Source organism: Parasutterella secunda (genome assembly GCF_023336895.1).
Lineage (GTDB): Bacteria > Pseudomonadota > Gammaproteobacteria > Burkholderiales > Burkholderiaceae_F > Aphodousia > Aphodousia faecalis.
The window spans coordinates 1-57231 of record NZ_JAMBLT010000008.1 but is presented as its reverse complement, the minus strand read 5'-3'; the positions used below and the strand labels follow the sequence as shown (position 1 = coordinate 57231).

General features: G+C 47.5%; 57 protein-coding genes and 1 tRNA gene (1 of these 58 only partly in view). 30 read left to right on the top strand and 28 right to left on the bottom strand.

The annotated features are described in order from the left end of the window. The 3 genes in view from M3080_RS07160 to dcuC are tightly spaced (at most 17 nt apart) and all read right to left on the bottom strand, a layout consistent with a single transcriptional unit that may run on beyond the window. Positions 1 to 209, bottom strand: the 5' end (the start) of a protein-coding gene (locus tag M3080_RS07160) for a MarR family winged helix-turn-helix transcriptional regulator (protein WP_022472988.1). Its footprint begins 325 nt before the window's first position; the window shows 209 of its 534 coding nt (coding positions 1–209); it begins with the start codon at positions 207 to 209; its stop codon lies off the left edge, out of view. A gap of 2 nt (positions 210 to 211) precedes the next feature. Continuing rightward, a complete protein-coding gene (locus M3080_RS07155; RefSeq protein WP_022472987.1) occupies positions 212 to 1495 on the bottom strand; it encodes an amidohydrolase in 1284 nt (427 codons plus the stop codon). A gap of 17 nt (positions 1496 to 1512) precedes the next feature. Further along, a complete protein-coding gene (dcuC, locus tag M3080_RS07150; protein WP_022472986.1) occupies positions 1513 to 2880 on the bottom strand; it encodes a C4-dicarboxylate transporter DcuC in 1368 nt (455 codons plus the stop codon). Between the two features lie 206 nt (positions 2881 to 3086). On the opposite strand from dcuC, the gene M3080_RS07145 reads away from it, so the two are divergent. The 3 genes from M3080_RS07145 to M3080_RS07135 all read left to right on the top strand — a co-directional run bounded on the left by M3080_RS07145 (position 3087) and on the right by M3080_RS07135 (position 6738). After that, positions 3087 to 3998, top strand: a complete 912-nt coding sequence (locus M3080_RS07145) for a DMT family transporter (protein ID WP_249092496.1) — start codon at positions 3087 to 3089, stop codon at positions 3996 to 3998. 82 nt (positions 3999 to 4080) lie between these two features. Next, entirely contained in the window at positions 4081 to 5370 is a 1290-nt protein-coding gene (locus M3080_RS07140; protein ID WP_249092495.1) for an amidohydrolase, read from the top strand. A 57-nt stretch (positions 5371 to 5427) separates the two neighbouring features. Continuing rightward, positions 5428 to 6738, top strand: a complete 1311-nt coding sequence (locus M3080_RS07135) for an NCS2 family permease (RefSeq protein WP_249092494.1) — start codon at positions 5428 to 5430, stop codon at positions 6736 to 6738. A 57-nt stretch (positions 6739 to 6795) separates the two neighbouring features. Here M3080_RS07135 and gap read toward each other — a convergent pair whose 3' ends face one another. Beyond that, positions 6796 to 7824 (bottom strand): type I glyceraldehyde-3-phosphate dehydrogenase, encoded by a 1029-nt coding sequence (gene gap / locus M3080_RS07130; protein ID WP_022472982.1) that lies wholly within the window; start codon positions 7822 to 7824, stop codon positions 6796 to 6798. A 23-nt stretch (positions 7825 to 7847) separates the two neighbouring features. Next, positions 7848 to 9872, bottom strand: coding sequence for a transketolase (gene tkt, locus M3080_RS07125; protein WP_249092493.1), 2025 nt, complete (start codon positions 9870 to 9872; stop codon positions 7848 to 7850). Between the two features lie 286 nt (positions 9873 to 10158). On the opposite strand from tkt, the gene M3080_RS07120 reads away from it, so the two are divergent. Together M3080_RS07120 and M3080_RS07115 are read left to right on the top strand one after the other, a co-directional pair. After that, the gene (locus M3080_RS07120; RefSeq protein WP_022472980.1) at positions 10159 to 11658 is read left to right on the top strand and encodes a C69 family dipeptidase; all 1500 of its coding nucleotides are present in this window, start codon (positions 10159 to 10161) and stop codon (positions 11656 to 11658) included. A 115-nt stretch (positions 11659 to 11773) separates the two neighbouring features. Further along, on the top strand, positions 11774 to 12493 hold the full coding sequence (locus tag M3080_RS07115; RefSeq protein WP_249092492.1) for a 16S rRNA (uracil(1498)-N(3))-methyltransferase: 720 nt from the start codon (positions 11774 to 11776) through the stop codon (positions 12491 to 12493). On the opposite strand, the gene mgtE is transcribed toward M3080_RS07115, so the two are convergent. The 6 genes from mgtE to mpl all read right to left on the bottom strand — a co-directional run bounded on the left by mgtE (position 12490) and on the right by mpl (position 20600). Further along, positions 12490 to 14004, bottom strand: a complete 1515-nt coding sequence (gene mgtE, locus M3080_RS07110; protein WP_249092491.1) for a magnesium transporter — start codon at positions 14002 to 14004, stop codon at positions 12490 to 12492. The two genes, M3080_RS07115 and mgtE, sit on opposite strands and share 4 nt — an antisense overlap. 169 nt (positions 14005 to 14173) lie before the next feature. Further along, entirely contained in the window at positions 14174 to 15979 is a 1806-nt protein-coding gene (locus tag M3080_RS07105; RefSeq protein ID WP_249092490.1) for a C69 family dipeptidase, read from the bottom strand. 129 nt (positions 15980 to 16108) lie between these two features. Next, the gene (locus tag M3080_RS07100; protein WP_249092489.1) at positions 16109 to 18067 is read right to left on the bottom strand and encodes a ribonuclease catalytic domain-containing protein; all 1959 of its coding nucleotides are present in this window, start codon (positions 18065 to 18067) and stop codon (positions 16109 to 16111) included. Continuing rightward, a complete protein-coding gene (locus tag M3080_RS07095; RefSeq protein ID WP_022472974.1) occupies positions 18067 to 18678 on the bottom strand; it encodes a MarC family protein in 612 nt (203 codons plus the stop codon). The genes M3080_RS07100 and M3080_RS07095 overlap by 1 nt, the downstream gene beginning before the upstream one ends. A 15-nt stretch (positions 18679 to 18693) precedes the next feature. Next, positions 18694 to 19257 carry a YqiA/YcfP family alpha/beta fold hydrolase gene (locus M3080_RS07090; protein ID WP_249092488.1) on the bottom strand — a complete coding sequence of 188 codons (564 nt, stop codon included), beginning with the start codon at positions 19255 to 19257 and terminating at the stop codon, positions 18694 to 18696. Positions 19258 to 19259: 2 nt separating this feature from the next. Next, the gene (mpl, locus tag M3080_RS07085; protein ID WP_249092487.1) at positions 19260 to 20600 is read right to left on the bottom strand and encodes a UDP-N-acetylmuramate:L-alanyl-gamma-D-glutamyl-meso-diaminopimelate ligase; all 1341 of its coding nucleotides are present in this window, start codon (positions 20598 to 20600) and stop codon (positions 19260 to 19262) included. A gap of 388 nt (positions 20601 to 20988) precedes the next feature. On the opposite strand from mpl, the gene accB reads away from it, so the two are divergent. The 3 genes from accB to prmA are packed head-to-tail and all read left to right on the top strand — an operon-like array spanning position 20989 to position 23727. Beyond that, positions 20989 to 21444 (top strand): acetyl-CoA carboxylase biotin carboxyl carrier protein, encoded by a 456-nt coding sequence (accB, locus tag M3080_RS07080; protein ID WP_249092486.1) that lies wholly within the window; start codon positions 20989 to 20991, stop codon positions 21442 to 21444. A gap of 5 nt (positions 21445 to 21449) precedes the next feature. Continuing rightward, positions 21450 to 22826 carry an acetyl-CoA carboxylase biotin carboxylase subunit gene (accC, locus tag M3080_RS07075; RefSeq protein WP_022472970.1) on the top strand — a complete coding sequence of 459 codons (1377 nt, stop codon included), beginning with the start codon at positions 21450 to 21452 and terminating at the stop codon, positions 22824 to 22826. A 1-nt stretch (position 22827) separates the two neighbouring features. Further along, entirely contained in the window at positions 22828 to 23727 is a 900-nt protein-coding gene (gene prmA, locus M3080_RS07070) for a 50S ribosomal protein L11 methyltransferase (RefSeq protein WP_249092485.1), read from the top strand. 29 nt (positions 23728 to 23756) lie between these two features. Here prmA and M3080_RS07065 read toward each other — a convergent pair whose 3' ends face one another. Continuing rightward, the gene (locus M3080_RS07065; protein ID WP_249092484.1) at positions 23757 to 24263 is read right to left on the bottom strand and encodes a GNAT family N-acetyltransferase; all 507 of its coding nucleotides are present in this window, start codon (positions 24261 to 24263) and stop codon (positions 23757 to 23759) included. A 140-nt stretch (positions 24264 to 24403) separates the two neighbouring features. Here M3080_RS07065 and M3080_RS07060 point away from each other — a divergent pair, with 140 nt between their 5' ends. Continuing rightward, positions 24404 to 25372 (top strand): DUF3426 domain-containing protein, encoded by a 969-nt coding sequence (locus M3080_RS07060; protein WP_249092483.1) that lies wholly within the window; start codon positions 24404 to 24406, stop codon positions 25370 to 25372. Between the two features lie 36 nt (positions 25373 to 25408). Continuing rightward, positions 25409 to 26353 carry a carbohydrate kinase family protein gene (locus M3080_RS07055; RefSeq protein WP_249092482.1) on the top strand — a complete coding sequence of 315 codons (945 nt, stop codon included), beginning with the start codon at positions 25409 to 25411 and terminating at the stop codon, positions 26351 to 26353. On the opposite strand, the gene M3080_RS07050 is transcribed toward M3080_RS07055, so the two are convergent. Genes M3080_RS07050 through M3080_RS07035 form a run of 4 tightly spaced genes read right to left on the bottom strand, consistent with a single transcriptional unit; the run spans position 26350 to position 28570 of the window. Then, positions 26350 to 26910 carry a YggT family protein gene (locus tag M3080_RS07050; protein ID WP_022472965.1) on the bottom strand — a complete coding sequence of 187 codons (561 nt, stop codon included), beginning with the start codon at positions 26908 to 26910 and terminating at the stop codon, positions 26350 to 26352. The two genes, M3080_RS07055 and M3080_RS07050, sit on opposite strands and share 4 nt — an antisense overlap. After that, a complete protein-coding gene (gene ampD, locus M3080_RS07045) occupies positions 26910 to 27506 on the bottom strand; it encodes a 1,6-anhydro-N-acetylmuramyl-L-alanine amidase AmpD (RefSeq protein WP_022472964.1) in 597 nt (198 codons plus the stop codon). The genes M3080_RS07050 and ampD overlap by 1 nt, the downstream gene beginning before the upstream one ends. Further along, positions 27503 to 27742 (bottom strand): PP0621 family protein, encoded by a 240-nt coding sequence (locus tag M3080_RS07040; RefSeq protein ID WP_022472963.1) that lies wholly within the window; start codon positions 27740 to 27742, stop codon positions 27503 to 27505. The genes ampD and M3080_RS07040 overlap by 4 nt, the downstream gene beginning before the upstream one ends. 9 nt (positions 27743 to 27751) lie before the next feature. Then, entirely contained in the window at positions 27752 to 28570 is an 819-nt protein-coding gene (locus M3080_RS07035; RefSeq protein ID WP_022472962.1) for a cytochrome C assembly family protein, read from the bottom strand. Between the two features lie 110 nt (positions 28571 to 28680). Between M3080_RS07035 and ffh the strand changes: the two genes are divergently transcribed. The 10 genes from ffh to M3080_RS06985 all read left to right on the top strand — a co-directional run bounded on the left by ffh (position 28681) and on the right by M3080_RS06985 (position 35991). Further along, the gene (gene ffh, locus M3080_RS07030) at positions 28681 to 30090 is read left to right on the top strand and encodes a signal recognition particle protein (RefSeq protein WP_249092481.1); all 1410 of its coding nucleotides are present in this window, start codon (positions 28681 to 28683) and stop codon (positions 30088 to 30090) included. Positions 30091 to 30093: 3 nt separating this feature from the next. Next, positions 30094 to 30681, top strand: a complete 588-nt coding sequence (gene ruvC / locus M3080_RS07025; RefSeq protein ID WP_022472960.1) for a crossover junction endodeoxyribonuclease RuvC — start codon at positions 30094 to 30096, stop codon at positions 30679 to 30681. Next, positions 30682 to 31251, top strand: a complete 570-nt coding sequence (gene ruvA / locus M3080_RS07020; RefSeq protein WP_249092480.1) for a Holliday junction branch migration protein RuvA — start codon at positions 30682 to 30684, stop codon at positions 31249 to 31251. A 12-nt stretch (positions 31252 to 31263) separates the two neighbouring features. After that, positions 31264 to 32298, top strand: a complete 1035-nt coding sequence (gene ruvB, locus M3080_RS07015; protein WP_022472958.1) for a Holliday junction branch migration DNA helicase RuvB — start codon at positions 31264 to 31266, stop codon at positions 32296 to 32298. Between the two features lie 18 nt (positions 32299 to 32316). Beyond that, positions 32317 to 32760: a tol-pal system-associated acyl-CoA thioesterase gene (gene ybgC / locus M3080_RS07010; protein WP_249092479.1), complete on the top strand. Its 444-nt coding sequence runs from the start codon at positions 32317 to 32319 to the stop codon at positions 32758 to 32760. A 10-nt stretch (positions 32761 to 32770) separates the two neighbouring features. Further along, on the top strand, positions 32771 to 33439 hold the full coding sequence (gene tolQ / locus M3080_RS07005) for a protein TolQ (RefSeq protein WP_022472956.1): 669 nt from the start codon (positions 32771 to 32773) through the stop codon (positions 33437 to 33439). Positions 33440 to 33441: 2 nt separating this feature from the next. After that, positions 33442 to 33864 carry a biopolymer transporter ExbD gene (locus M3080_RS07000; RefSeq protein WP_022472955.1) on the top strand — a complete coding sequence of 141 codons (423 nt, stop codon included), beginning with the start codon at positions 33442 to 33444 and terminating at the stop codon, positions 33862 to 33864. A gap of 3 nt (positions 33865 to 33867) precedes the next feature. Next, on the top strand, positions 33868 to 34833 hold the full coding sequence (locus M3080_RS09380) for an energy transducer TonB (RefSeq protein WP_249092478.1): 966 nt from the start codon (positions 33868 to 33870) through the stop codon (positions 34831 to 34833). Positions 34834 to 34851: 18 nt separating this feature from the next. Continuing rightward, the gene (locus tag M3080_RS06990; RefSeq protein ID WP_022472953.1) at positions 34852 to 35424 is read left to right on the top strand and encodes a hypothetical protein; all 573 of its coding nucleotides are present in this window, start codon (positions 34852 to 34854) and stop codon (positions 35422 to 35424) included. Between the two features lie 270 nt (positions 35425 to 35694). Then, a complete protein-coding gene (locus M3080_RS06985; RefSeq protein ID WP_022472952.1) occupies positions 35695 to 35991 on the top strand; it encodes an HU family DNA-binding protein in 297 nt (98 codons plus the stop codon). 113 nt (positions 35992 to 36104) lie between these two features. On the opposite strand, the gene M3080_RS06980 is transcribed toward M3080_RS06985, so the two are convergent. Continuing rightward, entirely contained in the window at positions 36105 to 37841 is a 1737-nt protein-coding gene (locus M3080_RS06980) for a proline--tRNA ligase (protein ID WP_249092477.1), read from the bottom strand. A 98-nt stretch (positions 37842 to 37939) separates the two neighbouring features. Here M3080_RS06980 and M3080_RS06975 point away from each other — a divergent pair, with 98 nt between their 5' ends. The 5 genes from M3080_RS06975 (at position 37940) to leuD (ending at position 43477) form a co-directional block, all read left to right on the top strand. After that, a complete protein-coding gene (locus M3080_RS06975) occupies positions 37940 to 38461 on the top strand; it encodes an RNA pyrophosphohydrolase (protein WP_022472950.1) in 522 nt (173 codons plus the stop codon). Between the two features lie 286 nt (positions 38462 to 38747). Next, positions 38748 to 40319 carry a 2-isopropylmalate synthase gene (leuA, locus tag M3080_RS06970; RefSeq protein WP_249092476.1) on the top strand — a complete coding sequence of 524 codons (1572 nt, stop codon included), beginning with the start codon at positions 38748 to 38750 and terminating at the stop codon, positions 40317 to 40319. Positions 40320 to 40347: 28 nt separating this feature from the next. Further along, positions 40348 to 41442: a 3-isopropylmalate dehydrogenase gene (gene leuB, locus M3080_RS06965; protein ID WP_249092475.1), complete on the top strand. Its 1095-nt coding sequence runs from the start codon at positions 40348 to 40350 to the stop codon at positions 41440 to 41442. Positions 41443 to 41444: 2 nt separating this feature from the next. After that, positions 41445 to 42848, top strand: coding sequence for a 3-isopropylmalate dehydratase large subunit (gene leuC / locus M3080_RS06960; protein WP_022472947.1), 1404 nt, complete (start codon positions 41445 to 41447; stop codon positions 42846 to 42848). A gap of 11 nt (positions 42849 to 42859) precedes the next feature. Next, the gene (gene leuD, locus M3080_RS06955; protein ID WP_249092474.1) at positions 42860 to 43477 is read left to right on the top strand and encodes a 3-isopropylmalate dehydratase small subunit; all 618 of its coding nucleotides are present in this window, start codon (positions 42860 to 42862) and stop codon (positions 43475 to 43477) included. A gap of 45 nt (positions 43478 to 43522) precedes the next feature. Here the strand turns inward: leuD and M3080_RS06950 are convergent, their stop codons facing one another. The 4 genes from M3080_RS06950 to rplU form a co-directional block, all read right to left on the bottom strand. Beyond that, positions 43523 to 45322, bottom strand: a complete 1800-nt coding sequence (locus M3080_RS06950) for a M3 family metallopeptidase (RefSeq protein WP_249092473.1) — start codon at positions 45320 to 45322, stop codon at positions 43523 to 43525. Between the two features lie 90 nt (positions 45323 to 45412). Further along, positions 45413 to 46504: a GTPase ObgE gene (obgE, locus tag M3080_RS06945; RefSeq protein WP_249092472.1), complete on the bottom strand. Its 1092-nt coding sequence runs from the start codon at positions 46502 to 46504 to the stop codon at positions 45413 to 45415. Between the two features lie 151 nt (positions 46505 to 46655). Then, positions 46656 to 46913, bottom strand: coding sequence for a 50S ribosomal protein L27 (gene rpmA, locus M3080_RS06940; RefSeq protein WP_022472943.1), 258 nt, complete (start codon positions 46911 to 46913; stop codon positions 46656 to 46658). Between the two features lie 27 nt (positions 46914 to 46940). Further along, entirely contained in the window at positions 46941 to 47252 is a 312-nt protein-coding gene (rplU, locus tag M3080_RS06935) for a 50S ribosomal protein L21 (RefSeq protein ID WP_022472942.1), read from the bottom strand. 287 nt (positions 47253 to 47539) lie between these two features. On the opposite strand from rplU, the gene M3080_RS06930 reads away from it, so the two are divergent. The 4 genes from M3080_RS06930 (at position 47540) to M3080_RS06915 (ending at position 52558) form a co-directional block, all read left to right on the top strand. After that, positions 47540 to 49786, top strand: a complete 2247-nt coding sequence (locus M3080_RS06930; RefSeq protein ID WP_249092471.1) for an inorganic phosphate transporter — start codon at positions 47540 to 47542, stop codon at positions 49784 to 49786. A 78-nt stretch (positions 49787 to 49864) separates the two neighbouring features. Next, complete coding sequence (locus M3080_RS06925) at positions 49865 to 50860, top strand: polyprenyl synthetase family protein (protein ID WP_249092470.1); 996 nt, start codon at positions 49865 to 49867, stop codon at positions 50858 to 50860. Positions 50861 to 50873: 13 nt separating this feature from the next. After that, a tRNA-Pro gene (locus M3080_RS06920) sits at positions 50874 to 50950 on the top strand. 243 nt (positions 50951 to 51193) lie between these two features. Further along, positions 51194 to 52558 (top strand): tyrosine-type recombinase/integrase, encoded by a 1365-nt coding sequence (locus M3080_RS06915; protein ID WP_249092469.1) that lies wholly within the window; start codon positions 51194 to 51196, stop codon positions 52556 to 52558. Between the two features lie 71 nt (positions 52559 to 52629). Here M3080_RS06915 and M3080_RS06910 read toward each other — a convergent pair whose 3' ends face one another. The 7 genes from M3080_RS06910 to M3080_RS06880 all read right to left on the bottom strand — a co-directional run bounded on the left by M3080_RS06910 (position 52630) and on the right by M3080_RS06880 (position 55627). After that, positions 52630 to 53004, bottom strand: a complete 375-nt coding sequence (locus M3080_RS06910) for a hypothetical protein (protein ID WP_249092468.1) — start codon at positions 53002 to 53004, stop codon at positions 52630 to 52632. Between the two features lie 2 nt (positions 53005 to 53006). Further along, the gene (locus M3080_RS06905) at positions 53007 to 53321 is read right to left on the bottom strand and encodes a Gp49 family protein (RefSeq protein ID WP_249092467.1); all 315 of its coding nucleotides are present in this window, start codon (positions 53319 to 53321) and stop codon (positions 53007 to 53009) included. Between the two features lie 2 nt (positions 53322 to 53323). Further along, positions 53324 to 53773 carry a lysozyme gene (locus M3080_RS06900; RefSeq protein WP_249092466.1) on the bottom strand — a complete coding sequence of 150 codons (450 nt, stop codon included), beginning with the start codon at positions 53771 to 53773 and terminating at the stop codon, positions 53324 to 53326. Further along, a complete protein-coding gene (locus tag M3080_RS06895) occupies positions 53745 to 54200 on the bottom strand; it encodes a phage holin family protein (protein WP_249092465.1) in 456 nt (151 codons plus the stop codon). The genes M3080_RS06900 and M3080_RS06895 overlap by 29 nt, the downstream gene beginning before the upstream one ends. Positions 54201 to 54263: 63 nt before the next feature. Then, on the bottom strand, positions 54264 to 54464 hold the full coding sequence (locus tag M3080_RS06890; protein WP_249092464.1) for a hypothetical protein: 201 nt from the start codon (positions 54462 to 54464) through the stop codon (positions 54264 to 54266). A gap of 15 nt (positions 54465 to 54479) precedes the next feature. Further along, a complete protein-coding gene (locus M3080_RS06885; protein ID WP_249092463.1) occupies positions 54480 to 55028 on the bottom strand; it encodes a DUF7338 family protein in 549 nt (182 codons plus the stop codon). Further along, positions 55025 to 55627, bottom strand: a complete 603-nt coding sequence (locus M3080_RS06880) for a hypothetical protein (protein ID WP_249092462.1) — start codon at positions 55625 to 55627, stop codon at positions 55025 to 55027. The genes M3080_RS06885 and M3080_RS06880 overlap by 4 nt, the downstream gene beginning before the upstream one ends. Here M3080_RS06880 and M3080_RS06875 point away from each other — a divergent pair. Beyond that, positions 55626 to 56756: a tyrosine-type recombinase/integrase gene (locus M3080_RS06875; protein WP_249092461.1), complete on the top strand. Its 1131-nt coding sequence runs from the start codon at positions 55626 to 55628 to the stop codon at positions 56754 to 56756. The genes M3080_RS06880 and M3080_RS06875 overlap by 2 nt on opposite strands. Positions 56757 to 57231: the final 475 nt, after the last annotated feature.

The following is a 57231-nucleotide window of genomic DNA, read 5'->3' as shown; positions in this document are numbered from 1 at the left end:
GTCAAAACAGCCAACACTTCAAATTCACCACGGGTGAGATCGTAGCGGGCGAGGTTTTCAGCCACGCGCCGCTCCACGTAGTAGCTCATGCGAACTAAACGCGCCACAACCGAAATCGGCTCTGTGCTTAAAGTCGGAACCTGAGCCTTCCACTCTTCTTCGAGCGAATCGACAAAGTCCTTCAAATTGCGACTGGTATCTTCCGTCACGGTTATTTTGCTCCTAAGCGCTTAATGGCCAGATAGTGATAGATGTCAAAGAGTTCTTGCAGACGGAATTCTTCAAATTCAAACTTGGCTTGATGGTGACCAGCCTTTAATTCAGAACCGACAACCACGTAACCGGCCTTACCGCCTTTGTTTTGTACTCGGCGCATCAAAACGGTCGCATCATCGCTGCCGTTAAAGTTCATGGTGTCACTGATCTTCGTGCAGTACTTAGCGTGTTGAGCTGCTTCAGCAAAATCGTTTTGAACTTCTTCGTCTTTCACAAAGTCGATGGCTTCGCCCATCACTTCGCTTTCAGCTTGGCAACCGTACATAGCGGCTGCGCCGTTGACACGAGCCACGGCCTCTTCAAACATGCAATTATTAATCGCTTCCGTTTCACCACGCACTTCCACTTGCATTTCAGCCGTCGAAGCGATCACGTTACGACCTTCACCTGCGCGCATATAGCCGACGTTAACACGCGTCATGCCTTGACCGTGACGAGGAATAGCCATCAAAGCCAAACTTGCCGTTGAGGCTGCCATCAACGCATTACGACCTACTTCGGGCTGCATACCTGCGTGAGACGGCGTTCCCTTAAAGCGGAAGTCAACCTTGGTCGTGCAAAGGAATTTTTCCGGAGCGGTGACCACTTCACCACCGGGGATATCACAACCCAAGTGACCGCAATAGAGATAGTCCAAATCATCCAAGACACCGCTTTCAGCAATCGGACGACCGCCACGAGAACCTTCTTCTCCCGGTTCAAAAATGAGTTTAACGGTACCGCAAAGCTGATCCTTGTTAGCAGCCAACCATGTAGCCAAACCCATCAAAACAGCTTGGTGTCCATCATGACCGCAGGCGTGCATGTAACCTGGGATTTGGGAAGCAAAACCTTCCTTTGTCGGAGCGTGTTCAGGATCGCTCGATTCAGTCACAGGAAGGGCATCCAAGTTGCAGAGAAAACCGATCGTGGGACCGGGACGGCCGGTCTCCAAAACACCGATCACACCCGTTACCCCTTGCATGCGTTCAAGGATTTCCGGACTCACCTTCTTTTGAGCTGCTTCGTAGAACTTCGCAATTTGTGGCTTGATTGCACCGCGAATAAAGTCCTTGTTGATCACATCGTAACCACACAAGACCTTAAAACCCAGTTTTTCCATGTGTTCAATAACACGGGCGCTGGAGACGAATTCACACCAACCAGGTTCCGGCCAAGCATGAATTTCGCGACGCTTGGCAATCAACCACTCTTGAGAGATCGGTTCTAAATAGGCCATGACAAATCTCCTTCAAATTAGATATAGCGAACGAACGACATAACCATCACGGCAATGAAGCCCGCCAAAATCGGTACAGAGGTGCGCTTAACCACTTCAAGCGGATTGGCACGCACGGAAGCCGCCACAATAATAATTACTGCGGCCACAGGCGAAATGGAACGAATCAAGTTCGAGGTACATTGCATCGGCAAAGCGACCATGATCGGATCAATACCGGCGTTTTGAGCAATGGACGGAATCAACTCGATGAAACTATAGAAAACCGCGTTACCCGAACCACTGATAAACGTAATCAAGGCGGTGATACCGGAGAAGGCAAACATGAGGCCTGCACTTGCGTTTTCAACACCGGCGATAGAGTTGGAAATCATGTCAATCATGCCCATGGCACGGAGCCCCGCCACCATGGTGGAAGCCGCCACAATCAACACCACAACCTGAGAGAAGCCCTCACCCATTCCCTTGAAAAAGAGATTAGCGTCCTTCATACCTTGCTTAACGTTACCCTTGCGAACTAATTCGCAAATGAAAGCCAATGCAAAGCAGAAAAGGGTAATTTCAACTAAGCCCACCTTAGCGTGTCTGAAGCAAGCCCAGAAGAAGATCACCAAAATCAACGGCAAAACCGGGAAAAGTGCGTAGTAAACAGGAACTCCCGTCAAATCACGTACTTTGAGTTTGCTTTCATCAATTTCGGCAGAAACTTGACCGGCTTGACGCTTATCCATGTAGCGCTGCCAGAAGTAGTGAACGATACCAATAACAATCAAGGCCGGAATCGTGATCGGAGCATGGTGATAGAAAACATAGTCAACCACGTGATCAAAGCCCAAGACACGAGCGGCCACCACATTGTCCCCGCCGAGCGGTGTCGGAACAATTGTTGCCGTTGTGGCGATCACACCAGCGGCTGTCAAGACGCTCATACGAGCGGCGCGAAGCACCGGGTAAAGCGTAGCCATCAAAATAACAGCCAAAGACGAGGCGCTCGGGATAATGATGGAGAGCAACGTACCGACCCAGAAAACTAACGGTACGAGAATATACGGCGAATGAATTCTTTCAAGCGGTTTGCTCAACACACGGATCACCATGTCATTGGCACCGATATGCGACATATAAGCAGCAAAACCGAAAAGAGTCAGAATGATTAAACCGGCATTGGAATATTGACTGATAAAGAGATCTTTCATCGCTTTAAACGGATCAACCCAATTTAAGCCGGAAGATGCCTTAGCACTCACGGCAGGATGACCAAGCATCACTGCAACAGCTAAAAGCACCAAGCCCGTTGCAAAGAGCACAACTTTGGCGTCGTAGTTTTTAGCAATTGCCCAACCGGCAATAACAAGTGCCACCACGCAAATAATTAATTCAAGCATTACCTATCCTTACAAGAGAAAAATAAGCTTTTTGATTTAAAAAAAGAGACCGAGGTCACTATACGCAACTTCCACCACTCGGGCAATAGATAAATACACCAAAAGGCCATTCTTTAAGAGGTAAATGCCTTTTCGAAAAGTATCTTCACATGAAGATATTTGGTTATAATTCCGTTATTGCATGACTTTCAGTATTACTTTTTTTCATGATGAACTTTGTTTTTCCGGGTTTTATTCTGGCAGCCTTTGCCGCAATCTTATGGGGAACGGCCGGAACCGCCCAAACATTTATCACGAGTCCCTCACTTTCTCCCTTATGGGTGGGAGCGTTGCGTCTAGTGTGTGCCTGTCTTTTTTTCTACCCCATGCTCGCTATTAGCCAACGTCAATTACAACCATCAAACGCTTCTGCTAAAGGTGAAGATCACTACCTTTTAAAAGTGATAGCCGCAGGTTGCTGCATGGCCATGTTTAATCTCTTATTTTTTAGTGGCGTCAAAATTGCCGGCGTTGCGCTTGGCTCTTGCACAATCATCGCCTCCGCCCCCGTGTGGGCCGGTATCCTAGAAGCCGTGATTAAACGCAAAGCACCCGACTCTTTGTGGCTTACCGGTGTTGCTGTTGCCATTGCGGGCGGCATTTGGATGGCCGTTTCACAAGCTGAAAATATTGAAGTCAGTGCCTTTGGTTTGGGTATTTGCCTCACAGCCGGCTTCTTTTACTCAAGCTACTCCTTACTTGCTAAAGAATTAGTTCGAATCACTACCCCATTGAGAGCCTCAACTCACTCATTTACCGTGGCCGCTGTCATTGCTTTATTGGCTGCCTGGATCTTTTCTCAAACGCCCGAAATTGTCTTTCAAGACATCCTCATTGTCTTTTACTTAGGTGTTGTCGTAACGGGCTTTGCTTATCTGCTTTACGGAACCGCGCTTAAAACCACTCGGGTTTCAACCTGTGTGGCTCTGGGACTTCTGGAACCCGTGACCGCCTTTGTCCTAGCCATCGTCGTTGTGGGTGAAAATGTTAACCCCTGGGCCACGTTGGGATTGCTGGCCATTCTTGCCGGTCTGGCTCTGGTTTTACGATCTGAACAAAAACAAAACACAGCCTCCTAACGAATAGAGTTTTTCTTTTTGAGAAGTCTGCGATCATTTTTGACTACAATGATCGCAGATACTCTCACGGAGGAAACTCTTCATGCTGCACTTAGCTGCCTATATCCCGGAGATGATTGAGACAAGACGCCATCTCCACCACCATCCTGAAATTGCCTGGACAGAATTTCTTACCACTCAAACCATCGTCAAGCGCGTTCGCGAATTAGGCTTTAAGACAATTCTCGGCAAAGCTTTGTTTGACACCGAACACGCTTTGGGTCGCGAAGAAAAAGTCATTGAAGAAGCGATGCAACGCTCTTTAAAGCTTGGCATGGATCCTGTACTTCTGAAAGAACTCGAAGGTTACACGGGCTGCATGGCTGTTTGGGAAACCGGTAAACCGGGACCTGTTACTGCTTTACGATTTGATATTGACTGCGTCAATGTTGAAGAAAATCACGATGCCTCCAATGAAGCGAATCGTGAAGGTTTTGACAGTGAATGCTGCGGTCTCATGCACGCCTGCGGACACGATGCCCATGCGGCCATGGGTCTAGCTGTTGCCCATTGGATTCATGACAATGCCAAAGAGCTCAAAGGAACCATCAAACTGATTTTCCAACCGGCAGAAGAAGGCACTAAAGGGGCCGCCGGCATCGCTTACTCCAAGAATTTGGATGACGTCGATTATTTGGTTGGCGGTCACATCGGTGTTGATGCCAAATTGCACGAAGTGGCGGTCATTCGCAATGGTTTCCTTGCCACCACCAAAATGAATGTTACTTTCACCGGTGTCCCGGCTCACGCGGGAGCTGCCGCCGAATTGGGGCGCAACGCTTTGATGGCCGCTTGCTCAGCCGCTATGCAAATCATGGGCATCGCCCGTCACGGAAAAGGTGACACCAGTGTCAACATCGGCACTATTTCAGCCGGCGAAGGACGAAATGTCGTACCGGTTCACGCCAAAATGGAATTGGAAGTTCGCGGCAAAAACGATGAAATCAATCGTTATATGCAAGAAACGGCAGAGCGAATGATTCGAGGTTCTGCCGAAAGCTACGGCGTTCAATACAAAATTGACGTGATGGGCATGGCTACCGACATCCACTCGGACTCCGCCCTATCGGACATGCTTGAAGAAGAGGCGAAAAAAGTCCCCACTGTTAAGAAAGTCTTTGATATCAACTCCTGCACCGGCAGCGAAGACTGCTCATTGTTGATGAAGACGGTTCAAAAACACGGCGGTCAAGCCACCTTCTTTTACTATGGCTGCAACCACCACGGCCACCACAGAGGTGACTTTGAAATTCAAGACACAGAAAGTATGCCCGAAGGTTTTGAAATCTTTGTCCGCATGCTGGAACGCTTAAATTCTGATTCCGCCCAATAATCATAATAGGCCTCAGGACTCAATCCCTGAGGTCACTCTCTCTTCAGGAATACTGGGATGCAGTTTCTTGCTCAATTTTTCAAGTTCGAAGAAAAAAATACAAACTGGCGCCGGGAACTGATGGCAGGCTTCACGGGTTTTGTCACCGTTTGCTACGTCGTGCTCGTGATTCCTGCCATGTTGGCCGATGCCGGCATGAATTTGCAGGCTGCGACGATTGCTGTTATTTGGGCCACGGCGTTTGCCAGTCTCTTAATGGGATTAGTGGCTAATTTTCCGGTTATCGTTGCACCGGGACTTGGCATTTGCGCCTTTTTCTCTTATTACGTTTGCGGACCGATGGGCCTCTCTTGGCAAACCGCTTTGGCAGCCGTCTTTATTTCCGGCGTCATCTTTTTTTTGTTGACGGTCACCAAAATTCGTCAACTGATCATTGACGCGGTGCCAACCGATATTAAGCACGCCATTGTTGTCGGTTTAGGTTGCTTTATTTCATTCATTGGTTTGAAGAACGCCGGACTGATTGTGGCCGATCCCTCCACTTTCGTTGCTCTAGGAAACTTGCACAAGGCTGAACCGCTTTTAGCTGCCTTAGGTGTCCTTTTAATCAGCGCATTAATGGTTCGACGGATTAAAGGAGCCATGATTATCGGCATCTTGGCCGTCACTATCTTAGGATTACTCTTGGGTGTCTCGCCGCTTCCTGATCTGTCAACACTAAGCACTCCCTCCTCACTGACACCCAGCGAAACCTTCTTTGAATTGGATTTCAATTCTGTTTTTGCTTATGGCATTGTGACCATAGTTTTCACGCTGACGATGGTGGATCTATTTGACAACATGGGAACCTTGATTGGTCTATCCATTCGCGCCAATATGCTCGATCACAAAACCGGACACATTGAAGGCTTGGAAAAGGCGCTTTTTTCGGATTCTGTTGCAACCATGGCCTCAGGTGTCATCGGCACACCCACCTGCACAAGCTATATTGAAAGTGCCGCGGCAATCGCCGAAGGCGGACGTACTGGCATTGTCCCCATTGTCAGCGCCATCCTATTTTTGCTCTGTCTATTTGCTTTGCCTTTTGTGACAGTTGTTCCGGCTTACGCCACCGCTTCAGCGCTCATTGTGGTTGGTGGATTAATGATGCAATCCGTTGTTCACATTAATTTCAAAGACTTCTCAACCGGTATGCCGGCTTTCCTGACCATCATCACAATGCCCTTAACATTTAATGTGGCAACCGGTTTCGGATTGGGCTTTATCAGTTATGTGTTTCTCAAGCTACTGACAAATCAAACCAAAGATCTCAACATCGTGACAATTCTTGTTGCTTTGGCTTTTGGCATCAACTTTATGATGCGCTGAAAAAAAAGAGCGCTCCACTTTTGAGAGCGCTCCTTTTTCGTTCAGTTCAGAAACGAATTATTGGGCGGCCATCATGGCGCAAGCCGTATCGAGCATACGGCAAGAGAAGCCCCATTCGTTATCGTACCAAGCCGTCACCTTCACCAAACGCGTACCAGAGACCTTCGTCAACGTGGCGTCAAAGATAGAAGAGTGCGCATCGTGGTTGAAGTCAATGGAAACGAGCGGTTCATCGTTGTAGCCCAAAATGCCTTGGTTTTCAGGCAATTCAGAAGCAGCCTTCATCACCGCATTGATTTCTTCAACCGTCACATCACGCTTGGCTTCAAAGGTCAAGTCCACAAACGAGACGTTGATCGTCGGAACACGCACGGCAAAACCGTCAAGCTTACCGTTTAAGTCCGGCAACACAAGACCCACAGCGGCGGCAGCGCCGGTCTTGGTAGGGATCATGGAGTGCGTTGCGGAACGAGCGCGACGGAGATCCTTGTGATAAACGTCAGTTAACGTTTGGTCATTGGTGTATGCGTGAATCGTCGTCATCAAACCACGTTCAACACCGATCGCCTTATGCAAAGCATTGACAACCGGAGCCAAGCAGTTTGTCGTGCAGGAAGCATTGGAAACAACGGTCATGTCCTTGGTCAAGACGTCTTGGTTAACACCGTAGACCACCGTAGCGTCCACACCTTTACCCGGAGCCGAAATCAACACTTTCTTAGCACCGCCTTCCAAGTGGGCCAAGCATTTTTCCTTGGTACGGAATGCGCCCGTGCATTCGAGCACAACGTCCACGCCCAATTCTTTCCAGGGCAGATTGCGGGGATCGCGGTCGCAGAACACGCGCATGCGGTCACCATCAACAATCAGGTACTTTTCCGTATCAGAAACTTCCTCAACCTTCACTTCGTGGTTGAAGTGTCCGTGAACCGTGTCATGACGCAACAAATGAGCATTGGTCTTGATGTCACCCATGGCGTTAATGGCCACGATTTCGATATCGTGCTTTTTGCCCAATTCATAGTGGGCGCGCAACACGTTACGACCGATGCGGCCAAAACCCGTAATGGCAACTTTAATGGTCATTTTGAAAATCCCCTCTTTAGTAATTAATGATTAATGGCTTTCATAGCGGCTTCAACCACGCGATCCATGGTAAAGCCGAATTTTTCCCAAAGCACACCGGCAGGAGCCGATTCACCGAACGTATCGATGCCGACCACTTCACCGTTCTTAACGTACTTGTACCACAAACCGGTCACCGATGCTTCGATGGCAACTTTGGGCGCATCCGTTAAAATCGCACGCTTTTCTTCTGAAGACAGTTTATCGAAAAGTTCCGTGCAGGGCATGGACACCACTCGTGTACCGATGCCTTTTTCTTCCAAAGCTTCGCGAGCCTTCACCGCCAAGGGCACTTCTGAGCCTGTGGCAATGAGAACGCAGTCGACCCCATCGGCGCCTTTACCCGACTCTTTCATGACGTAGGCACCGGCTTTAAGAGCTTCTTTAGCGTCACGCACGACCTCTTGCGGATCACGGGCGATGAATTCAATATTTTGACGCGAACCAATAATGATTGACGGCGTATGGCGGGATTCAATGGCGCTTTGCCAGGCCACCAATGCTTCAACCGTGTCACACGGGCGCCACACATTTAAATTCGGGATAAGACGCAAACTCGGAATGTGTTCTACAGACTGGTGCGTCGGGCCGTCTTCACCCAAACCGATGGAATCATGAGTGAAAACAAAGATGGAGCGCTGCTTCATCAACGCTGCCATGCGGATGGCGTTTCTCGAATAATCGGAGAACGTCAGGAACGTGGCGCTGAAAGGCACAAATCCATGATACAAGGCAATGCCATTTTGAATCGCAGACATACCGAATTCACGCACACCGTAGTTAATATGACGACCCAAATAGGTGTCCGGTCGCATGGCTTCGACACCGGTCCAGTTGGTCAGGTTAGACCCCGTCAAATCAGCGGAACCGCCGAGCAATTCAGGCAAATGAGAAGCAAAAGCGTTTAGCGCTTTTTGACTAGCCTTGCGGGTTGCCACGGTTTCTTGAGCCACTGCAGCCTTCTCAATGGCTTGCTGCATGACCGCTTCGAAGTCTTCAGGCAGATCACCCTTCAGACGACGGGAAAGCTCTTTACAGAGTTGAGGATATTCTTGACCATAACGAGCCCACATCTCGTTGTACTCGGTTTCGAGTTTTTCACCCTTTTCACGGGCGTTCATCGCATCGTAAATTTCCTGCGGAATGACAAACGGATCCCATTTCCAGCCAAGTGCCTCGCGAGTGAGTTTGAGTTCTTCATCACCCAACGCTTCACCGTGAACCTTACTTGTGCCTTGACGGTTGGGGGAACCTTTACCGATAACCGTACGGGCGATAATAAGCGTGGGTTTGTCTTGGCTTTGCTTAGCCGTGGCGATCGCGCGATCCATCTCATCGATGTCGTGACCGTCAACCGGTCCAATCACATTCCAACCGTACGATTCAAAGCGCTCACGCGTGTTATCCGAGAACCAGTTGATTACCTTACCGTCAATGGAAATTCCATTGTCATCGTAAATCACAATCAACTTGTTGAGCTTCCAGGTACCCGCCAATGAGCACACTTCGTGGCTGATGCCTTCCATGAGGCAACCGTCACCTAAGAAGCAGTACGTATAGTTGTCAATAACATTAAAGCCCGGACGGTTAAATTCGGCCGCGAGCATTTTTTCAGCCAAAGCCATACCCACCGCGTTACCGATACCTTGTCCCAAAGGACCCGTGGTGGTTTCCACACCGGGCGTCACATCCACTTCCGGGTGTCCGGGCGTCTTGCTGTGCCACTGGCGGAAGGCCTTTAAGTCATCAATTGTCAGATCGTAGCCCGTCAAGTGCAAAAGCGCATATTGCAGCATTGAGCCATGGCCATTACTCAAAATGAAGCGATCACGGCCAATCCACTTCGGATCGGCGGGATTGTGGCGCAAATGTTTTGTCCACAAGGCAATCGCAATATCGGCCATGCCCATCGGCATACCTGGGTGACCGGACTTGGCCTTTTGCACGGCATCCATGGCCAAAGCACGGACAGCATTAGCCATCAACTGAGGAGTGACACAACAAGTCATAGTGTTTCTAACCAATTTAAAAGGAGAAAATCACACATCAGACGAAACCATTTTCATCCGACTTAAATAATAAGATTGTACTGAAATTGTGGGCGTAATTCGGTCTAAAGCGCAAAACTTTTTGACCGAATAATTTAGAGTGACCACCACTTTTCAAACTTTGACAATAAGGAAATATCCCTAGGCGTTTTCATGGAGCTTCTAGGTAGTTTGGCGTAGCATTTTCCGCGGCCGGGTATGTTCCGGCTGCCGGACAAGTCCGGCTGAACATTATGAGGAGTTTTTCATGTTCAAAAAAGCGACTTTGGTGGCCTCTGTTTTGGCCGCATTCTCTACCATGAGCTTGGCTTGCACGACTGTTTTGGTCGGCCCTGAAGCAACTGCAGACGGTTCTTTCTTCGTTGGCCGCAACGCCGACAGCGATGCTTTGAAAGCTCAACACATGGTGATCCATCCCGCCAAAAAGAACCAAAAAGGAATGTATCGCACACAAGACTACAAGGGTGCCACCAACTTTGAATATCCGCTTCCGAAAAATGCTATGCGTTACACGACCGTTCCTAACTGGAAGACGCAATTGCACGGTGCCGTTGGTTTCAACGAAGCCGGTGTCGGCATGTCTGGAACGGAGTCTATTTTTGCCCGTGACGATGCATTAAAACTTGACCCCTACAATGAAGCAACGGGTATTACCGAAGACGATATTTTGGATGTCATTTTGCCGCGAGCCAAGAGCGCGAGAGAAGGCGTTCAAATCTTAGGCAGCATTGTTGAAACGATCGGTGCCGGCGAAGGATTTGGCGTGGCATTCGTTGATGAAAAAGAAATGTGGTACCTTGAAACCGGTACAGGCCATCAATGGATTGCTCAACGCATCCCGGCTGATCAATATTTTGCCTCCGGCAACCAAGGTCGTCTGCAAGCCTATGATCCGAAGAGCCCCGACTTCATGGCCAGCAAGAATTTGGTGAAGTGGGCAACAGATAACGGCTTTTACGATCCGAAAAAAGACGGCGCCTTTAATTTCTCCAAGGCATACACCCGTGATGACTCTCGCGATCGCGTCTACAACGACCCGCGTGTCTGGCAAATTCAAAAGATCTTGACGCCGAGCTTGAAGCAGCCCGTGCAAGAAGGCCGCAGCTTCCCGGTTTACGCGAAACCTGAAAAGAAGGTCACGCTCGAAGACATGAAGAGCATCTTGCGCAATCACTACGAAGCCGGTGAATTGCAAAGCCATGATCCCTATTCCAAAGGTTTGCGCGGTGACGAAGAATACCGTCCGATCAGTGTTTTCCGCACCTATGAATCCCACGTGATGCAAGTGCGTCCTTGGATGCCGCGTGAAATCGGTTCTGTGATTTACGTGGCCATGGGCATGCCGAATCTTTCCGTTTACGTCCCGTACTACCACGGTCTTGACGCTTACCCCGCCCATTACGGCATGGGTACAAATGAAGCTGACAGTCAATCCATGTACTGGAAGTACCGCAAACTTCAAACGCTCGTGATGACCGACTACGTCAAGTTGGCTCCGATTGTTGAAAAGGCCTATCACGAATTCGAAGCCGATACGGCTAAGAAACAAAAGGCTTTCGAAGACGAATATCTGAAGATCTATAAGAAAGATGCCAAGAAGGCTGACAAGATGCTCAATGACTTCAACTTGAGCGTCATGGCAAGTGCTGAAAAATTGGCTGAAGACTTAACAAATCAAATCTTCACCATTCGCACGGCTGATATTCAAGCCGCCAACTTCTTTGCCAATAAGAGCAAGAAAGACTAATTAGGTTTCTCCTAAACGTCTCATCAGCCGTCCATTTCTGCTTGATTTGGGCGGCTTTCTCGTTTCAGAAAAGTCCTTTACAATCCTTCTGACTCTTTAACCAATACCTTATAAGATGGCTCCCCGCTTTTACGTTGATTGTGATTTCCAACCCGACAGCACTCTTGTGCTGCCGGAAAAACCGGCCCACCACGCCAGTCGTGTCCTTCGCATGAGAGAAGGAGACAGCGCCGTGCTTTTTGACGGACGGGGAAACGAAGCTCAGTGCATCCTGCACTTTTTCTCTGATCGAACTGAGGCAAACATTCTTTCGGTGGCCCCAAGCCACACGGAAAGTCCTTTAAAAACCATATTAATTCAAGCCCTAGTATCTCAAGAAAAATTGGATTGGATTTTGGAGAAAGCAACCGAACTCGGTGTATCCAAATTGGTTATAGTTCCGGCTGAACGAAGTGTGACTAAATTGGACGCAAAACGCTTGGAAAAGCGCCTCAGTCAATGGAAAAACACCGTGCAGAGCGCCTGTGAACAATGCGCCCGAAGTCTGATTCCCAATGTGCAGTACTGTGATCAATTGCAAATTGCTCTTATCGAAAACAAAAGTGAACGCAATCTTGTCTTGGCCCCTGCGGCGCAAAAGAGTTTCTATTTGGGGAACTCTCAGAGCGTGACGTTTGCTGTCGGCCCCGAAGGTGGATTTAGCGCGCAGGAAATCGAACTTGCCAACACATTGGGCTATGAAAGCGCACTACTGGGTCCGAGGGTTTTAAGAACTGAAACCGCAGGCCTCGCGGCACTTGCTGTTGCTCAAAGCCAATGCGGAGACTTTCGTTAGAAAAAGATTCCGGCTAATCCCAGGAAAATTAAGAATCCACCACTATCGGTGATGAAGGTAAGAAGAACTGAGCTGCCCATGGCGGGATCACGGTCAAATTTCTTTAGTGTCAGCGGAACAATCAACCCCACCAATGCGCCAACGATAATGTTGAGCATCATCGCAAGGAACATCACTAGGCCCAACTTCATCCCAAAGCTTGCGTCAAAGTAAAGTAACCAAGCTCCCAAACCGGCAATCGCACCCCATAGCAGACCATTGATTAAAGCAACACCCAATTCTTTTTTAAAGAGATCCATGGTGTTGCTCGCGGTCACTTGACCCATGGCGATTGAGCGCACCAAAAGCGTCAATGTTTGATTGCCCGTGTTGCCCGCAATATTGGCGGCAATCGGTAAAAGAGCCGCCAAGGCAACCACTCGGGAAATTGTCCCTTCAAAACAGCTGATGACTCTTGAAGCTACAAAAGCCGTGCACAAATTGACACCAAGCCAAATCCAACGGCTCTTAGCGGCCTCCCAAACACTTCCGAACAAGTCTTGCTCATCACTCAAACCGACCGCCGCGTAAGCATCTTCATCGCTGCTTTCACGAATCACATCCATCACTTCATCGACCGTCAGACGACCGACTAAGCGACCTGTTTCATCAACCACAGGAGCACTCACCAAGTCATAACGTTCGAACGCCTGGGCTGCATCGGTTGCGTCATCCAAGGGATTTAACGTTAAGACATCACCCTTCATCAATTCCCGGACACTTCTTTCCGGATCACTGATCAAAATTTTCGATACGGGCAAAGCCCCTTTGAGTTTTTGATTCCGGTCGACCACGAAAATCATGTCGGTCAATTCCGGCAATTCTTCAAAACCTCGGAGATAACGGAAAACCGCCTCCAATGAAAAATCTTCACGAACCGAAATAATTTCAAAGTCCATGCGCGCGCCGACGCTTTCTTCCGGGTAACTCATGGCCGCGCGCAACTGCGCACGTTCTTTTGTCGTCAACCCTTCTTGAACTTCAGCCACCACATCGGGCGGCAAGTCTTCGACCAAGTCGGCAATTTCGTCGGTATCCAATGTTTCCATGGCATCGACGAGTTCCTCGCGGTCCATCGCGTCAATCAAGGTTTCACGAACACTATCGTTGACTTCAACCAACACGTCACCGTCTTGGTTATTGCGCACCAAATCCCAGACAATCAGACGATCATCTGTCGGAAGAGCTTCGAGGATGTAGGCGATATCGGCCGGATGCAGAGGCGCCAAAATTTTGGCGATCTCGGATTTGATTTGAACATGAAAGCTCTCGCGTAATTGAGCTTCTTGTTCCTTAGTCAGAGCGCCGCTGGCACTAATTTTGTGGCGCTGATCTTCGGCTTTTTCAAGGCATTGTTGAATGCGAGCGAGGGCGCGGCTTGCGAGTTCGGGTTCGCGAGCCGATTCTACCGTCTGTGCGGTACCAACCCCATTCGGAGCTGTTTTAAGTTCAATGTCTCGAGCTTCTGGCATCGAGGCACCCCGTCATTCATAAAAACCTCTGCTATCCAAAGGAAAATTTTGTTTAAAGCCCCTGCATTGTACCACCGTACTCTCAGAGCTCAACTTAATCGCTTAGAAAAATAAAAAACCTGTCCGAAGATTTTTTCAACGGACAGGTCTTACTAGGCTAACCTGCTAGTTATTTGACGATTTTCACTGTATCAAAGGCTGCAACTGGTTTCCCATCAACCTTCGTGAAAAGGAATAATTCCGTATTCACGTCTTGGAATGTTGTAGCCACAGCACCCTTGACAGGGAATGTGATAACAGCATCTTTTAAGCCGTCACCGTCAACGTCTCTAAAGACAACCTTGACGGGTTTGGCACGATGACGATTGAGTTCGTCCTCACCGTCAGACCAAGCGGATCCGAATTCCGTCACGGATTGATCCAGTTTTGTTGCGTCAAAATCTTTTTGAGACAATAAGACCACATCCACCGTCCCCTTTTCATCCGACAAGCTTAACTTGTCCTTCATGATCACGATGTCTTGCTTATTGGCCTTCATCAAGACCTTGGAGGCAGCTCCTAAGGCTTCGTTGTAATTGAGTACATTGAAGTTGTGCATAAATTCAACGGCACGATCCTTATCTATCGCCGCAAGCGACTTGGCACGAGCTTCAACCACTCCCAATTCTTCGGCCTTGCGCTCTTCGTACTCTTCAATGGCGTCAATAACATCTTCACGCAGACTCGGCATCCAATCCAAGAATTGTTCAGCCAAAACGAACGTAAAGACGTTCTTGTCCAAAGAGAAGCTCATCTGTTCGGGTGTTGCGTGGAATTGAGCGCGCGTGCCGACTGCCGGACTCATGAAAGCTTGAGCCAAAGCCGGTTTAGCCAGCGGGAAAGCGGGCACAAACGCTGTTTCATACGGACGGGCGTTACTTCTCCAAGTCACGGTTAAAAGCGGATCTTTGGCGAGCTTAAAGACAACGCTATCGTGCGTGTCGATATTGCCGATGTCGCGCAAGTCATACAGATGCCAACCGGTTACCGAGCGATCCACTTGATCGGACTGAGCACGCATAATCTTTTGCACATCCCACGGAGTCACCTTGTCTTTCGGAACAATGGATTGAGGAATGGCGTTATGATCTTCGATCATTTCGCCCGTCATGATCTTCATGAAGGTTTGAACGCGTTGTTTGTTCCAATCAGCGGCACGACGACGATCGGGCTGATAGGCTTCACGGAAATTGAAGTCAGAATAATCCCCAGCTTTGGCCGGTTTGTAAGTGCCGATCTTGATGGCATGTTCAACCAAATCAGGCGAGGCAATCACATTTTCCTTATCGTTCAAATCAACGTTCGTTAACGAATAAGAATTGGCTAAGAAGGCCACTTCGTTGTCCTTGACCTTACGGGCAAGATAACGGTGTCCGCGAAGAATTGCCATTTGCCAAGCTTCATTGTGGTCGGCGAATGTATACGTGCGACCTTCATGCGTGTAGCCATATTTTTCAACAAGCTCAATGGCAATCTGAACGGCTTCTCGAGCGGTATGGGCTCGTTCTGCGGTGATGCGGCGAATGCCGTAGCCCACACCGCCATTTTTCACCTTTTCATCCTTTTCAACCGTATCGCCACAGTTATTGGATGTGATCAACACACCGGCTTCATTAAAGAAGCCATCGGAAAAACTATAGCCTTCAGGTGCAAGCGTCTGCGTCCACCAGTAACCCAACGTCTTCGTTACTTGAGGAATTTTGGCGGCCGTCGGTTCGTATTCAATCATTTCACCTTTCTTATGTGTCGCTGCCGGCACCCAGTATTGGCTCATGAGAATACGACGGTCATTGTCCTCGTTGTGACCAACAATAATTTCGCCGGTGGATGAGGCATCCTTACCGACGATAACCGTAAAACAAGCTTGAGCTGACATCGCTGTTCCTAACATAAGAGCGGCAACCGAAGCCGCCATCAGTGTTTTTCGAATAATCATAAGAAAACTCCTTCCGACAGGTTATTGATCAAACCCCGAGGTTCAGTTTAGGCCCCCTCTATAAGGTTTGCTCAATCTACGCACAAGGAGTTTCCCTGATTGCTTTTTTTACGATACAGGATACAAAAGCTATTCAGAATCGGAAGGCTTTTGCTCTTGCTGACTTTCTGTTTCTTCCAAAGGCTCATCCTCTCCGAGCGACTCTTCGTCTGTCTCATCGAGCACTTCTTTTAACCGCGCATCCAAAAGAACGTCGACGTAGTCAACCCCCAAAATGTCCAAGAGGATCTTTTGACCACGAGGCAATTCCGGCAGCCCCGGCATTCTTTGCATAAAAGGCAGGCCTTCAATCCGGATTAATTCACCTTTGACAACCACGGCTTCAATTGTCTTAAGCCCTTCTTGCTCAATCCAGCGCAAACTCCAATACCTTTCCATCTTGCGCTGAAATTCCGAGTAAGCCCCGTAGGTCAATGTGAAATTGGAGACGATGGCAAAAAGGTCCGTATCACTCGGTCGATAACTTGGCGAACGATCAAGTACCGCGCTGATTAATTGCCGTTGGTTAACCAAATCAACATACCGACGCAGCGGGGAAGTACACCACGCATACTGTGCGACACCCATTCCATCGTGCGGCCCCGGCGTTGTACTCATCTTAACCCGGCCCATGCTTTGAGAACGGTAGATACCGGCTACATTCACTTCTTCAAGCCAACCACCCCAAACGGTGTTGGCAAAAATCATCAATTCACCAACCGCCAAGTCCAGGGGCGAGCCTCGTCTGCGAGACTTCAGATGAATAACAGCATCCTCTCCGTCTCCCTCTAAGTCGAAGCTCCACTCAACGCGACCCAACTGTTCTGGTTTCCCTCTTACAGCTTCCCGCTCCGATAAGCATTTTTTAGCAAATTTCCAAAGCCAGGTGATTTCTTCAGCAAACGGATGATTGACAGTTCCTCCTAAAAGTTTTTCTTCGGTAAATTCATCTTCAATCAAGTCGTAGCGGATATTGGAACAAACTTTAATGCGCTCCAGGTGAGTTTCTGTGGCGGAAACTTCAAGCGTTTCTTTATCAACCAGCGCATAAAGAGACAAGCAGGGAACGGCTCTACCCTCATCTAAAGAGAACTCTTTAATCCAATCCTCCGGCAACATGGTGGTCTTGATGCCTGGAGCATAAACCGTAGAAAGTCTTGAACGGGCTACGCGGTCGATATCGCTGTCACGCTCAATTCCAAGTCCTGGCGCCGCAATGTGTACACCGATTCGAAGAAGCTTGTCATCAACATGCTCAACACTTGTCGCGTCGTCAATTTCTGTTGTTGACGAGTCATCAATGGAGAAAGCTTTGACATTGGCAATAGGGAGATCATCCCAACCATTTTCAGATGGTTTCACCAAATCGGCGGCAAAACCCTTTCCTTTCGGAAAATACTGCGCATAAAAACTGTCAATGTGCCAACGATAAGCGGACTTAATCGCCCCCAAAGAGAGCAGCAGACGAAGTGGCGTCATACGTGCTTCGCTTGCCGCATCAGAAAGAGCCTTCCACAAATTACTGTTTTTATCGGGTGAAACCAGTAAATTGATAGCCTGAGAGACAATTTCCTTCGGAGCCGTTTGCTCATCAATCATCTGCCGCACCCAAGCCTTTTTCTGCTCTTCAGCTAAACGCTTCTTTTCTAACGCTGCCAAAGCGGCCTTCAATATTTCTTCTGGTGCTTTACGATAATTACCGCGACCTTTTCTGTGAAAGTAGACGGGATGATTGTGAAGTGTCAGCAGTGTGGCGATCTTCTCAATGACGGAAGGTGCTTCTCCGAAATATTCGACAGCCAAAGTCTCAAAGCGAAACTCTCCCTCGGGAGCGACTTCCCAAAGAAACTGGGGATCGATTTCGGTGCTCATGGCTTCCGCTTTGGGCATTACGTCTGATGCCACAGGCGATTCAAATTCAAAAAAGACGTGCCCGCCTTTGACTTTTGTACGCCTACCGGTCAAAAGCTCCACTTGATAGGCACTGCCGTTTTGCGACAAAATCGTGCCGACTTTAAAGGTACCGTCTTCTTCAAAAAAGAGATACATTAAATCGCCCCTTTCAGCGTTGTTTGAATAAATTGCGTAATCCCGGTTAAGAACATTTGAACGGCCATTGTAGCCAATATCAATCCCATCAGTCGTTCAAAAGCGGCGGTTGTTCTTTCCCCTACGATTTTCTGAACACGTTCGGCAAATACCAAAATCGCAGCACTGATGGCGCAAGTGAGCACCACGACCAAAAGCCACTCCGGAATACGATCAGGGTCACTGCCGACTAAAAGTAAAATCGTTGCCAACGTCGAAGGCCCTGCAATAGCAGGTACTGCCAAAGGCACGATAAAAGGCTCTCCACCGGGCGCTTCTCCAAAGACCCCTTCCTTGGATGGGAAAACCATTCGAATGGCCATCAACAAAACAATCAGGCCGCCCCCCATTGACAAGGCCGCTTGACTCAATCCCAGTGCGTCTAAAAATGCTTTTCCGCCGAAGGCGAAAATGCACAAAATCAAAGCCGCGATCACACACTCACGTATCACCACACGAGAGCGCCTATGCTCCGGAACAGACTTCAACGAGGAAATAAAAATAGGAATGTTTCCGAGGGGGTCGGCCATTAAAAACATCAACAACAGGGCCGATACAAAAGAGTGCTCCATTCAGATGTTCCTTTCTTATTGATTGGCTGCCGCAAAATGTTCGATTTCCGGCAAACATTGTTCAAAATCGGTTATTTCGTGCGTGTTTTCAGGCAGAAGAATTTGCCTGCAGGCACTGTATTTTTTCTGCGCCTTATGCCAGTCCAACACTTCATCTGCCGTTGACAAAAAGACTAGATAACGCTCGGGGTGAATAATTTCACAATGCATACTTTTTGCTTGATCGGCAAATTCCGGTTTGACTTCAATGGTACGCCCCGTATTGGCAATGGGCTGTACCCCCAGATAATCATTAATGACACACCAGGGTTCTGTCGCCGGATTAAAAAGAATGGCCCGACAGCCGATTTTTTCGGCAAGCCAAGTCGCGTAAAAGCCCCCAAGGCTTGAGCCTGCTAAACATAATTGACTCGGATTGATGTCCTTAACCGTTTCAAGCAATATCTTTTGAACGGCAAGCGGTGAAACATTTAAGTCAGGTGCCAAAAAGGTAAACTTTTCGCCTAAGGCCTCACGCATTACCCGACCTTTATTGCTATCGGGTGAAGAGCGAAATCCGTGCAGATACATTAAAACCATTTTCAGCCTTTGTTTTTCAGCAAGGAAAGAAGCTGACCGTGAATACCGCCAAAACCTCCGTTGCTCATCACCAAAATATCATCGCCCTTTTGGGCTAAAGAAGCCGCAACGGCAGCGGTTTCTTGCACCGTATGAAGCACATGAAGTTTTTCACCTAAAGGTGCTAGAGCTGCACTAACATCCCACCCCAATTTTGGATCGGCATAACAGACAACAAAATCAGCTTCTTGCAAACTGCCTGCCAGTCTGTCTTTCATGGTACCCATTTTCATAGTGTTGCTTCTGGGTTCCAAAACAGCAATCAGGCGTCCTGTTTTCTCCATTTTGCCGCGCAAGGCTCGAATCGTTTCGTAAATGGCTGTCGGATGATGAGCAAAATCATCAATCACTGATACTCCATTTTCGATACCTTTTAATTCCAAACGGCGTTTTACGCCCGAGAATTCCTCCAAAGCGGTCAATGCTTCCTTGGGATCTATTCCGACATGAGTCGCCGCAGCAACCGCTGCTGATGCATTCAATAAATTGTGGTGCCCAGGCAAAGACAAACGCAGCGCACCAATCAAACGACCTTTATAAAAAAGTTCATTACCTTGAAGGTGCCAACCGCGCTCATCATTGAAATAGACGCAATCACTATAGAGCCCCCGATTCAGGACGCGCTTTAACGCTTCACTCTGACCATTCACTACGACTCTGGCGTTTTGAGCCATCATTCTGACTAAATGATGAAATTGTGTTTCAATGGCGTGCAGATCCGGGAATATATCTGCATGGTCATATTCGAGATTATTGAGAATGGCGGTTTTAGGCCGATAGTGTACAAATTTTGAGCGTTTATCAAAGAAGCAGGTGTCATACTCATCGGCTTCAATCACAAAATAGCGAGAAGAAGTGAGTCTTGCCGAATGAGCAAAATTAGCCGGCACCCCTCCGATTAAAAAACTCGGATTTTTGCCGCAACGCTCCAAAATCCACGCCAAAAGCGAACTAGTCGTTGTTTTCCCATGTGTTCCGGCAACAGCTAAAACATGACGGGAACCCAGAATCGTCTCTCCCAACCATTGAGGTCCCGAAGTGTAGGGCAATTGATCATTTAAGATCTTTTCCAATAAGGGATTGCCTCGGGAGATAGCATTGCCGATTACATACAAATCCGGTCGCAAGGCAACCTGACTTTCATCAAAGCCTTCAATGAGTTCAATACCGGCAGAGGCGAGTTGATCGCACATTGGCGGATAAACATTGGCGTCACACCCGGTCACACGGTGACCCGCCGCTCGCGCCAACTGAGCTATACCTCCCATGAAGGTTCCGCAGATACCTAATATATGAACATGCATAAAAAGCCTAACCTCATTGAAAAACCAGAATATTTTAGCCAAATCACCGCCTGTTCAGTGCATCAATATTCATATTTTTGAGCATTTCGCCTAATTTCTAAGCAAGGCCGACAAGTTATTTTGAAAACAGTCGCTAACTTCTTACAAAATTCAAGATTTTTGCAAGATCGCGCCTTGCCGTCCAAATGGTCGAATACGTCAGGACTACCACATTTCCGTGATGCAAAAATGAATGAAAATCGAAAAATTAAACGAAATTACTAGACATTTAGCGAAAAAAGCATGAAAATGCAGTTTAAATACTAATTTATCCGAAATGACATTCTTTAAAGATACTTTCTTAGAAGATGAATGTTCGGAATTCGCATATTTTTAAGAGGTCTCTGAAATGGATTTACGCAAACTTAAAACGTTGATCGACTTAGTAGCCGAAAGCGGCATTTCCGAATTGGAAGTGACGGAAGAAAACGATAAAGTGCGTATTGTTAATAAGGTGCAAACCGTTGCTGTTGCTGCTGCCCCTGTGGCTGCTCCTGTTGTTGCTGCCCCGTCTCCCGCTGCAGCGCCTGCCGCTCAAGAACCGGCTCCGGCCCCTGAACCCGCAGCTACCGGAACAACCGTGACCTCTCCGATGGTGGGAACTTTCTACCGTGCTCCGAACCCCGGTGCTGAACCTTTCGTGAAGGTGGGTGATCATGTTGAAGCCGGTCAAACACTCGGCATCATTGAAGCCATGAAGCTTTTAAATGAAATCGAAGCAGAAACCTCCGGCACAATCAAAGAAATTTGTGTGGAAAACGCCCAACCGGTCGAATTCGGTCAACCCCTCTTTATCATCGGCTAAGCATTATGTTCGGAAAAATCTTGATCGCTAACCGCGGTGAGATCGCTCTTCGTATTCAGAGAGCTTGCCGTGAAATGAACATCAAGACGGTGGTGGTGCACTCAACGGCTGACGTTGACGCCAAATATGTTCGTTTGGCCGACGAGTCCGTTTGCATTGGACCAGCCCCGTCTGTTGACAGTTATTTGAATATTCCCGCCATTATCAGCGCCGCCGAAGTGACTGACGCTGAAGCCATTCACCCCGGTTACGGCTTTTTATCTGAAAATGCCGACTTTGCCGAGCGCGTGGAACGTTCCGGTTTTGCCTTTATCGGTCCCCGTCCGGATTCCATCCGTATCATGGGTGACAAGGTCTCTGCCAAGAAAGCCATGATTGAAGCCGGTGTTCCGGTTGTTCCGGGCTCTGACGGTGCCTTGCCGGAAGATCCTGACGAAATCATTCAGATTGCCCGCAAGATCGGCTACCCTGTCATTATTAAAGCCAGCGGTGGCGGCGGCGGACGCGGCATGCGCGTGGTTCGCACTGAAGCGGCATTGATTAACGCTGTTTCCATGACGCGCCAGGAAGCTCAAGCGGCTTTCGGCAACCCGACCGTATACATGGAAAAATTCTTGGAAAATCCGCGCCACATCGAAATTCAGGTCTTGGCCGATAACTTCCACAATGCCATTTACTTGGGTGAGCGCGATTGCTCCATGCAACGCCGCAACCAAAAGGTTTTGGAAGAAGCCCCTGCTCCCGGCGTGCCCCGTAAACTGATTGAAAAAGTGGGCGAACGTTGCGTCGAAGCCTGTAAGCGAATCGGTTATCGCGGTGCCGGTACGTTTGAATTCTTGTACGAAAACGAACAGTTCTACTTCATCGAAATGAACACCCGTATTCAGGTTGAACATCCGGTGACAGAACTCATTACCGGTGTTGACCTTGTACGTGAACAAATTCGTGTGGCTTACGGCGAACGTTTGAACTACAAACAACGCGACATCCAAATTCGCGGCCATGCTATCGAGTGCCGTATCAACGCCGAAGACCCCTTCACATTTGTTCCGAGTCCGGGACGAGTGACGGCTTGGCATACACCGGGCGGCCCCGGCATCCGTTTTGACAGCCACGTTTATTCGGGCTATTACGTGCCGCCTTATTACGATTCGATGATCGGCAAATTGATTGCCTATGGTGACGATCGTGACACGGCCATCGCCCGCATGAAGATCGCTCTGTCTGAAATGGTCGTCACGGGTATTAAAACCAATCTGCCCTTGCACCGTGAACTGATGATGGACGAAAAATTCCGTCAAGGCGGCGCAACGATTCACTATCTTGAAGAACGTCTGAAGGATCTTCAAAAGCAACGCACGACCCACGAGGATAGTCTCTAATATGCGTGAGATCACTTTATTGGTTAACGACCGTGCGGCTGAAGTTTTAGGTGACGCTTTAATGGATGCGGGAGCTTTGTCCGTATCCATTGAAGATGCCGATGCGGACACGCCTGACGAGCAACCGCTTTACGGCGAACCGGGACTTGAGCCCACTAAGCTTGCTTGGAAAAATTCCTACCTGAAAGTTCTCGTCAACGATGACTTTGATTTTGGGTTGGATATGGCCATCGCCGTTAAAGGCTTAGGTATTGAAGAGCCCAAGGTCGTCAGTGACAAGGTCGTTGAAGACGCCGATTGGGTTCGAATCACCCAAGCACAGTTCCAGCCGGTTCGCGTTTCCGATCGTCTCTGGATTGTACCGACATGGCATGAACCACCCGCTGGCGACACAGCCATCAATATTCGTTTGGATCCCGGTGTCGCTTTCGGTACCGGCAGCCACCCGACTACTCATCTTTGCTTACAGTGGCTTGACGCCAATGTTAAGTCCGGTGAAAGTGTTCTTGACTACGGATGCGGTACAGGGATTCTGGCAATCGCTGCCAAAAAGCTCGGTGCCGGTGAGGTATTGGGTACCGATATTGATCCCCAGGCTGTAGAAGCCGCCATTGACAATGCGAAATCGAATGATGCTCCCGCTACCTTTGTTTTACCCAAGGATATGCCGGAGGGAACATTTGATATCGTTGTTGCCAATATTCTTTCCAATCCGCTAAAGCTATTGGCTCCGGCTCTCTTAGCGAGAGTTAAACCGCACGGACATTTGGTTTTGTCAGGAGTTTTAGCCCGCCAAGCTCAGGAAGTTATTGACGTTTATAAGGAAAGTGATCCTTCCGTTAAGCTTTCTGTCTGGCAAGAAAGTGAAGGTTGGGTTTGCATTGCCGGTTCGAAGAACTGATTGTTCCTGCAACTAAACGTATTAGACGGTCATTTCCTTACGGAAATGGCCGTTTTCAATTTTCTTTTTAAGTAGACCATATCGCGCAACAAAAGACCTTCGTCAACAATAGGATGGTCATAATTGTCCAGGAAAAAGTTCTTTATTCTGTGTGAATAAATAAAACCATTTTTCTTGTAGAAATTCAGTGTCCTCTGAGTCTGCCCCGTCCCGACATAAATGGTATGACAACTCTTGCGATACTGATTAAACAAATACTGAAGCAAAAAGCTACCTATTCCGTGCTGCTGATAACTTGTATCTACCGCCAAATTTTTCAATTCACAGATTCCGTTTTGTTCTACTGTCACGACAGCAACTGCAATCGCCACATTCTCATCAGACAAGACCCACAAATCACCATGTTCTAAATAACGATCGATCATACTTTCTTGCTCATCACCGAGCAATAATAGATCAAGAAAGCGTTTTTTCTTCTCTGCTACCAAAGCTATCTTCAATCTTTTTCCTTCAATTAGGAGATCAATCGCTGACATTTGAGATTTTTCCTATCTAGAATTTCTTTTCGTATCGTTAACACATCCTACTCGATTTCAGTATGATGATCACTCATTAATTAAAAGCTGAATCGACTCTTTGACGTGTCTTCAAAGAAGTATTTCAAATTTAATAAATTATGACGGTTTACATTACTCGCTGCCCTGCCTGTCAACAGGCCTTTAAAATCACTGAGAACATTCTGCAGGCCAAAAACGGTCAGGTTCGCTGTGGCTTTTGCCAAAACGTATTTAATGCCCGAGAACATCTCTATAAGTCTATTGATTTGGAAGGAAATTTAAACCGTATTGAACGCGAAGCCGAGGTCGAACGTCAAGGCATTGCCAACATGAAATCCTTGGCCGACCAACTCAAGGGCTTTGATTCCGTCGATGACAACCAGGGATTGGTCGGGGTGAGAACCGAACCCAGAAATGGCCCCGAAAGGCTCGACATTATCAATGGACCGAGCATTGAAGTGATCTCGCATCCGGCTCCTAATCAAAATCTGAGCGACGATGAAAGCGAAGATGAAGACTCCGAAATACAAGAAGAGTCGACAAAGCCTCGTTCCTCGAAGACATGGCTTTGGGCCATCATCGCCTTGGTGGCCATCATTGCTATTGCTTTGAAGGTTCTAGCTTCCAACCAAAATGCTGTTTTGGACAAAATTCCTCAGGCTGAACCGCTTTTCGGTTTACTTTGCGACAAAATCACCTGCGAACCTCGTCGAACGGTCACACCTTTAGATGCGCCGATTAAATCGGAGACGACTGAAGCAACACCCTCCAATCCTGCAACTTCTGTTGTTAACCAACCGGTGGCCGTTCTTTCACACAAATTACAGCAAATCGAAGGAAACCGTTACGCCATCTCCGTTGAACTGAAAAACAATACCGACAGCGCGCAAACCTATCCGATTCTCACCGTTGTTTTAAAAGGTGAAAAGGAAGACATCATTACCCGTCGCCGAATTGCTCCTCAGGAATATCTCAGCGATGCAAAGCAATCCATCGCGGCTCAAGCAACCGAAACGGTCACGCTTGCCTTTGATATGACCGATGGGGATCCTGCTACACTTTCGGTTGAAATTGATTCAATTAGTTAGTTTTTTTGCTTCCCGCCTCAGGCGGGAAAATTTTTTATGAGCACTTTTATTTCCGGTTCCGTCGCATACGATACGATCTTGAGATTTGACGGCGTGTTTGCCGATCATCTGCTTGCGGGCAGCCTCAATACAATCAATTTGACCTTTCAAACCCCCAACATGGACAAACACTTTGGGGGATGCGCAGCTAACATTGCCTATAGTCTCAAAATGACCGGAGGTGAACCGCTCATCGTCACAACCGTCGGCAAAGATTCTCAGGATTACCTCAATCATCTGCAATCATTGGCAATCCGCACCGATGGCATCAAAATCATCAAAAACGCCTTTACCCCACAGGCTTTTATCACCACTGACCGATTGGGCAATCAGATGACGGCCTTTCACGAAGGCGCCATGGCCTGGGCTGATCAGGCACTGCCAACAGAAAATGAAAAACTTGATTGGGCCATCGTCACTCCTACTGCCACGCCTGTGATGAAGGCTCACATTAACTATCTCAACGAACATCGCATTCCTACTATTTGGGACATGGGGCAAGCCAGCGCTTATCTAAGCGGTCAAGACATTGGGTGGTTTTTAGAACATGTTGACGTTCTGACACTTTCTTCGTACGAATGGGATGTACTCAAGCAGAAAACCGGTTTAGACATAAAATCCGTCGCGCAAAAACTTACCGCCACCATTATCACTAAGGGTGACAAAGGAGCTCTGCTATACGCTAATGGAGACTCTGATTACTTCCCGGCTTTGACACTAAACGGTCCCACCTATCCTGTTGGTTGCGGAGATGCTTTTAGAGGCGGTCTTCTTAGAGGACTTACGCTACGATGGGATTGGACAGATACCTTGCACCTGGCAACGCTAATGGGGGCTATTAAAGCTCAATCACCCGAGGCCCAAGGCTACTCTGTCACTACAGACGAAATTGCGCGCCGTTTCGAGCGCGCATTCGGTAAGACGGTTAATCTGAAAGACTAGAACCAAGCACTCACGAAGTAACCCTGCGAGAGCGGTGTTACCCAGTAGAGCAAAGCGTTGACAATCAGGAAAACAATAAGGGGCGACCAGTCAAGTCCAGCAATACGTGGCAAACGCGAGGAAATCGGGCCTAAGATCGGATTCATTAAACGCCAAACCATCCCATAGGCGGGAGAGGTCGGTTGAAGCCAGGACAGAATAACGAAAATAATGGTTCCCCACAGCACGAGTTCCAACACCCAACGCAACAATAAAAACACCGCACAGACGGGAACTCCCAACCAACTGATCGGCAAACCGGTGACCTGACGAGTCACGATCGCAACCACTGCCGCCATAATGAAGGCTGACAAAACAGATGCCCATTCCCAACGTCTGCCCGGTTTAACCAAGCGGGAAACGGGAATAACCAACCAGTTAGTACCGAACCAGGCCAAACGAGCGATGGGATCGAAGATGGATAAGCGCTGATAAAAAATAAACGCACGAAGAATCAAGAGGCAACCGACAAAAGTGGTCACCATGTTGAAAAGAAATGCGATAAAACTGGCCATCATTATTGTTTGTTAATGGATTGAATAGTCGAATATTTTAACTGTTTTGCGATTTCCGGTTCAAAAAAAACGCGCTTCCAGTCAAAATAGGGACCAGGGTCGGTTTTTCGATCCGGTGCAATATCGCTGTGCCCCGTAATGTACGCCAAATTTGGTTCAGCCTTAAACAAAGCCTCCAGTAGCTTCTGCAACGCTTCATATTGAACAGATTCAAAAGGAACGAAATCCGATCCTTCCATCTCAATTCCTATGGAAAAATCGTTGCAACAGCTTTTTCCCTGAAAAATAGACCGACCAGCATGCCATGCTCTCTTTTTGATACTGACAAACTGGTTAATCAGTCCTCGCCTGTCAATAAAAAAATGGGAAGAAACTTTTAATCCCCTGAGCGATTCGAATCCTTGGATATCGTTTTGAAGCAAATGACCCAAAAAAAGCGCTCTGACGTAACCCAAACCGAAAACGCCGGCCGGAAGAGAAATGTTATGCATGACGACGAGATTAACCGTGGTATCGGCTTGTCTGTCATCAAAAAAGGGGCTTGGCTCACAAACCGTACCACTGCCCCTAATCCATCCTTCAGAATCAAAGCTGATCATTCTGTTGAGCCTTTTGCTTTCTCTGCGCACTCGTGACTGCAGTACATCGTTCCATTTACCCACACACCGTCCACTTCAACAAAGTGCACGCCGCAAACCGGACACTGAACCATCTTTTTGGATTCGGGCACTTTTCTTTCTGATTCCTCACGCTTAACCTGGGCCACTCGTTTCTTTTGCCAAAAAATAAAGATGAGCAATCCCAAAAGAACCCAAAAAAGAACTTTACCCAACATGGTTTTATCCTACTTCAAGACATCCAAAACAAAACGGTAGGCTAAAAAAGCGATGACCTGCAGGGCTACAGCTATCCAAAAAATAGTTAAAGCCTTACGGCTGCGCCACCCCAGAAGTTTTCTCCCTAATAACAAAATACCGAAAACGAGCCAACTTAAGATCGTCAGCACAGTCTTATGGTCAAAAGCCAAAAGGGCATCCAGATAGTGCACGGTAGACACCATGCCCGTGATGATGGTTAATGTCAGAACGACAAAACAGGCAAAAATGACTCGGAAAAGAATGCGCTCCATTGTCATAAGATTGGGCATGGAAGCGACGATACCTTCCGGTTCCTCCAAGGCTTCATGATTTTTGAGTCTGGAATTCAAAATACTCATTAGAACGGCCTGGACAACACTCATCAGCATAAAGCTATAAGCCAAAAGGCCGAAAGCAATATGAAGCTTAAAGCCCATGGTCGAACCAACAATCGGCTGAGCGTCTGAAGGAAATAAGAGCGGACTCCAAATCCCCAAACCAGCAATTAAAAGGACAATCCCATAAAGGGCATGGACGCGAGAATAAAGCGCTCCGAAAAACAATATCAACGTGCTGAAAAAGCAAATAGCCGATATTGAATTACCGAAAGTCACCCAAATCGTCTGCGGTGCACAAAAAATAGAAGACTGTAAAACCCAAAAATGGGCAACAATGGCTGCTGCAATGACCGGCAAAGACCAAGTCGGCGCCTGATCTCCACGTTTTTTAAATGTGCTGACAATTTTTCCGCCCACAATCAGATAAAAAATTGACGCAACACCGTACAATATGATGTTTAAATCCATTTGACGAGCTCACCTATCCGACACTGTCGCTGATATGTTTTTAACAGTGTCTCATTGTAAGGGATAGGGCTGTCAATGTTGTGGTTATCTTTCTAATTTTTTGAAACGAAATGCTCAATACATTAAGCCAACGCCTTTCGCGCGTCATTAAAACCATGCGCGGTCAGGCTCGTCTGACCGAAGAAAATACCCGCGATATGCTGCGTGAAGTTCGCATTGCACTGCTGGAAGCTGACGTTGCCTTGCCTGTAGTTCGCGAACTGATCGCGCGTATCAAAGCTAAAGCCATGAATGAGGAAGTCATTGGCAACCTCAATCCCGGACAGGCGCTCGTCGGTGTTGTGCAACGTGAACTAACCGATATCATCGGTGGCAGTCTCTCTGAAAAAGAAAAAGAGATTAATCTTGCTACTCAACCGCCTGCGGTTATTCTGCTCGCTGGCCTTCAGGGTGCAGGTAAAACGACTTCTGCCGGTAAACTTGCTCGTTTTTTAGTTAACGACAAAAAGAAAAAAGTCCTCACGGTCTCAACCGACGTGTACCGTCCAGCCGCTGCGGATCAATTGAAGGTGATTACGGAGCAAGCCGGCGCAGATAATTTTGCAATGGATGCGAACCAAAAACCGCTGACCATTGCCAAAGACGCCTTGGCGCATGCCAAACGCTACTTCTACGATGTTCTCATTGTGGATACGGCCGGGCGCTTATCCATCGATGAAGCAATGATGAATGAAGTGGCTGAGTTACATGATGAACTCAAGCCCTCAGAAACAATGTTCGTGGCTGACGCCATGTTGGGTCAGACAGCTGTTCAAGCCGCGCAGGCCTTTAACGAAAGACTTTCGCTGACAGGCGTTATCCTCACGAAGCTTGATGGTGACAGCCGCGGTGGTGCCGCTTTGTCGGTGGCCTACACAACCGGTAAACCGATTAAATTTGTCGGTGTCTCTGAAAAAATCGATGGTCTGGAACCCTTTAATGCCGAAGGAATGGCAAGCCGCATCCTCGGCATGGGCGATATCGTCGCTTTGGTAAAAGACGTCCAAAAAGCCATTGACGTCGAACAAACTCAAAAACTTGCCCAAAAGATGAAGGCGGGCAATAAGTTTGACCTCAATGACTTTAAGGCTCAATTAGCTCAAATGAAAAACATGGGGAGCTTTTCGGGTTTAATGGAAAAACTGCCTACACAATTTGCAGAGGCCGCTTCCAAAATTAACGATGACGATGCCCAGAAGGCCATTGCCAGAACCGAAGGCATTATCAACTCGATGACACCTTTCGAGCGCATGCACCCTGATATCATCAAGGCAAGCCGTAAACGCCGCATTGCCGCCGGCGCAGGAGTGCCCGTTCAGGAAGTCAACAAAATGCTCAAGCAGTTTGAACAGACGCAAACCATGATGAAAAGCATGCAAAAGGGCGGACTAGCAAAGATGATGCGCGCCTTGGGCGGTTTGAATAAATTTGGTGGCGGCCTAGGCGGTCTGGGCGGTTTCGGCAACTTTGGCAGGCACTAAACAGTGAGCGACTTTGTTCGAATCATGGGCGTTGACCCCGGACTTAATCACACGGGGTTTGGGGTCATTGATGTTTACGGCAACGAGTTGAAGTTCGTTACCGCCGGTGTCATTAATGTCCCCAAAGGAGAATTGGCTGAACGACTTCGTTTTATTTTTACGGAAGTCGGCAAAATCGCTCGTGAAACAACACCAAGTTTTGCAGCTTGCGAGAAAGTGTTTGTCAACATGAACCCATACACAACGCTTCTTTTAGGCCAAGCCAGAGGCGCGGCGTTGACGGCACTGGCAAACGAAGAACTCTTGGTGAACGAATTTACGCCAACGGAAATCAAACAGGCGACTGTGGGCACAGGTCGAGCCAATAAAGCCCAGGTTCAAGCCATGATGTCCCGCATGCTGGGACTGCCGGAAAAAATTCAAGCCGACGCGGCCGATGCTTTGGCATGCGCCGTTTGTGCGGCTCAGTCTTTTCGTATGATGGGAGCCATGCAGGCTCCTAAAACCAGTGCCGGCCACGCCAGACGTCACTCTGGGGCTAAAAATCGGGCTGCTTGGGAAGTGCATTTAGGCTTAGCGAGGAAACCATAAATGATCGGACGCATTAAAGGACAATTGGCAGAGAGCAATCCTCCCCACATTCTTGTTGATGTGCACGGGGTAGGCTACGAGATTGATGTTCCAATGTCCACGTTCTATAACCTGCCGTCTATCGGCTCCGAAGTGACGCTATTGACACACATGGTCGTGCGCGAAGACGCGCAGCTGCTTTACGGTTTTCTCACCGCTGAGGAGCGAGAAACATTTAGGCAATTGCTAAAGGTATCAGGTATCGGCGCCAGAACGGCTCTGTCAATTCTCTCCGGCCTATCCGTGCCAGATTTGGTTAACGCTGTAGCCATGCAACAAGCTTCACTTCTTACCCGTGTTCCCGGGATCGGCAAAAAAACGGCAGAGCGTTTAATTTTAGAACTTAAAGACAAGTTGACCGGAACTCTTTCAACGGTCTCTACCGTTGCTCAAAATTCTGCGACTTCCGATATCATCAACGCATTAATTGGTTTGGGCTACAGTGAACGGGAAGCCACGATGGCAGTCAAGAAGCTACCGGAAGATATTTCTGTTTCCGATGGTATCCGTATGGCCCTACAAAATATGTGAGTATGATCCGTCATGCAAACGATTGAACGAATTGTTGCCGGTGAAGTCGCTTCGCCAAATGAAGAAAGCGTGGACCGCGCTCTGCGACCCACGAAGCTGAAAGACTACGTTGGTCAACCCAAAGCTTGCGAACAACTCTCCGTTTTTATCAAAGCGGCAAAGTCCAGACATGAAGCTTTGGACCATTTACTGGTTTTCGGACCTCCCGGTCTAGGCAAAACAACTCTGGCGCATATTGTGGCCAACGAAATGGGGGTAAATCTTCGCCAAACCTCCGGTCCAGTGTTGGAACGTCCTGGTGATCTTGCCGCCATTTTGACTAATTTGCAGGAAAACGATGTACTGTTTATCGATGAAATTCATCGCCTATCCCCTGTTGTGGAAGAAATCCTGTATCCAGCACTTGAGGACTTTCAGATTGACATCATGATCGGTGAGGGCCCTGCAGCCCGCTCGATTAAATTAGATCTGAAACCATTTACTTTGATCGGTGCGACTACTCGCGCCGGTATGCTTACTAACCCATTGAGAGCACGGTTTGGAATCGTTGCCCAATTGCAGTTTTACAGCAACGAAGACTTAGCCAAAATCGTTAAGCGCAGCGCCAAACTTTTAAACGTTCAAATCGATGAAGAAGGCGCTTTTGAGGTCGCCCGGAGAAGTCGCGGAACGCCGCGTATTGCCAATCGTTTGTTGCGACGGGTACGCGACTATGCTCAGGTTAAATACGATGGAGTGGTGACCCGAGAAGTAGCAGATAAAGCGTTGCAAATGCTCGATGTTGATCCTTTGGGATTCGATTTGATCGACCGTAAATTCCTCCTGGCCATCATTGAAAAATTTAACGGTGGCCCGGTCGGCATCGACAATTTGGCCGCCGCAGTGGGCGAAGATCGCGAAACCTTGGAAGATGTGGTTGAACCCTATCTCATTCAACAGGGGCATCTGCAAAGAACACCGAGAGGACGCGTGGCGACCCTTCTTGCGTACCAGCATTTTGGGTATGAAGCCCCTGGCGCAGCCGGACAAACTTCGTCACTTTTTTAACAAAAACAACGTGTTATAATGCCAACCCCTATTTCGCAAGAGTTTATTTGGAGTGCCCGCGTATATTTTGAAGATACTGATGCGGGCGGTGTGGTTTATCACGCAAGTTACCTCAAATTTTTTGAAAGAGCACGCACCGAGTTTCTGCGCAGTTTAGGCTGGAGCCAAAACGCTCTTTTAGAAATGAAAACTTGCGCTTTTGTTGTCTCGGATTTATCAATCCAATTCAAGCGTCCGGCCAAGCTCGACGATGAGTTAGAGATCCGAACAACACTAAAGAGCTTGCGAAGGGCGAGTTTTGTTTTCGATCAGCGTGCATACAAGGGGGAGACTCTGATGACTGCCGCTGAAGTTCGTGTTGTTTGTATTGATCCGCTTAAAGGCGTACCAACAGCAATCCCCTCGCCTATTTTTGAAACGATTGAAAAACTGTTGCTTGTTAACCCCAACGCAACCGAATAAAGGAAGTTTTATGAACGCTAGTGCCGACATGTCCATCTTGTCTTTGCTCACACACGCCAGTGTCGTGGTTCAGGCAGTCTTGGCCATTTTGATTATTCTGTCCTTAATCAGTTGGACTCGAATTTTTCAGAAATTCTTCCAGCTTCGCCAAGCCAAACAACTGAGTGAAGATTTTGAAAGTCGCTTCTGGAGCGGTGCGGAACTCAATAAACTCTACGAGCACGCTCAAAATCACCGTGAACACTCCGGCACACAGGAACGAATCTTTGCCTCCGGAATGACTGAGTTTCTCAAACTCTCAACCCGAGGTTCTGCCGAAGCCCTGGATGGAGTCCGTCGCGCCATGCGTGCCACCTATCAACGTGAAATGGATAACCTTGAAAGCGGCTTACCCACTTTGGCTTCGATCGGTTCCGTCTCTCCCTACATCGGCTTATTCGGTACCGTTTGGGGCATTATGAATGCATTTACGGGTTTGTCCGCGCTCGATAACGCCTCTCTTGCAACAGTCGCCCCCGGCATTGCCGAAGCATTGGTTGCAACTGCAATTGGTCTTTTTGCCGCTATTCCCGCTGTTGCAGCTTATAACCGTTTCGCCAATGACGTGGAACGTTTATCCAATCGCTACGAAAGTTTCGCTGAAGAATTCCAAAACATTCTTCAACGTCAAAGAGGCTGATTATGGAAGGTCTGCGTTCCTCTCGACGTTCTTCTCGTCGACTAATGGCTGAAATCAATGTTGTTCCATACATTGACGTCATGCTTGTGCTCGTGGTTATCTTGATGGTAGCCGCTCCATTCGTGAACCCGTCATTAGTCAATTTGCCCAGTGTTAAAAAAGCAGAAAAGGCACCTGAGGCAATTGTTGAAGTTATTGTGCACCCGACAGGTGCCATGTCGGTCCGAAAAGGCAAGGAACTTTTGGCGGTCGATATGCCTGGTCTCATTGCAACCGTGAAAAAAGCACAAGAAGGACGTGCTGATATTCCGGTTGTCATTGCTGCTGACAAAGTCGTTCAATATGAACAAGTCGTCAATGTTATGAAGCAACTTCAAGCGGCAGACATTGCCCGAGTCGGTCTTTCTTTGAAAGTTGAGAAATAAGCCGTGAATCCATTAAAGAAGAACAAACCGGCGGTTCATCAACAAAAAAATGATGCATCCCGACAACAGCCACAACAGCCCAACCATTGGGGGCTGCCGTTTGTGCTGGCTTTGTTCATGCATGCGATTCTTTTTATCGGTCTGTTTTTTGTTTTCCAATGGAATACTGAAAGCACCGATGTGGTATACGCGGAGCTTTGGTCTCCCTCACAAATGGCTAACGTAACTCCTGTAACACCACCCAAAGAAGTGCAAAAGACAGAACCTCCCAAAGAAGAACCCAAGGAAGAACCTGAGCCTGAGCCAGAACCCGAGCCCGCTCCGCCTCCGCCGCCAGCGAAGGTTGAAAAGCCCGTCGAGCAAACGCCTGATGAAAATGTAATTCGTCAGCAAGAGGAAGAAAAAAAGAAACTCGAAGAGCAGAAAAAATTAGAAGAGCAACGCCAACTGGAAGAACAAAAGCGTCTTCAAGAAGAGCAGCGTCGCCTTGAAGAACAGAAAAAGTTGGAAGAAGAAAAGCGCTTGGCCGAAGAGAAAAAGCGCCAAGAAGAAGCTCAACAACGCAGACGCGAGCAAGCCAGACGCCTGGCTCAGCAAATGCAACGCGAACAATTAAAAGAGCTTCAAGCCTCTTCTCAACAAAATGTAGCCGGGGTCACGGTTCAAGCGGGCGGACCTCAATCGGCGCTCTATAGCTCACGAATCATTGCGTGCATTCGTCCCAATATTGCTTTTGCCGTTGCCCCCAATATGAAGTCAGGACAATATAAAGCGGTCTACGAAGTGCACCTTTTGAACGACGGCCGTCAAGCCGGTGCTCCTCGCCTGCTCAAAGCAAGCGGTCTGCCCGCCTTTGACCAAGCCGTGGAACGCGCTATCCGCGCTTGTAACCCATTCCCGAATCATCCGACGGGCAATCCCCCCAGGACGATTCAGCTCACCTTTGACCCGGTGGACAGTAAACGTTAATTTATTAGGTTTTCGGAAATGAGCAAAATCATTACTAACCAATTTGCAGAAGATTTAGGCTACACCTATGGCGGTTGCATTCGCGACTTAGTACGCTTTACCGCTCGTGAAGCAGCTCGAGTCTCAAAGGCAAAATTGCCCTTATTTGATTTTTTAAATCCCGGTCCTTATGACATGTTTAAGGCGCTCTGGAGCGCACTTTTACAAGCCACTGCCATTCGAACCACCTTGGATAACTGTCCTGAATACCGGGAAAATGAAAAACTCGTAAAAAAAACGCTTTTCCAAATGAATTATCACGGTGAAGAAGTGATGGCCGATAAAATCTTCAAACGATTGTCGGATGAACAAATCAACCGTTACGAGGACGCTAAACAAAAATTGATCGCTAAAGCAATCAAACCTGACACTGTTAAAAGCGAACTGGCAGATCTTTTCCTTGAGATTCTTCACGGCGCGGGCAGTGATCGAATCAACGACAAAACACGAGCAGCGGTCCTCAAGCAAATTACATTGTCTTCTGAAACTTTCCGCCGTTTAATCGACGTTTCAAAGAAAAATCCATCTCAAACAAAAGCGGTCGCTCAATAGAGAAACTGTGTTTGAAAAAAGCGCTCCGAAACAACTTCTGTTTTGGAGCGTTTTTTTATTTAGTTTTCGAGTTTAAGGCCTGCTAATTGGGGCATTGAAAGCGACTACTGTCTCCTTTTTGCTACATTTTTGTTATGTTTTTAATTCAAATCAATAAAAATTACCCTTTTTCTTTCATTTTTTAACGCAACCCTCTGGTTTTAAAGGGAATAGATGGAGTATATTAAAGACGTTCATCGTTCTGATGCTCATTTTTTTAGGAGAATTCCAATGAACAAGCAAGAACTCATCGCTATTGTTGCTGAAGAAAACGAACTTTCCAAGGCTCAAGCCGGTCGCATCGTTGACTCTGTGTTTGAAGCTATCGTTAAGGCTGTTGCCAAGGGTGACGGCTTCCAATTGATCGGTTTCGGTACGTTCAAGGCCACGAAGCGCGCTGCTCGCGAAGGTCGCAATCCTTCCACGGGCGAAACGATCAAGATCCCGGCCACCGTGTTGCCGAAGTTCACCGCTGGCGCCGCTTTCAAGGCTGCTGTTGCTTCTAAGAAGAAGTGCTGCAAGCGCTAATCAGCGACTCGCGATTCTAAAGAAAAACCGCTCGTTTTCGAGCGGTTTTTCTTACCCTTTAAAAAGCTCGGAAAACTTCCCAGTCACCGAGCTTTTTTAACGAAGAAAATTGTTTATTGCTTTAAAAGAAAGCTGACAATTTCTTCAGTTTTGACCATTTGTTTTTCCTTAATGGTACGGCGATTGGCATACTCCACTTCTCCGTTTTTGAGACCGCGTTCACCAACCACAATACGATGGGGAATACCGATCAATTCCCACTCTGCGAACATAACGCCGGGGCGCATTTCTCGGTCATCCAAAATCACATCTACGCCGGCTGCTTTCAAATCCTCATAGAGTTTATCGGCCGCTTCCCGCACCATTTCACTCTTGGAATAGTTCATCGGGCAAATGACCGTTGTAAACGGCGCGATGGATTCCGGCCAAATAATGCCTTGTTCATCGTGTCCTTGTTCAATGGCAGCACCTAAAAGACGCGATACGCCGATACCATAGCAACCCATCTCCAAAACTTGAGGCTTACCGTTTTCATCCAAATAAGTGGCATTGAGCGCTTGAGAATACTTCGTTCCCAAGTAGAACACGTGACCCACTTCGATACCGCGTTGAAGCTTCAGTACGCCCTTACCATCCGGAGAAGCATCCCCTTCAACAACGTTACGTAAATCGGCCACTTTGGGTTCCGGCAAATCCCTTGCCCAGTTCACACCCGTAATGTGGAAACCTTCTTCGTTAGCTCCGCAGATAAAATCAGTCATATTGGCGGCCGTCTGGTCCGCGTACACAACGATATCGTCCTTGATGCCGACAGGTCCCAAGTAACCCGGCTTACAACCAAACGCCTTAATGATTTCAGCATCCGTAGCAAAACGGAATCCTTCCTTTAATTCAGGAAGTTTCCCAGCCTTCACTTCATTTAAATCGTGATCGGCTCGAAGCAAAATCATCACGATTTGCGGCTCGATGGCCTCACCCTTTTCATTAAAACGTTCGGCAGCCAAAACAACAGACTTCATTGAAGAAGTCAATTCGCGGCCAAAAAGTTCCACCACATCCTCGCACTTTTCCTTACCGGGCGTCGGAACTTTTTGCATCGTTTCCTTGGCCTCTGCACGCTTGGCAATTAAGCAGGGTGCCGGAGCTAATTCAATATTGGCCGCGAAATCACTGTCAGGACAATAAGCAATTAAATCTTCACCGGTATCCGCGATGACTTGGAATTCGTGCGAGCGGTCTCCACCAATAGAACCGGTATCGGCCGCCACTGCACGGAATGTCAGACCCAAACGGGTGAAAATACGTTGATAGGCCTCATACATCTTGTCATAGGACTTCAATGCACCTTCTTGGTCACGGTCAAATGAATAACCATCTTTCATTGTGAATTCACGACCACGCATTACACCAAAACGCGGACGACGTTCATCACGGAATTTCGTTTGGATCTGATAGAGGTTTACCGGGAGCTGACGCCAAGAGCGAATTTCCTGACGAGCAAAATCGGTAATCACTTCTTCAGAGGTGGGCTGAATCACAAAATCGCGTTGATGACGATCTTTAAAGCGCAAAAGTTCCGGACCATACTTTTCCCAACGGCCAGACTCTTGCCATAGTTCGGCGGGTTGCACCATCGGCAACAACAATTCAATCGCACCCGCGCGATTCATTTCTTCACGAATAATGTTCTCGATCTTACGAAGAGAACGCAAACCCATCGGCATATAGGTATAGACACCCGCAGCCAGCTTCTTGATCATGCCGGCGCGAATCATTAACTGTTGGCTCACAATGTCGGCATCCGACGGAGCTTCTTTTAATGTAGAAATAAAAAAGGAACGAGCGCGCATTGTTTTCTCGCTAATTAAGGTACAATTTTTTGATGTGCACTTTTTACCATGCACTTGGTAAAAGTAAAAGAGTAATTTTAGAGATTTTGAGGCCTTTCATGTTGGACAGCGACGGTTACCGTCCGAATGTCGGCATTATTTTAACCAATGACGACAAAAAGGTATTTTGGGCCAAACGACTGAAAAAACCGGCTTGGCAATTTCCCCAGGGAGGTATTGACGAAGGTGAGGATATTGAGACAGCGCTGATGCGTGAACTCAATGAGGAAATCGGCTTAACGCCCGATGACGTTAAAATCATCGCTCATACGAGTGAGTGGCTCTATTACGATGTTCCCGAACCTTTCAGACGTGCTGACCGTTCGATATACCGCGGACAAAAGCAAATTTGGTTTTTGTTAAAACTCGTTGGACCAGAATCGAAAATCAATCTTTTCGCTTCTTCCCAACCAGAGTTTGACGCATGGCGCTGGAATGATTACTGGGTTCCATTGCGCGATGTCATCGATTTCAAACACGATGTCTACCGAAAAGCGCTTGCTGACTTAGCACCCCATCTTTTCGGTGAACATGACAAACGATCCAAACCCAGCCAAGACTGGTTACTGTACGGATTCTGAGTCATTGCCCGCGTTGCTTGTCAGACGCGGGCATTTTTGTATCCAATTTCACACTCAAAAAAAATCAAAATCTTCCTTAATAGCAAAATATACTTTTACAAAAATAGCATATTTTGCAAATTAAAATTTTACAAATTTATTGATTTTTGAAATTATTTCTTATTTATTTTCAATATCTTATAATTTTATAAAATGGACTAATACATTCTACTTATTGACACAAAATCGCCAAAGTCGTAAATTTTTCACATTGCAAAACTTCGTCTTTTCGCATCGAGGGGAATTTATGGCTCAACACTACGATCCCAATAAAATTATTATTTTTGATACAACTTTGCGCGATGGCGAACAGGCTTTACCGCAAAGCTTAAGCTCACAGCAAAAACTTCAAATTGCCATGGCTCTGGATCAATTAGGAGTTGATGTCATTGAAACCGGCTTTCCGATTTCCTCAGAGGGTGACTTCCAATCTGTTCAGCTAATTTCCCGCAACCTTAAACACGCCATTCCCTGCGGGCTTGCCCGTTGCGTTCCCAAAGATGTGGATGCCTGTGGAAATGCGCTGAGAGATGCCAAACATTTCCGTATTCATACTTTCATCGCCACCTCAGACATTCACGTCCAGGACAAGCTGAAAAAGAGCCGTGATGACATTATGGCAATGGCTACCGCTTGCATAAAACAAGCCAGAAACTACACCGATGATGTTGAATTCTCCTGTGAAGACGCAGGACGTACCCCGATAGACTATCTTTGCCGAATGGTCGAAAACGCCATTGATGCCGGCGCAACAACCATCAATATTCCGGACACTGTCGGCTACACATTGCCTGAAGAATTCGGCGACATCATCTCCAACCTCTTTAACCGTGTGCCCAATATTGATAAGGCCATTATTTCTGTACATTGTCACAACGATTTGGGGATGGCTACCGCCAATTCCCTCACCGCCATCCGGCACGGCGCTCGGCAAATCGAATGTTGTATGAACGGATTAGGAGAACGCGCCGGCAATTGTTCACTTGAAGAAGTGGTTATGGCCATTAAGTTAAGAGAAAAATTCCTTAAAGGGCTGTATACCGATATTGTTGCCAAGAATATCGCCAGAACATCCACTCTTGTCTCCAAAATCTGCAACGAACCGGTACCACCTCATAAGGCGATTGTCGGTTCTAACGCTTTCGCTCATAGCTCCGGCATCCACCAAGACGGCGTTTTGAAGAATCGAGAAACCTACGAGATTCTGACGCCTGAAAGCGTGGGCTTTACCGGCAACACCATGCATATGACAGCTCGCTCCGGCCGACATATGATCCGGGCCTGCTTAAGAAACTTAGGCTACTCTGACGACAGCTACGATCTTAATGATATCTATGATCGATTCCTGCAACTAGCCGACAAAAAAGGACAAGTTTTCGATTATGACTTGGAAGCCCTACTCTTTTTCCAAAAGCGTGATGAAGCCAATGAAAATTACTTCAAGCTTGACACGATCAATGTCATGAGTGGCGGCGCCCATGGTGCTATTCCGACGGCAAGCGTTCGACTGAAAGTAGGTAAGCGTACCCGCACGGAATCCAGTATCGGAAACGGTCCCGTGGACGCGGTCTATAACTGCATTACTCGTTTGACCGGTATTCGCTGCAAACTGACAAGCTACACCATCAAGGCCAACGGCGCCGGCATGGATGCCCTGGGTCAAGTTAATGTCAACGTTGATTACGAAGGTCGAATCTTCCACGGCATGGGGCTTTCTACTGATGTGATCGAAGCTTCAGCTCTTGCGTTAATCGACGCCTGCAACATCATTGAACGAGCCCGTTTGATTGAAAAGAAACGCGAAAAACAACAGGCTTAAAACAAAGATTTATCGAAAGGATTTATTCATGTCAAAGAATTACCACATTGCTGTTTTAGCCGGTGACGGTATCGGTCCTGAAGTCATGGCAGAGGCTCTCAAAGTGATGGAAGCCGTTGGCAAAAAACATGGCTTTACCGTTTCACGCGAAGAACATTTAGTCGGAGGCGCAGCCATTGATCACTGCGGCAAGCCTTTGCCCGAAGACACTGTTAAAGCCTGTGACAATGCACAAGCTATTTTATTTGGCAGCGTGGGCGGTCCCAAGTGGGATCATCTTCCGCATCATTTACGCCCCGAAGCTGGAGCTCTTTTGCCACTGCGTAAACGCTACGGCCTTTTCTGCAATTTGAGGCCGGCCAGAATTTTCCAAGGCTTAAACGCGTTAAGCCCATTGCGTTCAGATATTTCTGCTCAAGGATTTGATGCCATCGTCGTTCGCGAACTCACCGGCGGCATCTATTTCGGCACTCCGAAGGGACGTGAAGGAGAGGGTGAGAATGAACGCGCCTACGACACGGAAGTTTATAGCCGAAAAGAAATTGAACGAATCGCACGCGTTGCATTTAAAGTGGCAATGGGACGAAGAAAGAAAGTAACATCCATTGATAAATCCAATGTCTTGGCTAGTTCGGTTTTATGGCGTGAAGTCGTCACAGAGGTTGCTCAAGACTATCCCGAGGTGACACTTGAACACCTCTATATCGACAACGCCACCATGCAGCTCATTAAAAACCCCGCTCAATTTGACGTTGTGCTTTGCTCCAATATGTTCGGAGACATTCTCTCCGATGAATGCGCAATGATCACCGGTTCCATGGGACTTTTATCCTCTGCCTCGCTGGCTTCCGGGACTTTCGGTCTTTACGAACCCGCAGGAGGTTCAGCTCCTGACATTGCCGGTAAAGGCATTGCCAACCCCATTGCGCAGATTCTGTCAATGGCGTTGATGCTGAGACATTCATTTGGTGAAAATGCTGCGGCTCAAGACGTGGAAAATGCGGTCGCCCGTACCCTTCAGGATCAAATTATCACCGCTGATTTAGCCCGTGCCATGCCCGACGCTCAAGTGGTCAACACGGTGGAAATGGGACAAGCCATCATTGAGCGTTTAGGAGAATAGTCATGGGTAAAACACTATACGAAAAAGTTTACGATGCTCACGTTGTCTATGAGGCCGAGGGCGAGCTACCGCTTTTATATATTGACCGTCACCTCGTCCACGAAGTAACCAGTCCTCAAGCTTTTGCCGGATTACGGGAAGCCGGTCGGGTTCTTCGTCGGCCCGAACTGATGATGGCCACCATGGACCACGACATTTCCACTCAAAAAGCGACCATTGACGCCTGTTCGTGCGTAGCCAAAAAGCAGGTGACCACATTGATTAAAAATTGCGAAGATTTTGGCGTGACGCTTTTTGGTCTCGGTCATCCTAATCAAGGCATCGTACATATCATCGGTCCTCAAACGGGCTTTACTCTTCCGGGAACAACACTTGTCTGCGGCGACTCCCACACCGCAACGCACGGTGCCTTTGGAGCCTTGGCGTTCGGAATCGGCACCAGTGAAGTTGAGCATGTCATGGTTACACAAACGATCAAACAGGCCAAATTAAAGACCATGAGAATCAATTGTGTCGGCAAGCTCCCCGAAGGTGTCTATGCCAAAGACCTTATTTTGGAAATCGCCCGTGTTCTCACAACGGCTGGCGCCACTGGTTACGCCATTGAATTCGCAGGCGACGGTGTTCGTGCTCTATCCATGGAAGCACGTATGACGCTCTCTAACATGGCTATTGAAATCGGTGCGAAAGCGGGCATGATTGCACCCGATGAAACAACATTTGCTTATCTTAAAGACCGTCCTTATTCTCCGAAAGGCGCGGATTGGGATGAAGCCGTTCGCTACTGGAAGTCTTTAGCTAGTGATGAAGATGCAGTGTTTGATAAAGAAGTAACTATTGACTCCGGTCACTTAACCCCCATGGTTACTTGGGGAACCAACCCTGGCCAAGTCTGCCATATCACTGACAATGTCCCCGATCCTAAGTTATGTGACGATGAGCAAGAGCGTCATTCCATTGAAGCCGCCTTAGCTTACATCCAAATTGATGCCGGCCAACCGATCAAGGAGGTCCCGATTGACACCGTCTTTATCGGATCTTGCACAAACGGACGAATTGAGGATTTTCGTGAAGCAGCTAAAGTTCTTCGTGGTCGACACATCGCTCAAGGTATCCGTGCTTTAGCAGTACCCGGCTCAATGGCCGTAAAGGCTCAGGCAGAAAAAGAGGGATTAGATCAAATATTTAAAGACGCCGGTTTTGAGTGGCGGCTTCCCGGCTGCTCCATGTGTCTGGGGATGAATGACGATATTGCCGCTCCCGGTTCTCGCGTTGCCTCCACTTCCAACCGCAACTTTGTTGGTCGACAAGGGCGAGGCAGCCGCACCCACCTGATGAGTCCTGCGATGGCGGCAGCGGCGGCTATCAACGGGAAAATTGTTGATGTTCGAGATTACCTGCAATAAAGGAGAGCAGCATGCATAAATTTACAAGTTTGACAGCGGTGGCTGCTCCGATGGACGCATCCAACATTGATACCGATCAGATCATTCCCAAACAGTTTTTGTTGGCGGTCGATCGTAAGGGATTTGGCAAACACCTTTTTCATAATTGGCGTTATTTGGACGAAGCCGAAAATATGCCCAATCCGGACTTTATCCTCAATAAACCATGCTATCAAAAAGCCCAATTCATTGTAGCCCGCCACAATTTCGGCAATGGTTCCAGCCGTGAAGCCGCGCCTTGGGCACTGCTTGATTTTGGTATTCGTGCTGTCATCGCTTCCTCGTTTGCGGATATTTTCTCCAATAACTCACTGGGAAACGGTCTTTTACTCGTCCGTTTAACTGAAAAAGAAATCGATGAGATTATGCAAGCGCTCAAAGCCAATCCCGGTATGCAAATTTCAGTTGATCTTGAAAATTGCAGCGTAACCGTTGGAGATAAGCACTACTCGTTTGAAATGGATCCCTTCAGAAGACATTGCATCCTTGAAGGATTAGATGCCATTTCTTTGACCCTTGAGCACGAAAAAGCCATCGCGCAATACGAAGCAAAACGCCCCAGCTGGATTAAGAAAGGTATCGCGGTTTAGCTTAAATGGGGGCCTCTTTGTTTTTATTAAAAAGGCCCCTTTATTTTAAATTTTTGAGTTGATCAGTGTTTTAAATTCTTTAATGTATCCACAGGCCTGGTCCAAGCATAAATTCCAAAAATCTTCCTTTGTTGCATCAAGGCCTATGTGTTTGCTGATCAATTCATCTACTGTCATCCGCCCCGTATCTCTCAAGAAATTTCGATAAAACTCAGGAAAATCTTTTCCTCGTTTTTTCTGTTCAAGACAGAGTCCTTGTGAAATTAAGTAACCAATCGTGTAGGCATAGTTGTAGATATATTGATCGGTCATGTAAAAATGTAGCTTATAGCACCATAAATACGGATCGCTGTCCTCAATGGCCTCTCCCATATACTCGTGCCAAGCCTGCTGCATCATCGTCTCAGCTTCTTCTTTACTGACAAGCCCCGTTTGACGTTTTTCAATAAAGCGTGTTTCGAATCCCATTCGAACGGGCAACTGCAGGCAAAAGTTCGCACAACTGATTAATTCTTGCCACAAAATTGATAAGCGCTCTTCATTATTTTGGGCATGTTGAGCACAATAACGCCTGACGTTCGCTTCATTAAATGTACTGGCAACCTCCGTGAGAGTCATCGGGAACTCGGTTTGATTGGTTGGCAGATCCCGCATCACCCAATAATGAAATGCATGTCCCAATTCATGAGCTTGCTGTAATACAGAGCCAAAACTGCCTAAATAGGTTGTGAACACCCGTGGCTGCTTTAACCGATTGAAACGGGAGTAAAAGGCGCCACCCGCTTTTTTCGAATCAACTTTGGCATCCAACCAATGTTTTTCAAGCATCATATCAATAAAGGCGGGAATATCTGGATTAACTTCCTGCAAGGAGGCTTTGACAGTCTGAATGGCTTGCTCATATGGAATGTAAGGCGTTTCTTTAATCGAAGGACTGGGCATCGGAGCAAAAAAGTCACAAGCTTCCATTACTTTGCGCCCAAAGAAAGGGGCACGTACCGTTATAGCCTGCTGTATTTGCGATTGACGGTGTTTAATCGCCCCCAAAGCGGCTTGAAGAGCTTCTTTGCTGATGCGGTTTTGTTCAAGACTCGGTTGCATCCAATCGGATAAACCCGCCAATGAAAATTGAACTTTACGGAAGCCATGCAGAAGATTTAATAAATCCACATAGTAGCCAGCTTTCTTTTTGTACCAATCATTGACTGCCAACTGAGCTGTTTCTCTCAAAACAGGGTCATCGGCTCCCTTCAAAACCCCAACACACTGAGAATGCGTAAGGTGAAGTATTTCTCCTTGACTGTTTTGAGCCTGTACCCGCATGGACTTATTTAAGCGTTTATACATGGCGTCTACAGGATAAAAACTCGTTGCGGCAAATTTGTTAATGATATCGTTTGTGGCTGAATCCAGACCCTGACGCCAGGACTTATTCTTTTCACGAGCGTTAAATTGCCAATGAGAAACAATAGGATTTTCCCAAAATGGGTCGTTATCCGCTATTGAACCCAGCTTGGCAAAAAGGGGCGAAGCGATGGATTCCAGTTCTGCATATAAAGCTTGAGTTTGCGCGTAAGCAGCGGCTGCCGCCGAATCCGTAATATCGGCACTGGAAGCACAGTAGGAAAAAGAAATTAGCGAACTAATCCCCTCAACAGCATCTTCGTAAATCGGAAGACATTGCAATACATTTTCTTTTGTTGGATTCGTGGGCAATAAATCACGTAATTTTTTTATTTCACAATAAATCTTTTGTAATTCATCCTGAAAGCGCTTGTCTTGAACAGTCCCGTAAGCATCCTCCAATGTCCATTCCGGGAGTTGCTTTTGTATTGTTTGATCCATCTCTGCACCTTTTTCTAGCTGAAAAACGAGAAAATTCTAAAATAAAAGGAGCGAAACCGCTCCTTTTAAGTACAGAGAAAAATGATGAACCTATTCTTCAGTCAACTTGAGCTCATCGTCTTCAAGATCAATTCGTTCGTCATCTTTGTATTGATTTTCACGACGTCGCTCTTCATCCAAATATTGGGCAATGGCTGCAACCAATTCCGGACAACCCTCACGAGTAGCCGCCGAAATAACAAAAACTCTTTCATCCTCCGGAATCTGCAATGCATCCAATAGATCATTGATGCGATCGTCTTGTTCTTCTTGTGCGATCAAGTCCACTTTATTGAGAACAAGCCAGCGAGGTTTGTTATAAAGCGCTTCATCGTACTTTCTTAACTCTTCAATAATTGCCTTGGCTTCAGCAGCCGGGTCGACACTCTCATCAAACGGAGCCATGTCAATGAGATGAAGCAACAGTTTCGTGCGGGATAAATGGCGCAGGAACAAATGCCCCAAACCGGCTCCCTCTGATGCCCCTTCAATCAACCCGGGAATATCTGCGACTACAAAACTTTGCTCTGGTCCCACTCTTACCACACCCAACTGCGGATGCAAAGTTGTAAAGGGATAGTCCGCGATCTTTGGACGAGCGTTGGAGACAGCAGAGATAAAGGTGGACTTACCGGCATTGGGCATCCCCAGGAGACCGACGTCGGCCAATACTTTTAATTCCAGATTCAGAAAACGATGCTCGCCTTCTTCACCGGGCGTGCATTGACGCGGGGCTCGATTAGTGCTGGATTTAAAGTGCAAGTTGCCCAATCCACCCTTTCCGCCTTTAGCTAAGAGGTAACGCTCACCATGACGAGTCAAATCGGCAACCAATTCTCCCGTATCAGCATCAGTCACTAAAGTCCCAACGGGCATACGAAGCTCGATATCGTTGCCGGCCGCACCATAGCAGTCCGATCCACGACCGTTTTCACCATTTTTGGCAAAGTGTTTACGGGCATAACGGAAATCAATCAACGTATTAATGTTACAGTCAGCGACCGCGTATACATCGCCGCCTCGGCCACCATCTCCACCATCAGGGCCACCTTTGGGAATAAATTTTTCACGGCGAAAAGACGCTACGCCATTGCCGCCCTTACCCCCGGCAACTTCAATACGTGCCTCATCAACGAATTTCATGCCTATTTACCTCAAACGTCTAAAATAGCGCGGACAAATCCGAACAACTTTAGACTTTAACACAGAAAAAGCCATGTCATCGACATGGCCTTTTCAAATTTAAATTCATTTCCCCGATTGAGCTTACTCAACCGAGAGGTGCTGCTAAAAATTAAGCAGGAATCACCTTAACGAAACGATGATTTTGAGGTCCCTTGACTTCAAACTTCACCGTGCCGTCAACCTTGGCAAACAAGGTGTGGTCACGACCCATACCGACGTTGTCGCCGGGGTGGAATTGCGTACCACGTTGACGAACAATGATGCCGCCAGCATTGATAGCTGCATCACCAAAAACCTTTACACCAAGACGCTTAGCTTGGGAGTCACGACCGTTGCGGGTAGAACCGCCGCCCTTTTTATGTGCCATTTTCTTACTCTCTTAGAAAAGTCCAAATTAAGCCGCGATCGAGTCGATCTTGAGCTCCGTGTAGTTTTGACGATGACCAGCGCTCTTGATGGAGTGCTTGCGACGACGCATCTTGAAGATGCGAACCTTGTCGTGACGGCCGTGAGAAACAACCGTGGCCGTAACGCTGGCGCCTTCAACGAAGGGAGCACCGACCTTAAGTTCATTGCCATCGGAAACAGCCAAGACTTCAGAAAGGGTCACTTGGGAGCCGACTTCGGCATTCAAGGTTTCAACCTTGATCGTGTCACCGGCAGCAACGCGATATTGCTTTCCGCCGGTCTTAATAATTGCGTACATTGTTTATTACCTCGCCCGTTTCGCTCAGCCAACGCACTGTCTGCGAAACCTTTTTATAGTTAATCGGCAGGACAAACCCCGCCTACTCATGCGTGGAAAGACGGATTATTTCATAAATCAATTAGTTATGCAAATTAATTTACAGCACGCGCCCACAGAATCAGCAATAACCCGAAAAATATACGTTTGATCCGTTATTTTGTCATATTGTTGTCATAATTCTGTCATAAACTTCGCGCAACGTTACAAGACGTTGACAATATTACGAACTTTCCGACGGGGAACTCATGGAATATTACTATATAGCGATGCTTGTGTTTTTGGCTGGCCTTGCATGCTTCGATCTCTTCGTTGGCGTCAGCAACGACGCTGTGAACTTCCTTAATTCCGCTATGGGATCACGCATCGCAAGCTTCCGCACAACAATGTGGGTTGCCACCTTCGGGGTTCTTTTAGGGGCGACCTTCTCATCAGGTATGATGGAGGTAGCACGTTCCGGCATCTTCCACCCGCAGATGTTTAATTTCACAGAAGTGATGATTATCTTCTTTGCGGTCATGATCGCCGACATCGTCTTACTTGATACCTTCAACTCCCTCGGTCTTCCCACCTCCACCACCGTTTCCATCGTCTTCGAATTATTAGGCAGTGCCATTGCCGCCGCAGCTATTAAGTTATATTGGGAAGGCGGTTCTTTACAAATGGTCTTTGACTATATTAATACCAGTGAATCATTGACCATTATTTCTGCCATCTTGATTTCAGTTGTCGTGGCATTTATTTCAGGCGCAGTGGTGCAGTACATTATGCGACTGATCTTCTCTTTCTACTTCGAAAGAGTCTATCCCTACGTCGGCGGTGTTTTCGGCGGTTTATCCATCACGGCTATTGCGTATTTTCTGGTCATGAAGGGAGCTCGTGGTGCCAGCTTCATGCAACCGGAATGGATTGAATGGATTGAAGCCAATACTCAAATGCTTGTCATTGCATTATTTGTCGGTTTCTCCATTCTCTTTCAACTGCTCATCCTTGTCTGCAAATTCAATGTTTTCAAAATTGTCATCTTGGCCGGCACCTTCTCCCTGGCTTTTGCCTTCGCTGGTAACGACTTGGTGAACTTCGTCGGTGTTCCGCTTGCCGCCTATGATAGCTTCAAGATCTGGATGGCTTCGGGCGCACAACCTGACGATCTCATTATGAGCGGACTATTGGTTTCGACGAAGACCGACACGTTCTTCCTGCTTGCTTCCGGCATCGTCATGGTCTTTACGTTGTGGTTCTCTAAAAAAGCCCACCGCGTACTTCAAACAGCTCTGAATCTGTCTTCTCAGCAAAGTGATCATGAACAGTTCGGCTCCTCGATTCCGGGTCGTGTTATCGTCCGTGCCTCTATGGGCCTTGGAAGCATTGTTAATCAATTAATCCCGGGAGCTGTTAAGAAAACCCTGGACTCTCGTTTCAAACACAGAAGATTGAAGCGTGGTGAAGTGCCCCTTCCTTTTGACTATGTTCGAGCATCCGTCAACCTTGTGTTGTCTGCTGCGTTGATTTCTTCAGCTACATCCTTGCAATTGCCGCTTTCAACCACTTACGTTACGTTTATGGTCGCAATGGGCTCTTCTTTTGCTGATGGCGCTTGGGACCGTGAAACTGCCGTTTACCGCATTTCCGGCGTCTTAACCGTGATCAGCGGCTGGTTCGTTACGGCATTGACCGCCAGTACATTGGCCGCCGTTGTCTGCTCGATCATTTTCCTGGGAGGTGGTTTCGTGGCGTTCTTGCTTGCCATCCTGGCGTTTATTCTCATCATCCGAAGCAATATGCGCTTTAAGCAACAGGAAGCCAACTACAAAGCCGAACAAGCTATTCGTTACGACGTCAATAAGATTCGTGAAATTTTGAATCAACGTGTCGGCGAAAACCTTTTGACCACTGTCACGCTCTATAACAATATCGTTGAAACTTTCCTCAATGATGATGAAAGCGGATTGCGTAAGCTCAAACTGCAGTCGAATGAAAACTTCGATCAGCTCACCCATGAGCGGGGCATTTATTACAAGATGGAAAATTCCGGCTTTGTTCCCACCAAAGAGGACAATGACGCCCGTTACAGCTATTTCCGCACATTCACCAATCTGCGTGATGTAGGACGCTCGCTGCAGGCTTTGGCTCGTCTTTCTAAAGATCACATTGCCAATCGCCACCGCACTTTCCAAGGTGAACTGAGTCAAGATTTAGCGGATTTATCTCAGCTTCTGCTTGAAATTGTCGGCAACCACAATGGCAAAGCAGATGTGGCGGCTTTGCACACCAATGCACAATCGCTTCTTGCTCGCATTGAAACCATTCAGGAAAAACTGCTCCGTAACGGTCCTGACAAAGGTTTCTCCGCACGTGGTTGCGAACTCTTTTTAAGTTTCCTGCTCTTTGCACGAGAACTGATTAACCACTACGAAATCATCGCGATGTTGCAACAAAAACTCAATGCAACAACGCCGGAAACACAAGATTCCAGTAAGGTTCAATCGGCGTAGAGTCAGTAAGAGCAATCTAGAAGGGAGGATGTTTTCCTCCCTTTTTTGTCGGAGTTCGTGGGTATAATGAGCCACACTATGACATCGAATACCTCTTCTATCAAGAAATCTGCTCAAACAGTCCTCGCTCCCATCGCCGAGGATCTCAAAGCCGTCAACGACATCCTTGCTCGGGAATTTGCCCATAGCCAAAGCCCGACAATCACGGAAATCGGCTCCTACATCACACAAGCCGGCGGCAAACGTATGCGCCCTGCGCTTTTAATGCTCATGGCAAAAGCTTTAGGGTACAGCGGCAACGATCATCGAGAACTCGGTGCGACCATCGAAATGCTTCATACGGCTACGTTGATGCATGACGACGTCGTGGATGAAGGCATGATGAGAAGAGGACGACCGACCGCCAACGCAAAATGGGGCAATAGCGTCGCGGTATTGGTAGGTGACTTCATGTACACCCGCTCGTTTGAAATGATGATTCGCATCGGCAATTTACGGGTTATGCAAGCTCTTGCCAGTGCTGCCAACACGTTAAGTGAAGGCGAAGTTATTCAAATGAAAAACGCTCACGATCCCAGTGTCGATGAGGCTCGTTATCTCAAAGTCATTGAAAGAAAGACTTCGGTACTTTTTGCCGCTGCAGCGGAAATGGCCAGTGCTCTCGCCGGAGCTTCTAAAGAGGCTGAAGAAGCGCTCGTAAACTACACAATGGCTCTCGGCAATGCTTTCCAAATCGCCGATGATATTCTGGACTACTCCGGCAATCCTACAGAGAGCGGAAAACAAATCGGTGCTGATTTTGAAGAAGGGAAGGTCACGCTGCCAGTCATTTATGCAATGCAGGCTGCCAACGAGCAGGATCGTGCTTTTATCGAAAAGGCCATTCGTGACGGCCACGGCGACTTTGAGAAAATTTCTCAAATTATTCAAGCTAGTGGGGCCATTGAGCATTGCAAAGCACGAGCGGAAATGGAACTTGAAAAAGGAAAGTTAGCACTCGATGTTCTTCCCCCTTCCATTTTCAAAAATTCTCTGATAGAATTGCTGTCCTTCGTTGTTGAGCGCAAGGCTTAATGATGGTGATTGTCGGGGTGTAGCTCAGCCTGGTAGAGTACTACGTTCGGGACGTAGGAGTCGGAGGTTCGAATCCTCTCACCCCGACCATCTTTCAAAATTGCGATCTGTTGTCAGATCGCTTTTTTTATTGTCTCGTTCTAAGCCTTCCCCTGTTTCCAGGCCTTCTATTGAAACAATATAGTCTATCTTGCGTTGTCTCGTGTCTATATTCTTTGTCTCAAGCTCGTGGTTTTTGCTACCATAGATGCTCCCAATGGAATCGCCAGGGAGCAAAAAAGATAAAATTTTCCGGATTTATTGGGAGCATAAAGGGCACCTTGGGAGAAAAACATGCCGAAAATAGCTGAGCGCATGACAGAAAAAAAGCTCAGGACAATCACAAAAGACACCGCCTGCGGGGTCGTTCCTGGGCTATACATTAGAGTGAGACCACTTGCTGACGGCACAATTGGAAAATATTTTGTGCTGATTGACAGAGCAACTAAACGAGTCTTTCCGCTTGGAAGATACCCGAAGCTCTCTTTGAGTGAAGCATTTAAAAAAGCCGCAGACTGGAAGGCTCAAATAAAACAAGGCATTGACCCAGCTGAAGAAGAAAAGAAAAAACAGGATTCTCTGAAGAAGACTCCTGAGTCCGACAAGATAACAGTCAAAGAGCTTGTCTATCAGTGGATTCGGTTCAATGAAGCACGCGGAAAGTGGCAAAACGAAAGAAAGCCCCGCGAGTGGGTTTGGGATGGATTCTGCAGAAATCACCTTTCTGAAGATCTTTTGACTAGCCCGGCTGAAAGCATCACTGCCGAGCGTTTAGCGGAAGAGCTGTCAGAAAAGTGGCAGACGATGATTGACACGCCTGAACGCATTCTCTCAGACATGAAAAATGCTTTTGACTGGGGCATGAGAAACGATTTAATCCCCGTCATGCTAAATCCTGCACAAATCAAAGGCGGGAAACTTGAGGATCTTCTTCCTCTTCAAAGACCAGAAAGCAGTCACGAGGCAGCATTGCCGGTCAAGCAAATGCCTGACTTTTTCAAGGCACTAATTGATGTTGTGCCAAATTCTCAAACTGCTCGAGCACTTGCCTTCGCAATACTTACTTCGGCGAGAAACACGACGGCAAGAGAGGCAACATGGTCAGAAATCGTAAAAGAAGACGGCCAGTGGATTCATCTTATCCCGCGCGAGCGCATGAAGATGAAGAAGCAAACGATACCATTTGACCGAAAAACTCCGCTTTCTGCGGCGGCTTACGGTCTTTTGCGAACCGCTCCCCGATTCATGGACTCGGATCTCATCTTCCCTAATATAAATAGAGGGAAACTTGCCCCTCACTCGCTCGACGCTTTCCGAGCTTGCATTAAACGGATGCATGAAAGGAAAGTGAAAGAAGACGGTGTCGGCTGGGTCGACCCTGATCAAAAAACAAGGCTTGGGACCCCAAAGATAGTCACCCAGCACGGGTTAAGTCGTGCGACATTCAACACTTGGGCAAAAGACGCCAGCCGATACGGGCATCCAGAGTTTTCGAGGGATTTAAGAGAGAGTTGCCTCGATCACAGAAATGAAAGCTATCAATGCGCTTATGACCGCGAGCAAGCACTCGGTGATATGAGGATTGTTTACGATGAATGGGCCAAGTTCTGCTGTTCAAAGTTGACGCCTGAGCAGAAAGCCTGGCTTGGTATTGAATAGATTGTGAAGTCGGAGCGAATGCCCCGACTTTTTAGCAGATCCCGATGTAAAACAGAGCGGGTGACTATTTTTCACTTGAGCGCTTCAAGATAGCTGTCAGCTCGTTTGAGTAGCTCTTCACCTCGCACCGCCAGTCGGCTAAGGTCGCGTCGGTCACGGCGGCAGGTCGCCAAATCTGTTTTGGCGTGACTGAACTCGTGGAGCTCGCGCAACCGTTGATTATTGTCAGAGCGAAGGCGCTCAATAGAAGCACTAAGCTCTTGAATACGCTTTTCATAGTCCTTTTTTACCTCCGTTTGTGCACTTTCAACAGCAAGCGCTTGACGCGCTTCTGCTTCTGCGATCCCGTGATCAAACCCTTTGTCGTAGCAAATGTGAGCAGCGATAGCTGCGACAATGAGCCCGATCACGAAACCGATGCCTCCAATCTTCAATGTTTCAGTCATGATCAGATAATGTTTGGAAGAGTTGCTTCAATCGGTCTTGCAACATCTGCATAAGCCTCAAGCGCAAAGATCCTGTCTCGTGCTTTCGAGAAAGAAAGACGCTTTGCAAGATCTTCGTCAAAGTTTCTGGGATCTTTGCACGAAGCGTGATCGACTACCGTGAAGCCAGACTTTAAAACGATGCTGCAGATCATCGTCGCAGTGTCCGGAACACGATAAAACTCCGTACGGTCAATCAAGTTGTCAACTCTTGACGGTTCAACGAACGGGAACTTTGCCTGTTTCCTCGCCTCGTCTCTTATTTCAGATGTACTCATTTTCAATCCTTCAAAAAGAGGTCATGTTCGGCTTTTCGGCGACGAGTTAGACCGGCCAGACGCTTCCCGTTCGCCAAATCGAAGTCGAGAAACTCTTCAGCTGCGCCATCTCTGTCACCGCTGTTTAGTTTTCTCAGAAGTTTCGACTTCATCAACGCCCCAACGCCCACATTGAATGCAAGAGATACCAAAGCAACGAACTCATTTTGAGTCACTGGCACATTGACGTAATGGGCTAAAAGCGTTTGCGTCTCTTTGATGTCATCAATGAGCCATGCTTTGGCCTGGTCTTCGGTACACACGTCGGCTTCTTTAACGCCTTTCGTATGACCAAAGCCAATGGTCCAGACTCCAGCTGAGCACTTATAAGCAGACAGCCTGCAGCCCTCAAAAGACGAAATAAAACCCACTGCGAGAGCGGGTTCATAAGTTCCGAGGTTTCTTAGTTTCATTTTTGACCTCCGATGGCAGGTGCTTTTCGACTTGCTTATCTAAGTAAAGATTTATCGCATCGAGAACGAGCTTAAAAACTGGCGGAACGACGTGTCCAAGCCCTCCTTTTTCCAAGTTTTCAATGATTGAGCCGAACTCGCCAGCGATGTATGCAACGATGATGATTGACTGCACAAAATCAAAGTGGATCAAATCGTGGAGAGCCACATCAAGACCATGAGCCAAAGCCACCATTACGAAGATGATGATTTTTCGGATCGTCCCATAAAAAAGCTCTCGGCTTTTCCAGTTGTTATTCCGAACAGCAGCGAGAATCCCCGTCACGTAATCGAGTACAACAAAGCTCGCAAGCCAGATAAGCAAAGGGCCAACGTCTCCAAAAGCGAAAGAGAACATGGCCCCCACCGTTCCGCCCAGAGTCATCATTACCCGGTCAGCCGAATGCGGCAAAAAGTTTGAAACTGCGTTTATCACAACGCCTCCGGGCTATTAGAAAAACAGATGTCCGACGGCGAGTCCGATACCGAACGCACATACTGAAGCGAAAATCCAGAAAGAGCGGACTTTGCGACGAGTCGCTGTATCAAGTTCCTCTTTCTCAGTTTCGAGCTTTTCGTAGAGCTCATCAGCGATTTCTTTGCCTTTAGAGCCAAAGTCTTTCAAAGCAGATTTGAGTTCTTCTTTCGTCATTTTGATTCCCCTTTTTTACTTAACAGGATTGAAATAAAGCCAGTATTGGGCAGGTTCGTCATAAAGCTTGTCTTCTGCCCATATCTTCCAGCCAAGTCCCACACGGACACACTTGTGCCACTTCAGAAAGTCGTAGTGCTGAACGAACATGAATTGCCAAGCAATAACTTTTTCGGTTTCACCATCGTATGCGTACCAACGACACACCCCTGAAATTCCAGTGTTGTCGCCAATGTCTGGATTGCCAATCGTTTCAATTCGATCAGTGTCCGGATCGACTTCGATCCCGCAGATCCGCATGTCGAAGCCATACGCAGAGTTTCGCCACAGCCATGCAACCCGACGCTTATACGTGCTCCATGCATCCGTGCCGGGGTTGCGCTCCCAGGATCCCTGGTCGCCATCGAGAGAGTCAAACGGGGTTTGAAACCACCACAGCCATGAAGGCAAGTACCCCTCGTCATTCGCAAAAAGCGGCAAGACAGGACACAAAAGCCGTGCGAACACAGCCATAAAAAGCGAAACGGGCGCAAGAAGCGCCCATTTAATCACTAACTTCGTCATGCCTTAGCCTCCGAAATTTTGGCTGTTAAAGCCTGTTGTGAGGCTCTGAGTGCATTAACTTGATCACGCCACTCTTTACGCTGCGCTTTGATTTCTTCGTAGCGCTCTTGTTCATCTTCTTCCACAGCGCCTTCGGCGATTTTGATTGCGATGTAGTCAGTGTCCCGAAGTTTTTGCAAGAGTTCTTGTTCTTCTTGCTCGGCCGCTTCAAGGTCTTTTTCGTCTTGTGTCGGTTCTGGGATATAAACGACTTTGTGGTGATAGCCTTCTTCTTTCGTCCCGCGTTCGTCTCTGTAACGCGGATTGTCTTTCGTGAGGTTTTCCAGAATCTTTCTGAGTTCGATCATATGAGGAGTCTGAGACTTATGATCGACAACCTGATCGACCAATTCGCTTGCGTCCGTTGGTTTCTTTTCTGCCAGCCAAGCGTTTTGTTCTTTGTCCCACTTATAGAAATAGGCTTCGTCAAGGCTGGGGGCAACAGTCGTTGCATTGGTAGGCATCAATAACATCCCTTTTTTGTCAGACTGTGCCCATCCGATGTTTTGGAAATAACCATCGGCATCAAAGTAAAAGATTTTTGTCATAGGTGAAGACATGAGTTTCAACTCCAAAAAAATAGGGGCTTTACTGCCCCGTGAAAAAAGATATGTTTTAACGCTAGACAAGGGATTGACGCTCAGGGTCCACCCGAGCGGTAAAAAGTCCTTTGTCCTTAGAATTTGTCAAAACGGAAAGATCAAAGATGTCACATTAGGTCACTTCCCCGATTTGTCCCTGGCTCAAGCAAAAGCGCTCGCTCGTAAGAAACAAAAGCAATATGCTGTTGATCCTGTGTCCGGATACACTGTCAACGATGCATACCGGCTGTGGAAAAACCTGAAACGAGGTCGAATCGTTTCTTACAAAGACGAAAAAAGCCGGCTCGACAGGTACATCATGAAGTACATACGAGACCGGCAGCTAGATGAAATCACAGCGCCTTTAATTATCAAAATTGCTTCAAAGATCGAAGATCAAAATAAACTCCAAACTCTAAAACGAACACTATTACGATTCAGAGAAATCATGGATCTGGCTGTCTGTGCAGGTTACATTGATCACAACCCCATCAGTCGATTATCCCGAGTTTTCCCGTCTCCTATCGTAAAACCTATGCCAGCCGTTGACTGGCGAGAATTACCCGAGGTATTCAAAGTCATCAAACAGGCAAATCCCAGACTTCAAAATTATTTCCTTTTCTCGTTGTGCTCAATGCTGCGTCCAGGCGAAATAGCAAAAATCCAAAAATCATGGATTGAATCCGATGTCCTTGTCATTCCCGCTTCAGAAATGAAGATGAAGCGTCAGCACAGAGTACCGCTAACGCCGTTCATGCTTGATCTAATCAAAAGAGAATCCGAATTTTCTCCACATCCACGATCAAAGTACATGTTCGCCGGTCGACTTTCAGGTGATCACATTTCAAAACAAGCTTTGGCAAAGTGGTTACACAATTCTGAGTTAAAGGGAAAACTCGTAGCTCACGGATTGCGCTCAGTCGCCAGATCATGGTTGGCCGATCAAGGAGTCATGCATGACGTAGCAGAAGAGTGCTTAGCTCACAAGGCGATTGATCCCGTTTATCGAGCGTACCAACGATCTGATTTCCTAGACGCAAGACGAAAAATTCTTGAGCAATGGTGCTCTTACATAAAAGACTGTGCTGAAAGTGCTGGACTTTTATGATTTCTCATTGATTTTATTTATTCATTTTCATAAGTATGCTCAAAAATCTCTGTGCTAAGCACTCATAAAAGTAGTGTTTGGCACGGAGATTTTTATCGGCAATTCAAGTCCTAATATCAGTGGCGAGTTCATTGTTTATACCCGACATACCGGATCAGATAATGAAGGTAGCGGAGCATTTTCCGTCTCTGATGGAGGCGGTAGAGGCGAGTCATATGAATACATGAATACAAGACCGAAATTTACTTTTAATGCTTCCGCATCAAACTCAATTTACGATTGCAATACAGTGCAACCCTATGCCGGTTATTCTTTGATGATAATAAGAGCATAAGAACTTGAAGGTTGAAATGTCGTTGATTTCCCAAACTGTTCGTTGTCCTTATTAGCATCAAACAGTAAATATTTAAGAGAATACGTGCCGCCACCAACAACAACGGCGTTATCTTTTGAAATGCTGAAAACACCAGTTTGT

Excerpts from the sequence above, each read along its gene's own strand:
- rpmA (WP_022472943.1), bottom strand. The coding sequence starts at position 46,913 with ATGGCACATAAAAAGGGCGGCGGTTCTACCCGCAACGGTCGTGACTCC.
- M3080_RS07065 (WP_249092484.1), bottom strand. The coding sequence starts at position 24,263 with ATGTCAGCGATTGATCTCCTAATTGAAGGAAAAAGATTGAAGATAGCT.
- ruvA (WP_249092480.1), top strand. The coding sequence starts at position 30,682 with ATGATCGGACGCATTAAAGGACAATTGGCAGAGAGCAATCCTCCCCAC.
- M3080_RS07090 (WP_249092488.1), bottom strand. The coding sequence starts at position 19,257 with ATGGTTTTAATGTATCTGCACGGATTTCGCTCTTCACCCGATAGCAAT.
- M3080_RS07135 (WP_249092494.1), top strand. The coding sequence starts at position 5,428 with ATGCAGTTTCTTGCTCAATTTTTCAAGTTCGAAGAAAAAAATACAAAC.
- mgtE (WP_249092491.1), bottom strand. The coding sequence starts at position 14,004 with ATGCCAGAAGCTCGAGACATTGAACTTAAAACAGCTCCGAATGGGGTT.
- M3080_RS07000 (WP_022472955.1), top strand. The coding sequence starts at position 33,442 with ATGGAAGGTCTGCGTTCCTCTCGACGTTCTTCTCGTCGACTAATGGCT.
- gap (WP_022472982.1), bottom strand. The coding sequence starts at position 7,824 with ATGACCATTAAAGTTGCCATTACGGGTTTTGGCCGCATCGGTCGTAAC.
- obgE (WP_249092472.1), bottom strand. The coding sequence starts at position 46,504 with ATGAAATTCGTTGATGAGGCACGTATTGAAGTTGCCGGGGGTAAGGGC.
- ybgC (WP_249092479.1), top strand. The coding sequence starts at position 32,317 with ATGCCAACCCCTATTTCGCAAGAGTTTATTTGGAGTGCCCGCGTATAT.
- accB (WP_249092486.1), top strand. The coding sequence starts at position 20,989 with ATGGATTTACGCAAACTTAAAACGTTGATCGACTTAGTAGCCGAAAGC.
- M3080_RS07155 (WP_022472987.1), bottom strand. The coding sequence starts at position 1,495 with ATGGCCTATTTAGAACCGATCTCTCAAGAGTGGTTGATTGCCAAGCGT.
- M3080_RS06885 (WP_249092463.1), bottom strand. The coding sequence starts at position 55,028 with ATGACGAAGTTAGTGATTAAATGGGCGCTTCTTGCGCCCGTTTCGCTT.
- M3080_RS06915 (WP_249092469.1), top strand. The coding sequence starts at position 51,194 with ATGCCGAAAATAGCTGAGCGCATGACAGAAAAAAAGCTCAGGACAATC.
- M3080_RS06900 (WP_249092466.1), bottom strand. The coding sequence starts at position 53,773 with ATGAAACTAAGAAACCTCGGAACTTATGAACCCGCTCTCGCAGTGGGT.
- M3080_RS07115 (WP_249092492.1), top strand. The coding sequence starts at position 11,774 with ATGGCTCCCCGCTTTTACGTTGATTGTGATTTCCAACCCGACAGCACT.
- leuC (WP_022472947.1), top strand. The coding sequence starts at position 41,445 with ATGGGTAAAACACTATACGAAAAAGTTTACGATGCTCACGTTGTCTAT.
- M3080_RS07055 (WP_249092482.1), top strand. The coding sequence starts at position 25,409 with ATGAGCACTTTTATTTCCGGTTCCGTCGCATACGATACGATCTTGAGA.
- M3080_RS07095 (WP_022472974.1), bottom strand. The coding sequence starts at position 18,678 with ATGGAGCACTCTTTTGTATCGGCCCTGTTGTTGATGTTTTTAATGGCC.
- ruvB (WP_022472958.1), top strand. The coding sequence starts at position 31,264 with ATGCAAACGATTGAACGAATTGTTGCCGGTGAAGTCGCTTCGCCAAAT.
- M3080_RS07120 (WP_022472980.1), top strand. The coding sequence starts at position 10,159 with ATGTTCAAAAAAGCGACTTTGGTGGCCTCTGTTTTGGCCGCATTCTCT.
- M3080_RS07040 (WP_022472963.1), bottom strand. The coding sequence starts at position 27,742 with ATGTTGGGTAAAGTTCTTTTTTGGGTTCTTTTGGGATTGCTCATCTTT.
- M3080_RS06950 (WP_249092473.1), bottom strand. The coding sequence starts at position 45,322 with ATGGATCAAACAATACAAAAGCAACTCCCGGAATGGACATTGGAGGAT.
- M3080_RS06890 (WP_249092464.1), bottom strand. The coding sequence starts at position 54,464 with ATGACGAAAGAAGAACTCAAATCTGCTTTGAAAGACTTTGGCTCTAAA.
- prmA (WP_249092485.1), top strand. The coding sequence starts at position 22,828 with ATGCGTGAGATCACTTTATTGGTTAACGACCGTGCGGCTGAAGTTTTA.
- M3080_RS06985 (WP_022472952.1), top strand. The coding sequence starts at position 35,695 with ATGAACAAGCAAGAACTCATCGCTATTGTTGCTGAAGAAAACGAACTT.
- M3080_RS07050 (WP_022472965.1), bottom strand. The coding sequence starts at position 26,910 with ATGATGGCCAGTTTTATCGCATTTCTTTTCAACATGGTGACCACTTTT.
- M3080_RS06980 (WP_249092477.1), bottom strand. The coding sequence starts at position 37,841 with ATGCGCGCTCGTTCCTTTTTTATTTCTACATTAAAAGAAGCTCCGTCG.
- M3080_RS06925 (WP_249092470.1), top strand. The coding sequence starts at position 49,865 with ATGACATCGAATACCTCTTCTATCAAGAAATCTGCTCAAACAGTCCTC.
- M3080_RS07060 (WP_249092483.1), top strand. The coding sequence starts at position 24,404 with ATGACGGTTTACATTACTCGCTGCCCTGCCTGTCAACAGGCCTTTAAA.
- M3080_RS06910 (WP_249092468.1), bottom strand. The coding sequence starts at position 53,004 with ATGACTGAAACATTGAAGATTGGAGGCATCGGTTTCGTGATCGGGCTC.
- M3080_RS06880 (WP_249092462.1), bottom strand. The coding sequence starts at position 55,627 with ATGTCTTCACCTATGACAAAAATCTTTTACTTTGATGCCGATGGTTAT.
- M3080_RS06990 (WP_022472953.1), top strand. The coding sequence starts at position 34,852 with ATGAGCAAAATCATTACTAACCAATTTGCAGAAGATTTAGGCTACACC.
- mpl (WP_249092487.1), bottom strand. The coding sequence starts at position 20,600 with ATGCATGTTCATATATTAGGTATCTGCGGAACCTTCATGGGAGGTATA.
- dcuC (WP_022472986.1), bottom strand. The coding sequence starts at position 2,880 with ATGCTTGAATTAATTATTTGCGTGGTGGCACTTGTTATTGCCGGTTGG.
- leuB (WP_249092475.1), top strand. The coding sequence starts at position 40,348 with ATGTCAAAGAATTACCACATTGCTGTTTTAGCCGGTGACGGTATCGGT.
- M3080_RS07035 (WP_022472962.1), bottom strand. The coding sequence starts at position 28,570 with ATGGATTTAAACATCATATTGTACGGTGTTGCGTCAATTTTTTATCTG.
- accC (WP_022472970.1), top strand. The coding sequence starts at position 21,450 with ATGTTCGGAAAAATCTTGATCGCTAACCGCGGTGAGATCGCTCTTCGT.
- M3080_RS07145 (WP_249092496.1), top strand. The coding sequence starts at position 3,087 with ATGATGAACTTTGTTTTTCCGGGTTTTATTCTGGCAGCCTTTGCCGCA.
- M3080_RS07105 (WP_249092490.1), bottom strand. The coding sequence starts at position 15,979 with ATGATTATTCGAAAAACACTGATGGCGGCTTCGGTTGCCGCTCTTATG.
- M3080_RS06905 (WP_249092467.1), bottom strand. The coding sequence starts at position 53,321 with ATGAGTACATCTGAAATAAGAGACGAGGCGAGGAAACAGGCAAAGTTC.
- M3080_RS06875 (WP_249092461.1), top strand. The coding sequence starts at position 55,626 with ATGAGTTTCAACTCCAAAAAAATAGGGGCTTTACTGCCCCGTGAAAAA.
- M3080_RS06930 (WP_249092471.1), top strand. The coding sequence starts at position 47,540 with ATGGAATATTACTATATAGCGATGCTTGTGTTTTTGGCTGGCCTTGCA.
- tkt (WP_249092493.1), bottom strand. The coding sequence starts at position 9,872 with ATGACTTGTTGTGTCACTCCTCAGTTGATGGCTAATGCTGTCCGTGCT.
- ffh (WP_249092481.1), top strand. The coding sequence starts at position 28,681 with ATGCTCAATACATTAAGCCAACGCCTTTCGCGCGTCATTAAAACCATG.
- rplU (WP_022472942.1), bottom strand. The coding sequence starts at position 47,252 with ATGTACGCAATTATTAAGACCGGCGGAAAGCAATATCGCGTTGCTGCC.
- leuD (WP_249092474.1), top strand. The coding sequence starts at position 42,860 with ATGCATAAATTTACAAGTTTGACAGCGGTGGCTGCTCCGATGGACGCA.
- M3080_RS07100 (WP_249092489.1), bottom strand. The coding sequence starts at position 18,067 with ATGTATCTCTTTTTTGAAGAAGACGGTACCTTTAAAGTCGGCACGATT.
- M3080_RS06975 (WP_022472950.1), top strand. The coding sequence starts at position 37,940 with ATGTTGGACAGCGACGGTTACCGTCCGAATGTCGGCATTATTTTAACC.
- tolQ (WP_022472956.1), top strand. The coding sequence starts at position 32,771 with ATGAACGCTAGTGCCGACATGTCCATCTTGTCTTTGCTCACACACGCC.
- leuA (WP_249092476.1), top strand. The coding sequence starts at position 38,748 with ATGGCTCAACACTACGATCCCAATAAAATTATTATTTTTGATACAACT.
- M3080_RS06895 (WP_249092465.1), bottom strand. The coding sequence starts at position 54,200 with ATGATGACTCTGGGCGGAACGGTGGGGGCCATGTTCTCTTTCGCTTTT.
- ampD (WP_022472964.1), bottom strand. The coding sequence starts at position 27,506 with ATGATCAGCTTTGATTCTGAAGGATGGATTAGGGGCAGTGGTACGGTT.
- M3080_RS07140 (WP_249092495.1), top strand. The coding sequence starts at position 4,081 with ATGCTGCACTTAGCTGCCTATATCCCGGAGATGATTGAGACAAGACGC.